Genomic DNA, 41,192 nt, shown 5'->3' with positions numbered 1-41,192 from the left:
TCCGTCCGCACCGTCGGGCCGACCCGATCCATCCGCTGCGCCGGGACCGCCCGAACCGCCGGGGAAGCCCATTCCGTGCCCGGTCTGCGGGCCGGAGGTCGGGATGGATCCGCTGTGCGCGGTGGTCACGGTGTCGATCGTGTAGGCGGCGGTGCCGCCGAGCCCGAACAGCAGCGCCGCGGCCGTCACGACCACCGTCAGCCGGCCGAGCCGGTGCGCGCCCACGACCAGGACCAACGCCGTGACGATCGACCCGATCAGCAGGACCCAGCGCAGCGCCGGGAACCAGTCCGGTGTCCGGTTCAGCAGGAAGAAGTTCCACACGCCGGTCGTGGCGAGCATGATGCCGAGTACGCCGCGCGCCGCGATATGCCCACGGGCACGCCACAATTCGACGACCGACAGACCGACGAGCGCCGCGATGGCCGGGGCCAGGGCGACCGTGTAGTACGGGTGCATCGTGCCCTGCATGAAGCTGAACACCACGCCGGTCACGAGAAGCCAACCGCCCCAGAGGATCAGCGCCGCACGGGTGCGTCCGGTGCGCGGCGTGCGGCGGGTCAGCCACAGGCCCGCGACCAGTCCGATCAGTGCCGCCGGGAACAGCCAGGAGATCTCGGTCCCCATCGAGTCGCCGAACATCCGGGTGATCCCGGTGCCGCCGCCGAAGCCGGTGTTGCCACCGCCACCCGGGCCGCCGCCTCCGCCGTTACCGGATCCGCCGAGGACCCGGCCGAGCCCGTTGTAGCCCAGCGCGAGTTCCAGCAGGCTGTTGTTCGTGGATCCGCCGATATACGGTCGCGACCCGGCCGGCCACAGCTCGACGAGCAGGATGTACCAGCCCGAGGAAACGACCACGGCCACCAGCGCGCCCAGCAGCTTGCCGATCCGCCGCCAGATTCCGATCGGCGCAGCGACCAGGAAGACCAGCGCGAACGCGGGCAGCACCAGGAACGCCTGCATCATCTTGGTGAGGAATCCGAATCCGATCGCCACACCGGCCAGCGCCAGCCAGCGCCCGCTGCCACGCTCGGTCGCGCGCACCGTGCAGTAGGCGGCCGCGACCATCAGGAAGACCAGCAGCGCGTCCGGGTTGTTGAACCGGAACATCAGCGCCGCGACCGGCGTGAGCGCGAGCGCGCCACCCGCCAGCAAACCCGCGGCCGGACCGCTCCAGCGCCGCACCGCGGCATACACCAGGCCGACCGACGCCACTCCCATCAACGCCTGCGGCAGCAGCATCGAGAACGAACTGAAGCCGAACAGGCGCCCCGAGAGCCCCATCACCCACAGCGAGGCGGGTGGCTTGTCCACGGTGATGGCGTTACCCGCGTCCAGCGAACCGAACAGCAGCGCCTTCCAGCTCTGTGTGCCCGCCTGCACCGCGGCCGCGTAATAGTCGTTGGCCCAACCATTTTCGCTCAACGCCCACAGATAGGCGACGGCAGTCGCGAGCAGCAGCGCCCACAGCGCCGGACGGGCCCAGCGCGGCTGGTCGTCCGGCCCGAAGAACAGGTGATGCGCCCGCGAGCGCCGCGACGGCGGACTCGGGGTCTGGGGTGCCTCCCGCCGCGCGGGAGCCTCGATCGTGGTCATGGTGGTCCTCTCGTGTCTCGATCCCATGGTCGAGACCCCACCTGGGTCCGCCGTACAACAACGCTGTGGTGTTGCTGTGAGCCCCCTGCGCACCCCACCCACCACCCGATTCGTCCATCCCCACCCCCATCCGCTATCGTTTTCCCATCGCCGAACGGCGAAACGCGGATGTAGCGCAGCTGGTAGCGCATCACCTTGCCAAGGTGAGGGTCGCGGGTTCGAATCCCGTCATCCGCTCCACGAAATACAGCTCGGCAACGTGCAGCGACCGTTCCGAACGTCCTCTCCGATTCTGAAGCTCCCTCATCTACACAACCCGGCTCCGACTGGTCGAAGACTCGGCAATCCGCTCCATGAAACGAACCGGGCAGAGATTGTGATAGTCCGTTCGCCCGATCGAATCGCTCGAAAACCAAGGCTTGTCGGCGGGCACCGCAATACTGAACGGACCCGAAAGTGCTTGGGGGTGTGGTGAGGACGGACGACGAGCCCGACAACAGCCGGTTCACGCTGGCGTGGGGGGAATCTGTATCGCTCGCGACGATGCAGATCACGATGATGCAGGCCGATCTGGCGGCAACCCGAGACCCTGACAAACTCGCGGCGAAACAGGTGGTGTGTGACCAGGCGGTAGCACAGCTGCGCGCGGAACTTACGGCCTCCGAAAAGCTCACCGCCCAAACACAATTCGTATCGGACCTCGCCACCGCGATCGAGTCGGACAGCACTTCCGCGGTGCAGCTGATCGCCGATCACGGCCGGCAAGCGCCGCACAGAATCGACTCCCGCAGCAGATCCTTGCTGTTGCTGGTCGACCTGGTGCTCTTCGACCCTTGGCCCGCCAAACTCGGATGGAATGCCACGGCTCGCCGGGACACACTTCGGGCATTGGCCGCCGGATTTCCCGCTGCCCGGGAATCGGACCTCGATGCGATGCTCACAGAGCACAGAGTGCTCATCCGCCGACTCCGCCGGAAGAACGTCCGCTGGGGGCGAGTAGCCGTGGCCGGCGCGCTCGGCCTCGGCATCGGAGTGGCGACCGCCGGTTGGGCCGCACCACTGATCGGCACCGCAATCGGCACGGCGGCAGGACTTTCCGGCGCGGCGGCGACGTCGGCGGGACTGGCTACCCTCGGTGGCGGAGCGATCGCGGCGGGCGGATTCGGCGTCGCCGGCGGTACCGCGTTGGTCACCGGTGTCGGTGGCATAGCGGTCGCGGGTGTGGCGGCGACCGGCGCACGCTGGACCCCGTGGACGGCCGGACAGGTTGTAGTCGGGGCGATGCGATTGGATCTGATCAACCGAGTGGTGCTCTCGGAGGACACCGATCGCGACGAACAACGCCGGCGGGTGGTGCTGGCGCTGCATCAACGCCTGGAAACGCTCGTCGCCGACCGCGAGTTGCTGATCGAGCGAATCAGGCGGCTCAGCGCCGACAACAAGCGGCTCACCGCGGAGAACCGCCGACTGCGCGACGAGCTGCGCCGCGAACGCGAGCAGGTCGACATGGCCGAGAGCGCTATCGAAGTCGTCCTCAGTCGCATCCCAGAGTCGGCTGCGAGCTGAGATGGACGACTCCATCGATCGAAATCTCGACACCATCAGTCGGCGGATAGCCGAACTAGAGGCTGCCACGGACTCGGCGCTCACGGACGGCGACGCGTCGAATGTTCGTGGACAACCCGCGCCCGCGTCGTACGCCGAAATGACCGAAATCAACGACCGGGTGCGCGCCGAGTCGGGATGGTGCGGAATAGATTTCGATGCCGCTCTGACGCCCGAGCAACGCGCACAGTTCGAGAAGTGGCGGGCACGCCGGCGCATCGTCTGGGATCGCGACGACCTGCTGGCCGTCGGTGTCACGGGGATCATCGGCGCGCTCGCGGCATGGTTCGATTCGACGCTCGATCGGGCCGCTGCCGAGTCGATGACGCCGATTCGGCGCACCGCCCGAATGCGGGCATGGGAGCGAGCAGGAAAACAGCTCCCGATCGACTACACGGGGCCGGGATTCGGCGGGCGAGCCCATCGAGTGCGCTCTGCCGGGCACGATCTCGGCCGCCCGTTCGAGGCATTGAGGCAGATCCGCACCGGTGAATTCCGTGGAGTGCGCTGGGACCACGGGGAAAAGGAAACGATCCCGATATCGGGTCCGTTCCGCGCGGCCGAATCCACCTCGGAGGCGTTGGTGCTGTGGGTCAAGCACCTCGCCGCCGATCTGGTAACACCGATGAGCTTGCCACTGCCCGGATCGTCGTTGCTGTACGAGCTAGACAATCGAGATCTCCGCACCTTCGCCCACGCGGTCTACCTCGGCCCGTCCGCGGGCAACGGGCTCAATGTGCGATCCGGGATCCTTACACCGTCGCTGAGCGTTCTCGCCACCGAGGCGGTCCTGCGCACTCACATTCACGCGAAGGCATACATCGCCACCGGCAGCGCCGATCTCGACGAACGCCGGCAAGCACTGCGGACCGAACTCCTCCTCGCCGCACACGCACTGTCGGGCGCCGCGGCAGCGGGCAAGACTCTGGCCCGATTCGTCGTACTGGACGACAAGAAACGCTGGACGGCAGTGCGCCACATGAACATTCCCTTGCTCCTGCGGATCGGCTGTCTCGCCGCCGAGAACACACACGCGACCCGAACCCGTCGCCGATCCACCGCCGAACCATGGGATGAGCTGGAGCGAATGCTGACCACCCGACCTTGATCGCCACCAGGCCCAACCGGCAGGTACCAGCGGATATCATGGCAGCGATGTCGACCCCACATGTCGAGCGACCGAATCTCCCCGAGTACATGACTTGGGAGGAGCTCGAGCGCCTACCCGACGAGATCGCCGGTCAGATCGAGTTGTGGGACGGTCGGGTCGTATGGGTCCGGCGCGGTCCCGCCGAGCATCAGGACTGCAGCGTAGAACTCCGAAGCGCACTGCGGCGATGTGCACGTGACCATATGTCCAACCATCCTGAACACTGCTGGCGAGCGACTACCGGGACGAACGTTTTCTTCGGTGCCACAGGAAAATCCGACTTCGTGACTCCGGACTTCCTGGTCTACCACTGTCTGGAGCGGAGGTACCAGGAAATCCGAGCCACAGACGTCTACATCGCCGGTGAAGTGCTGTCCCCGTCGAATACCGAGCGTGACATCGAGGCGAAGAAGACCCGGTACGCAGGCGCTGGCATACCCTGGTACTGGGAAGTTTTACTCGGAACCGAACGGCCGATATCGATCGTCCGCGCGTACGCCCTCGAAACCGGTCACGGCCGCCTCCCGGCCGGAGTCTCACCACTACGCCCGGCGAACTATGTCGTCGCAGGCGAGTGGGCCTCCGCGCAGACCGACGGCATCACCTTCGACTTCCCGTTCCCCATCCGGATCCCGTGGAGCGAACTCGAATTCTGATACCCAGCCGAACTCGCGCCCGGGAATTCAGCTCTGGGACAGTAGGTCTCGGCCTAGGTTGGTGGCGGTTTGCTGGAGGAGGGGGATTATCGCGTCCATGTCGAGGCCGGAGACTCGGGCCTGGGGGCCGGAGATGGAGATGGCGGCTCGGGTGGGGGCGTCGGGGACGGCTACGGCGAAGCAGCGGACGCCTATTTCTTGTTCGCCGTCGTCTACCGCGTAGCCCTGGATGCGGATGCGGTCGATTTCGGTGCGCATGACCTCGGGGTCGGTGATGGTGTGGATGGTGCGGGGGCTCATCGAGAGGCGGGCGAGGATGCGGGCGGTCTCGTCGGGGTGCAGCGTGGCCAGGACGGCCTTGCCGACGGCCGTGCAGTGCAGGTCGACGCGCTGACCGACCTCGGTGAACATGCGCATGGCGTGCGGGGAGGGCACCTGGGCGACGTAGACGACCTGGTCGCCGTCGAGGACGGCCATATTGGAGGTCTCGCCGGTCAGGTCGCGCAGGCGGGTCAGATGCGGGCGGGCCGAGGCGCCGAGGACCCGGCTGGCCGTCTCGCCGAGCCGGATCAGCCTGGGCCCCAGCGAATATCGCCGCGACGGCTGCTGGCGGATGTAGCCGCCGGCGATCAGGGTCCGCAGCAGCCGGTGGATGGTGGGCTGCGGCAGGCCGGACGCCTCGGCCAGATGCGACAGCGTCGCCTCACCGCCCGCGTCGGCCACCAGTTCCAGCAGTTCGAAGGCGCGATCGACGGACTGCACCCCGCCGGTCCGCGGACGTGCTTCGGTCACGGCGATCCTTCCGTCGCGGTGGTCGCACCCACCTCATCATCCGGCTCCGCACGAAAGTTCGTATAGCGGAAACAGAATTCTATGATACGGAAGAATAATCCGGTAGCCGGGGTTCTACGGGTTCACCGCGGCACCCGCGACGCGCGCGCGAAGCCGGAACACCTGATGCAGCACGATCGCCGTCAGGCAGCCCGCGCTGATCCCGGACCCCATAATCGTAGCGAGCGGACCCGGCAGACCTTCGTAGAACGACGGGACCACGGTGGGCGTCATACCGATGAACAGTGACACCCCCACGATCAGCGAGTTGACCGGGTCGGCCAGATCGGCCCTGGCCAGCGTCCGGATGCCGCCCGCGGCGACGGTCCCGAACAGCACCAGCCCGGCCCCGCCGAGCACCGGTTTCGGCACCAGCTCGACCACGCCGCTGGCCACCGGGAACAGTCCGAGCAGCACCAGCAGCGCACCGCTGGCCGCCACGATGTAGCGGCTGTACATGCGGCACAACGCGACCAGCCCGACGTTCTGCGCGAAGGCACTGCACGCGAATCCGCCCATGACCGCACTCACCGCGGTGCCGACCCCGACCGCGCGCAGCCCGTCGGCGATGGTGCGCTCGTCGGCCGGTCGCTCGACGATCTCGCCGAGCGCCATCATCGTCGCGGTGCTCTCGGTCATCACCACCAGCATCACGATGGCCATGGTGACGATCGCGCCGATCTGGAACTGCGGCGCCCCGAAGTGCATCGGCGGCACGAATCCGGCGACCGCCGCGCCCCGCAGCGGCGCGGTGTCCACCAGCCCCAGCGGCCAGGCCGCCAGCGAACCCACCACCAGCCCGATCAGCAGCGACAACTGCTTGGCGAACCCGCGCAGGAACCGGTGACAGGCCAGCACCGACAGCAGCGAGACCCCGGCGATCAGCAGATTGCGCATCGGCACCGGAGCCCCCGCACCCGCACCCTCGCCCCGCACCCAGTTCAGGGTGACCGGCAGCAGCGACAGCCCGATGAGTGTGATCACGGTGCCGCCGACCACGGGCGGGAAGAACCGCCGCAGCCGCGAGAAGTACGGCGCCGCAAGGGTTGCCAGCACACCGGCCACGAGGGTCGCGCCGTAGACGGCGGGCAGCGCCGACCCCGGCGACGACGTCTTCACGATGGCCAGCACCGGCGCGACGGCGGCGAAGGAGGCCCCGTTCATCAGCGGCAGCCGCGACCCGAACCGCCACCAGCCCAGCGACTGCAGCAGTGTGGCCAGCCCGGCGCTGAACAGGCTCGCGGTGATGAGCATCGCCTGATCGGCGTGGTTCAGCCCGACCGCAGCCCCGATGATCAGCGGCGGCGCCACCACGCCGGCGACCATCGCCGCGATGTGCTGTAGTCCGCCGGCGAGCAGCCGCCACGGGGACGGCAGTTCGTCCACCGGATGTCGTACGGGCGCTTCGGATTTCGCGGCAGCCATGGCCGCACCTCCTGTTATCGGCGGGCCGGACGGCCGCGGCGGCTCAGCAAAAGGCGGGAATCCCGTGCCACGCCGCACCCGGGTCGGTGGCGTCGTCGCGCTCGACGGTGGCCTCGATCAAGCCGTACGGCCGGTCCGCGGCGATGAAGACCTCACCGGGATTGTCGACGCCGAAACGTTCGAGGTCGTAGCGGAAGTGGTGCTTGTTCGGCGCCGAGAACCGGATCTCGGCCACCTCGCGATGCTGTTCGAGCACCGCACGGCCCATGCTGTACAGGGTCTGTTGCAGCGCGTAGGAGTGCACGGCGGCGAACTGCCGCAACAGGATCGAGCGGATGGAGTCGAAGGACTTGTCCCAGTTCACATCCTGGGCGCGGTCGTAGCGCCAGCGGGCGACCAGGGAGGTGGCCATGATGCGGTCGCTGGTCTCCTCCAGCGTCGTGTACTTGTCCTTGAAGTAGCCGTGGAATTCCGACCCGGTCGACTTCAGCAGCACCAGATCCTTGATGCCGGAGACCACGTGGGCGCGCCGGTCGGGGCCGACCCCGTCCACGTTGATCACCGTCGTCCGCACCCCGCCGCCGCTGCTCACGAACGAGTGGTCGTGCCCGATGCCGTCGACAGGGATTCTGTCCCAGGCGTATTCGTCGATCTCGACGCGCGCGCCGTCCGCGCCCGGGCAGCGGGCGATGAAGTGGTCGGCGAGGGTGAGGCCGAAGTCCTCGATCGCCTCCACGCCCTTCTCCTTGGCGAAGGCGAACACCGTGTTCTTCTGCGTGTCGGTGGGAAGGATGTCGCGCTGATCGCCGGTGATGTGGGCGTCGGCGAACCGGCCCCGCAGCGCCGAGGAGACGTTGAGATCCCGGATCTGGTGGCGCGCGGTATCGCGAACGATCCGCACGAGCCGGTTCTCGGCCTTGCCGTACTGGTTGGGCCCGAGCTGGATGGCCATGGAAGTTCAGCTCCCTCGGTAGGTGGACATGGCGAACGGGGACAGCAGCAGCGGAACGTGGTGGTGCTGCCGCGGATCGGCGACGGTGAAGGTCACGGTCACCTCGGGAAAGAAGCGGTCTCGATCGCCGAAATAGCCCGCGGCGTCGAAGGTCAGGCGATAGTCGCCGGCCTCGACCCGCTCGGGGCCGATATTCGTGACGCGGCCGTCGTCGTCGGTGCGGGCGACGCCCAGGGACCGCCAGCCGTCGCCGGCGCGGGCCTCCAGGCGGGTCTCGACCCCGCGCGCCGGACGCCCGGCGGCGGTATCGAGCACGTGGGTGGTGATGGCGCTGCGGCTCATGGAATAACCATCCGTTCCAGCCGCTTTCGTGCGATCGCGGCGAGTTCTCTTCGGGTGACCAGGATTTCGGCGGCCGGATCGTTGTCCAGCCGGGCCGTGAGATCGGCGAGCAGCTCGCGGCCGCCGCGGCCGGCGGCGCACACCAGGTAGATGTGGCCGAACCTGTCCTCGTAGGCGCGGTTGCCGATGCGCAGCCGCTCGGTCAGGTCGGCATCGGCGGCGTCGACCCCGGACTGCTCGGCCGCCGCCCGGGAGCCGGGTGCGGTGAGCGCCCCGATGCGGGGATGGTCGGCCAGCGCGCGGCGCACCTGGGCCTCGGTGAGCGCCGAGGCCTCCCGCTCGGCCAGCTCCAGCAGGGCGGCGCGGTCGGGGTACGGCCGAGCCGACTCGATCCTGTCGACCCATTCCGCCACGCCCACAACACTTTTCAGGGCCTCCGCCCAGGCCGCGGCGGGCAGTTCGTTGATTCGGGAGATCGGGAGCGAATCCGTCACCGGTATACCTCCGCCCGGTAGACCGGGATTGGGATAGTTCTACATCGCGGAACTTTAGTTCCGTCTGACCGAATGTAAGACCCGTCGCAGCGGCCTGTCAACGCTCCGGCGGAGGTTGGCCCGAATTTCGTTCGAAGTGTTGACCGCCACACTACGGCAGCGTTACCGTCGTATTACGGAAGTTAGTTTCCACATTATGGAATTCACCCCGCCTTTCGTGACATCGAACGAGAGATCGCATGACTGAACAACCACTCCCCTACGCGGTGAACCTGTCCATCCTGTTCACCGAACTCCCCCTGCTCGATCGCCCGGCCGCGGCAAAGGCGGCCGGGTTCGACGCGGTCGAGTTCTGGTGGCCGTTCGCCACCGCCACCCCCGGCGAGGCCGAGGTGGAGGAGTTCGTCCGGGCGATCGAGCGGGCGGACGTCCGGCTCATCGGCCTCAACCTGTTCGCCGGTGACATGCCCGGCGGCGAGCGCGGGCTGGTCTCCTGGCCGGGCCGCGAGCGGGAATTCGCCGACAGCGTGGCGCTCGCCGTGCGAATCGGCCGGCGGCTGGGCTGCCGGGCATTCAACGCGCTGTACGGCAACCGGATCGACGGCGTCGACCCGGCCGAACAGGACGAGGTGGCGGTGCGCAATCTGGCACTGGCCGCCCGCGCGCTCGGCGAGATCGACGGCACCGTCCTGCTCGAGCCGGTCAGCGGGATCGCGGCCTATCCGCTGAAGTCGGCCGCCGATGTGATCGGTGTGCTCGACCGGGTGCGCGCCGCGCAGGGGGCGGCGAATCTCGGCCTGCTCGCCGACCTCTACCACCTGGCGGTCAACGGCGACGACCTGGACAAGGTCGTCGAACGCTACGGCGACCGGATCGCCCACGTGCAGATCGCCGACGCGCCGGGGAGGCACGAGCCCGGCACCGGCGACCTCGACCTCTTCGGTTACGTCGACAAGATCGGCGCGGCCGGATACCGCGGCTACGTGGCCGCCGAATACGTCCCCTCCGGCGCCAGCGCCGACAGTCTCGCCTGGCTGCCCAGCGCGACACGGAGCAATTGAAGGAGCATCTGAATGAGCAAGATCGGATTCATCGGCCTCGGCATCATGGGTTCGCCGATGGCGGGCCATCTCGTCCGGGCCGGGCACGAGGTCACCGGCTTCACCCTCAACGCCGAGGCGCTGGACAAGCTGGAGGCCGAGGGTGGCCGGCGGGCCGGTGATATCGCGGCGGCGGTCGCGGACGCCGAGATCGTGATCACCATGCTGCCCAACCATCCTCAGGTCGAGGAGGTCGTGCTGGGGGCCGAGGGCGTCTTCGCCCACGCGCCGAAAGGCGCTCTGCTGATCGACTTCTCGACCATCCGGCCGGAGAGTTCCCTCGCCGTCGCCGAGGCGGGCGCACAGGCCGGATTCCGGGTCCTGGACGCGCCGGTGTCCGGCGGGCAGGCGGGCGCCGAACAGGGCGTGCTGTCCATCATGGTCGGCGGTACGGAGAGCGATTTCGCCGCTGCCGCACCGATTTTCGAGGCGGTGGGCAAGACCTGGATCCATGTCGGCGAGCACGGCGCGGGCCAGATCGTCAAGGCCGCCAACCAGCTGGTCGTCGGCGGCACCTATGCCCTGGTGGCCGAGGCGATCCTGCTGATGGAGGCGTTGGGCGTCGATGCGGGGAAGGGCCTCGACGTGCTGGCGGGTGGCCTCGCGGGGAGCCGGATCCTGGAACTCAAGCGCGCCTCGATGGTGGCGCGGGAATTCGCGCCCGGATTCCGGATCGACCTGCACCACAAGGACATGGGGATCGTCGCCGACGCCGCGCGCCAGGCCGATATCGCCCTGCCGACCGGCGCGCTGGTGGGTTCGCTCATCGCGGCCGGGCGCGCGCAGGGGTACGGGTCGCTCGACCATTCGGCGCTGCTGAAGGTCGTCGAGAACCTCAACGGGCGGTAGGACCCATGAGACCACCGCGCATCGTCCTGGCCCCGGACAAGTTCAAGGGGTCGCTGACCGCCGCCGAGGTTGCCGAGGCGCTCGCCGCCGGGATTCGGCGGGTGTGGCCGGATGCCGATATCCGCCGGGTGCCGGTGGCCGATGGCGGCGAGGGGACGGTGGAGGCGGCGGTCTCGGCCGGGTTCGACCGTGTCACAACGAACGTCGGCGGCCCCACGGGCGAGACGGTGCGAGCGGCATTCGCGCACAACGGCACCGTCGCGGTCGTGGAGGCGGCGGCCGCGTGTGGCCTGTCGCGGCTGCCGGGCGGCACGCTCGCACCGCTCACCGCGACGAGCATCGGGGTCGGCGAGCTGGTGCGGGCGGCGCTCGATACCGGCTGCCGCACACTGGTTCTCGGTGTGGGCGGCAGCGCGTGTACGGACGGCGGCGCGGGCCTGCTGGACGGCCTCGGGGCCGTCCTGCTGGACGCGGACGGCCGCCCGGCGGGTCCGGGTGGCGGCGGGCTCACCGATATCGCCTACCTCGACCTGCACCGCCTCGATCCACGCATCCACGAGGTCGAGCTGGTGCTCGCGAGTGACGTCGACAATCCACTCCTCGGAACCGACGGCGCGGCAGCGGTTTTCGGGCCGCAGAAGGGCGCGAGTGGAGGGGAGGTAGCGGCGCTGGAGGCCGGGCTGGCGCACTGGGCGCACCTGGTCGCGCGACGCACCGGATTCGATGCCGCCGACCGGCCCGGCGCAGGTGCGGCGGGCGGCATCGGCTTCGCGGCGATCGCGGTGCTCGGCGCTCGGCGGGCCGGAGGCATCGACATCATGCTCGACCTGGTCGGCTTCGACCGCGTCGCGAAGGGCGCCGACCTGGTGATCACCGGCGAAGGCTCCTTGGATGATCAGACGCTGCACGGCAAGGCCCCAGCCGGTGTCGCCGCCCGGTCCGGGATACCGACGATCGCGATCGCGGGCCGGAATCTCCTCGGCGACCAGCAACTCCGCGCCGCCGGTTTCACCGCCGCCTACGCCCTCACCGACCTCGAACCCGACCTCCGGCGCTGCCAGGACAACGCCGCGGAACTCCTGGCCCACCAAGCCGAACGAATTGCCCACACCCATCTCCCCGCGCCGTAGCCACGCCGGTCCTGCGGAGGCCGGGGACCCATCCGCCGTCAATGGGTCCCCGACTTCCGCTGGATCTGCGGACCGCGGTGCCCCGCACCATCGAGAAGTACAGGAGAAGCCGTGAATGCCAGAGTGTTTCGCGCGCGTCGCGTGATCACGCCCCACGGTGAGGGCGCGGCGTCCGTGGTGGTCCGCGCGGGACGCATCACCGAGATCGTGCCCTTCGACGCGCCGGTGAGCGCGGCCGAGGTCGTCGAGATATCCGACGACGCCGTGCTGCTGCCCGGCCTGGTGGACAGTCATGTGCACGTCAACGAGCCGGGCCGCACGGAATGGGAGGGCTTCGCGTCGGCGACGCGCGCGGCGGCGGCCGGGGGCGTCACCACGCTGATCGATATGCCGCTGAACAGCATTCCCGCCACCATCGATACGGCGGCCCTGCGTGCGAAAACCGAAGCGGCGCAGGGTAAATGCCACATCGATGTGGGGTTCTGGGGCGGCGCGGTCGGCGACAACCTCTCGACCCTCCCCGCGCTGGCCGAGGCGGGCGTCTTCGGATTCAAGGCGTTCCTGCTGCCGTCCGGCGTAGACGAGTTCTGCCACCTCAACCGCGACCAGCTGGAGGCGACGGTGCGCGCGGTGGCCGCGATCGACGGACTGCTCATCGTGCACGCCGAGGACCCGGACGTCATCGACGCGGCCCCGGCCCCACACGGACCGAGCTATGCGGATTTCCTCGCCTCGCGTCCCGCCGAGGCCGAGTACCGCGCCATCGAGACCCTGATCGAGCTGGCCGAGAAGTACAGCGCCCGAGTGCATGTGCTGCACCTGTCGGCCGCGACCGCGCTGCCGCTCCTGGCCGCCGCCCGCGCCCGGGGTGTGCGGATCACCGCCGAGACCTGCCCTCACTACCTGACACTCAGCGCCGAGGAGATCCCGGACGGCGACACCGCGTTCAAATGCTGCCCGCCGATCCGCGACCGCGACAACCAGCGACGACTGTGGAACGGGTTGCGAAACAACACTATCGACGCCGTGGTCAGCGACCACTCGCCCAGTACGGTCGATCTCAAACGCGCGGGCGGCGGCGACTTCGGCACGGCGTGGGGCGGTATCGCGGGCCTGCAGGTCGGGCTGTCCGCGGTATGGACGGCCGCGCCCGACTGGGTCGCCCTCACCGACATCGTGCGGTGGACGGCCACCGGCCCCGCCGATCTGGTCGGCCTGAATCACAAGGGGCGCATAGCGATCGGCGCGGACGCCGACTTCTGCGTCTTCGCCCCGCACGAGACCTTCGTCGTCGACGCGGCCGCATTGCGCCAACGCAATCCGATCTCCGCCTACGACGGCCGCGAGCTGCGCGGCGTGGTGCGATCCACCTGGCTGCGCGGCGAGCGGATCACCGGCGACCAACCCCGTGGCCGCCTGCTGCAGAAAGGGATGTAGATGAGTGACTGGTCCCAGCTGCCCGACCTGGCGGCCCGCCAGGTGGGCGGCAGTGTGGTCGCCGCGAACGACGAATTCTTCGCCGAGCGCGAGAATCTCGTGAAGGACGAGGCGCCGGCCTACCGGCCGCACACCTTCACCAACAAGGGTCAGGAGTACGACGGCTGGGAGACCCGGCGCCGTCGCGACGGCAGCGCCGGACCCGACTGGGCGCTGCTGCGCCTCGGCATCGCGGGCGTTCCGGCCGCGATCGTCGTGGACACCGCGTACTTCGTCGGCAACTATCCCCCGCACGTCTCCGTCGAGGGCGCCTGCGTCACCGGGCAGCCCGGCGTCGAGGAACTGCTCGCCGCCGACTGGCACACGGTGGTTCCCCGGTCCCCCGTGGCGGGCGACACGCGCACCGTCTTCGAGGTGTCCGGCGACCGGCGGCTCACCCACGTGCGCCTCAATATGCATCCCGACGGCGGTATCGCGCGGCTGCGGGTGCACGGCACGGCGGTTCCCGATCCGCAGTGGCTCGACGCTGTGCCGTTCGATCTGGCGGCGCTGCACAACGGCGGCCGGGTCGTCGGATGCAGCGACGGATTCTTCTCCCCGCCGAACAATATGCTGCAACCGGGCATCTCGCGCTTCATGGCCGACGGCTGGGAGACCCGGCGGCGGCGCGACGACGGAAACGACTGGGCCACCGTCGCATTGGCGGCCGAGGCGGTGCCGACCGTACTCGAACTCGATACCACCCACTACAAGGGCAATGCGCCCAGCCGTCTCTCACTCGACGGCTACACCGACTCCGGCGAGGTGGTGCCGCTCCTGCCGCCCGTCACCCCGCAGCCGGACGCGCCGCATCGCTTCCGCCTCACCGGTGAGCAGCCGGTGAACCAGGTGCGGCTCAACGTCTTTCCCGACGGCGGCATCGCCCGCCTGCGCCTGTACGGACCGCTTACCCCGGCCGGCCGGCAGGCGCTGCACGACCACTTCATCGCCACCACCACCGGCAACTGACCGAACGGAGATCCCGATGGTCCTGATGTTCCTCAACGGGGACGGCATGCGCGGCGGCCGCCTGCACGACCAGATCGCGGGCGCGCCCCTGCTGCGCACCGCCCGCAGCGCGCCGAAGTACCGCTACTACTCCGTCGCCGACCGCTTTCCGGCCATGATCGCCACCGACGCCGAGGGCCGCGCGGTCGCCGGCGAGGTGTACGACGTGCCGATGGAAGTCCTGCGCGACAACCTGATTCCGGCCGAGCCGCCGGAACTCGAACTGGGCCTCATCGAACTCGACGACGGCACCGCCTGCCTGGCGACCGTCCTGCGCCGCACGGAACTCGGCTCCGCGCAGCTGATCGATATCTCCGATATCGGCGACTGGCGCGCCTACCGCGGGACCGCGGGCTGACATACCCACTCACACCGGATAATTGGAGTACCACCACATGACACGGATGCGGGCCGTCGATGCGGCCGTGAAGATCCTGGAGCTGGAGGGCGCCACCCAGGCCTTCGGCCTGCCCGGCGCCGCGATCAATCCCTTCTACTCGGCGCTGCGCGCGCACGGCGGGATCGCGCACGTGCTGGCCCGCCACGTCGAGGGCGCCGCGCATATGGCCGAGGGATACACCCGGGCCGCGCACGGCAATATCGGCGTGTGCGTCGGGACCTCCGGGCCCGCCGGCACCGATATGATCACCGGCCTGTATTCGGCCATCGCCGATTCGATTCCGATCCTGTGCGTCACCGGGCAGGCGCCGACCGCCCGGCTGCACAAGGAGGACTTCCAGGCCGTCGACATCGCGTCCATCGCGGCGCCGGTGACCAAGATGGCGGTGACCGTGCTGGAACCGGCGCAGGTCCCCGGGGCCTTCCAGCAGGCGTTCCACCTGATGCGCTCGGGACGTCCGGGTCCGGTCCTGATCGATCTGCCGATAGACGTGCAGCTCGCCGAGATCGAATTCGATCCCGACACCTATCAGCCGCTGCCGGTGTACAAACCGGCCGCGACCCGCGCGCAGGCCGCCAAGGCGCTGGACATGCTGACCGCGTCGCAGCGGCCCCTGATCGTCGCCGGTGGCGGCATCATCAACGCCGGCGCGGAGGACCTGCTGGTCGAATTCGCCGAACTGCTGCGCGTGCCGGTGGTGCCGACGCTGATGGGCTGGGGCATCGTGCCCGACGATCACGAATTGCAGGCCGGGATGGCCGGTTTGCAGACCGCCACCCGTTACGGCAACGCCACCCTGCTGGCGTCGGATTTCGTCCTCGGCATCGGGAACCGGTGGGCCAACCGCCACACCGGCGGGCTCGAAACCTACCGCAAGGGACGCACTTTCGTGCACGTGGACATCGAGCCGACGCAGATCGGCCGGGTGTTCCCGCCCGACTACGGCATCGCCTCCGACGCCGAGGCGGCGCTGGAGCAGCTGATCGCGGTGGCGCGGGAACGCCGGGCGGCCGGGACGCTGCCCGACTATTCGGCATGGGTGGACGAATGCACCCTGCGTAAGCGGACACTGCACCGCAAGACGCATTTCGACAACGTCCCGGTGAAACCGCAGCGGGTGTACGAGGAGATGAACCGCGCGTTCGGTCGCGACACCCGGTACGTGTCGACGATCGGGCTCTCGCAGATCGCGGGCGCCCAGATCCTGCACGTCTACAAGGCGCGCAACTGGATCAACTGCGGCCAGGCGGGGCCGCTCGGCTGGACCGTGCCCGCGGCGCTCGGCGTGGTCGCGGCCGACCCGGAGGCGAATGTCGTTGCGCTGTCAGGTGATTACGACTTCCAGTTCATGATCGAGGAACTCGCCGTCGGCGCCCAGTTCCACCTGCCGTACGTGCACGTACTGGTGAACAACTCCTATCTGGGCCTGATCCGCCAGGCGCAGCGGGCCTTCGACATGGACTACTACGTCCAGCTCGGCTTCGACAACATCAATGCCGACGATTCGATCGGCCAGGCCAAGGGCTACGGCGTCGACCACGTCCGCGTCGCGGAAGGCTTGGGCTGCAAGGCGATCCGTGTCGAGCACCCCGACGACATCGCCCCCGCCCTCACCCGCGCCCGCCACCTGGCCGACGAGTTCCGCGTCCCCGTGGTCGTGGAGATCATTCTGGAGAAGATCACCAACATCTCCATGGGCGCCACCGATATCGACAAGATCACCGAATTCGAGGACCTCGCCGAATCGCCCGCCGACGCCCCCACCGCCCTCCTCCCCTTGGCCTGACCAGGCGACTTCCCGTCCATTGCGCGCGTGGATTCCGGCCAAAAGCGTGCCGGAAACAAGGAAGGGTGCGTGTCCGACGCGAAGAGGTGGGCCGCGAGAAGCGGGGGCATTACACCGCCTCGGCCGGGACATACGCTGCGCGGGTGCGAAAGATCGGCAAACGGGTACGGGTGGCAGGAATGGCCGCGGCCGTCGCCGGGGCGGTGTTGACGGCTGTGCCGGGGCAGGCGGCGGCGGCCGAGTGTGGCGGGTGGCAGGTCGACACCGTGGCCCGCGGGCTCGAGCAGGTGGAGAATCTCGAGCCCGACGGGGAGGGCGGGTTCTACCTGGCCGGGGATACGAAGGTCTACCGGATGGGTGCGGCCGGGGAGGTGCGCACCGTGCTCGATCACCTGGCGGCCCCCGGCGGGTTGCAGCGGGACGGGAACGATCTGTACTTCCTGACCCGCCAGGACGGCAAGCTCCAACGGCTGGACATCACCTCCGGGCGCCTGGACCAGCCGATCGATTTCGCGGGCAACGGGTTGCTGCGTCTGCCGGGCGGCGACTTCCTGACCACCTGGGTCGGCACGGAAGGTGGGCCGCCAAGGGGCCTGACCCGGTATTGGCACGACACGGGTGCGGTGCAACCGAATTGGTCACCGGTGCCGCACGGCGAAGGGCTGGCGCTGTCCCCCGACCACCGCACCGTCTACACCGACGACCTGTTCACGGGGCAGATCTATCGCGTCCCGCTGGACGACCCGGGCAGCTGGAGCATCGTCACGACCCTGCCCGGATTCTTCCCCAGCCCCGACGATCTGACCATGTCGCGGGCGGGCGATCTCTACGTCGCCGCGCACTTCACGGGAACGATCTACCGCGTCGACCCGGAGTCCGGAGCGAGTTGTCCCGTCGCCACGGGCCTGTCGGGCGGCTGGACGGGCCCGAGTTCGGTCCGCATCGGCCCGGACGGCGACGGCTGGGCGCTCTACGCCACGCTCTTCGACGGCACGGTCCGGCGGATCAGGCCACCGGCCGGTGCCGACCTCGCTCCCGCCTGAACTCCGTCCGCGCCCGCCCCGCAGGTCCGCCGTCGCGAAAGATCCCGGGCAACTATGTTCGGAGGTAACCAGGAGCCGACCAACCAGGAAGCGGGTGCGATGCACTGGGACCAGATGACCGCCACATCCGATGATCTGCGCAAACGCGCGACACGGCTGCGCCGCGGGGTCGGGCAGCTGGGCATGATCGAGGCGATCCTCGACGCGGCGAGCGGTCCCTGGCTGGGCGCCATGGACGCCGACGGGCGCGGCACCGCGGAGCTGCGGATGCACCTGGCCGGGCGTTATCGCCTCACGGCCGTCGTCACCAGCGCGGGAAAACTCACCATCGTCCAGATGCAGACCCCGGGCCCGGAGCCCGAGCGGGTGCTGTCCTCGAAGCCCGGACTCCGGCGAGGCTGGGAGTCGGCCGAGGAGGAGATGCCCAAACAGCCCGACTGGCTGGACTACGTGGTCGACTGGGTCGCGAACGCCAGCGCCGACGTGGACCGGCGCGCGGTCATCGAATGGCATCTCGAGGGCCACGACCGCCAGCTCGCGGCCATGAACGACACCATCGACAGCCTCCGGCTCAGCCTCCGCGAACGCGAAGAACTCCGCGACGAACTCGCCGCGGAGATCACGAACCTGAGAACCGAACTCGACGCGCTGAACGGCACGCCCGCGGATCAGTAGGCGATGAACAGGATCTCGTCGCGCGAGTAGTCGTGCCCGGGATGGTTCTCGGCCAGGTGCCGCTGTGTCTTCTCCACGAGATCGTCCTCGTCGGTGCCCACGATGGCTTCTCCACAGGGGCAGTTCAGATTTCGCTTCATCGGCGGTCCTTCCTCTCGTCGATTCCGAGTCTAGGTGCCGGTGGACTCGGCGGCATACCGGTCGGCCAGTTTCGCGTAGTCGTCGAGGATGCGCAGCGATTCCGATTCCGGCACGGTCGGCAACGACAGCGTCACGCGCCGCACCCCGGCCTCGGCGTACGCGTCGAGAATCGCCGGATCGGGCGCGACGGGAGTGACGGCGACCGGCACATCGTGCCCGGCGACCAGGGCGAGCTGCGCCCGGACGGCGTCCGGATCGGGCGCGCCGTTGGGCACCCAGCCGACGCCGTGGCGGATCGCGCGCTTGGCCGCGGCCTCGGCGCCGCCGATGAAGATCGGGGGATGCGGCCGCTGCACCGGCTTCGGCCACGCGAACATCGGATCGAAATCCACGAAGCGCCCGTGATATTCGGCGAGGTCCTGGGTCCAGATCCGGACCAGCGCCTCGAGCTGCTCGTCCAGTAGCGCGCCGCGGGTCTTCGGATCGGTGCCGTGGTCGGCCATCTCCTCGCGATTCCAGCCGACGCCGACGCCGAAGACGAACCGGCCGCCGGACAGCAGGTCGAGGGAGGCGACCTCCTTCGCGGTGTGGATGAGATCGCGCTGGATGAGCAGGGTGACGCCGGTGCCGAGAATCAGCGTCTCGGTCGCCTGCGCCACGGCCGCGAGCGCGACGAACGGGTCGAGGGTGCGGTAGTAGACCCGGGGCAGTTCGCCGCCGCCGGGATACGCGGATTCGCGGCTGGCGGGGATGTGGGAATGCTCGGCGAGGAACAGGGATTCGAACCCGCGTTCCTCCAGCGCCACGCCCAGTTTCGGCCCGCTGATTCCTTCGTCGGTGAGGAAGGTGTTGACTCCGATCTTCATACCGGGGCGAACCACCCGGCCGTGGCAATTTATTTCACCATCAGCAAACCGGCCGGTAACGTTCGTCGCCGCTGCCGCGACGTCCTCGATGACACATGCCCGTCGGGGGGCTTTGTCCATTCACTTGTCGGATCATCTGGAATGGAATCAGGACATGGCTCTTCGCGAGTTCCTTGCGCGCCACCGCATCGCCACGGCGGCGGCCGCACCGGCGGTGCTGGGCGTGGCGGCGATCGTCGCCGCGTCGTTCGCACTGACGTCGTCCCCGCAGACCCGGGACACCCAGCTCACCTCGTCGGTCACCGAATGCCACGACATGGTGACCATCTCGGTCGCGGGCCGCAACGACACCCCCGTCGAGGGCACCACGAAAATGCTGGTCGACGCGAACGGCAACGAACTACCCGCCGCACTGTCGGGCGACCACAGCAGCGAATGGGTCGATCCGGTGGTCAACGCCCCGGCCGGCGCCGTCGACCCGGGCTCCTACGCCGCGGTCTACATCGCCTATCCGGCGAATATGAACACCTACGAGGACGCCGTGAACACCGGCGTGGCGAACACTCAGAAGGTGATGCGGGAGATCGCGCAGGCGTGCCCCGACACCAAGTTCTCGATCGTCGGCTACAGCGAGGGCGCCGACGTCGTCCGCCGCGTCGCCACCGGGATCGGGCACGAGGCGCCCGGTAAGGACGGCGCCTACAGCGTCGTGAACCCGGACAACGTCGTCGGCGTCGTCATCCTCGCCGACGCGGGCCGCTCCGCCGGAGAGGGACCGTTCCCGGGCGCGAAGGATCCGAACCACCCCGACGGCTTCGACCAGGGCTACGGCGGGAAGCCGGTCGCCGGGCAGGGCGCGCTGCCGGGCACCAGCGGTGACTTCGGCTCGCTGAACGGCAAGGTCGCCTCGTTCTGCTCCGACGGCGATCTCACGTGCTCCGCGCCGCAGAACATCTCGCTGCTGCAACTGGCGGTGAACGTCGGTCGGCAGCTGAATGTCGACGCACTGCAGAAGGACGGGCTCACACCCGCCACGGGGCAGGATGTCGCCGTGGTCCTCGGCCGCATCGCGATGGCCGCCTTCGCCGACATCCAGTCGCAGCCGAACTGGATGGCGAGCGACGAGACGTTCCTCCAGGTCCTGCTGCGGGTGTCGGACCCGGCCTACAAGCCGGGCCAGGCGCCGAAGACGCCTGCCAAGGCGGATTCGATCTCGACCGGCGAGATGTCGCCGCTGGCCTACCTGCCGCAGAAGGTCCTCAACGAGATCGTCGGCCTCATCGTGACCAACCAGAACACGATTCCCGTGGTGCTGAGCGATCCCTACCAGCAGACCTTCGGGCCGGACCACACCGGTCACCACTTCGACTACTGGAAGGACGCCGACCCGGCCAACGGCAAGCCGATGACCTCGTCCGAGTACGCGGCCGCCTGGCTCACCCACCTCGCGCAGCAGGCGCAGGCGGGTAAGCAGGTCGACCCGGCGTCCAAGCCGGAGGAGGCCGATCTGGCCGCGGCGTACAAGGCTGCGACCACGTCGAACGCTCCGACCAGTACGCCGACCACGGCTCCGGCCACCACGACGCCGAAGTCCGGGACCACCACTCCCGCACCGACGTCCATTACGCCGAACACCACCACACCTCCGGCGACCACATCCACCGAGAGCCAGACGACAACCACCACGGCACCAACGACAACCACCACCCCGCCCACGACCACGACGACGACCACGACGACCGCCCCGGCGACCACGACGTCGAAGTAGTCCGAACAGCCGGAAGGCCGAGTGCCGCACGGGCACTCGGCCTTTTCCGTTCCCAGGTCAGCCGAACGTTCCGGCCACGTAGGAACCACCCTGCTGACGCAGGATCACGCCGAGCCGGTTGGCGGCGTTGATCTGCGCGACCAGGGAGACCAGGGCCGCGACCTGCTCGTCGTCGTAGTGCTTGCGCACCTCGGCCCAGGTGTCGTCGGAGACGCCGGGCTGGGCGTCGGAGATCCGGGTGCCCTCCTCGCCGAGGGCCAGCGCGGCCCGCTCGGCATCGGTGAACACGGTCGATTCCCGCCAGGCGGCGACCAGGTTGACGCGCACCGCGCTCTCTCCCGCGTGGGCGAGGTCCTTGCTGTGCGCGTCGGTGCAGTAGCCGCAGCCGTTGATCTGGCTGACGCGCAGCATCACCAGATCCTGGGTGACCTTCGGCAGCGACGATTGCATGATCGCCAGGCTGGCATTGCCGAACCGCTTGGCGAACTTGGCGCCGATCTCCGTGCCGGCCAGGTCCATACGGGATGTCATGATGTCGTCCTCACTCGTCGTCTTGCGTCGAACGAACACAAGATGCCGGTCGCCGGTCGGTCGTGACGGCTCGTCTCTGTGACATAGACCACCGGCCCCGGGTGTCACAGAACGGCCGAATCGAGCGTCTCGTGCCCGTACCGATATCCCATGAAGGAGAGCCACCGATGAGCGAGCGCCCGGACTCCGCGACCGAGACCTTCGTCGCCCACCGCAACCTGCTCTTCACCGTCGCCTACGAGATGCTCGGTTCGGCCGCCGACGCGGAGGACGTGCTGCAGGAGACCTGGATGAAGTGGGTGGGCGTCGACCTCGACACGGTCGTGGACCGCCGGGCCTACCTGGTCCGGATCACCACCCGCCAGTCGCTCACCCGGTTGCGCAGCCTCGGCCGCCGCCGCGAGTCCTATGTGGGACCCTGGCTGCCCGAACCGCTGCTGACCGCGCCCGACGTGGCCGAGGACGTCGAGCTGGCGGACAGCGTTTCGATGGCGATGCTGCTGGTGCTCGAGACGCTGACGCCGACCGAGCGCGCGGTGTTCGTGCTGCGGGACGTCTTCGATCTGGACTACAACGAGATCGCCGCGGCCGTGGGCAAGACCTCGGCCGCGGTCCGCCAGATCGCCCACCGCGCCCGGTCGCACGTCGCCGCGCGCCGCCCCCGCGGACCCGTCTCGCCGACGGAATCCCGGGCGGCGCTGGAGGCGTTCCAGCGCGCCATCGAAACCGGCGACCTCCAGGGCCTGCTCGACCGCCTGGCGCCCGATGTCGTATTCCTGGGCGACGGCGGCGGCATCAAGCAGGCCGCGCTGCACCCCGTCGTGGGCGCGCGCCCGGTGGCGAACCTGCTGTCCCTCGGCCTGCCCCGGATCAAGCGGCTGATGTCGGTCGAGCAGGCGCAGATCAACGGCTACCCGGCGCTGATCCTGCGGGTCGACGGGGAGGTCGACACCGTGATGACGCTGCGCGTCGAGGAGGGCCTCATCACCGGCCTCTACTCCGTGCGCAATCCCGAGAAGCTGTCGCGCCTCGAGCACGAGACCGCCGTCAGCCGCTGATCAGCCGTGCCCGTCCCGGCCCGGCGCGGCGGCTTCGGTGGCAGTGATGGTGCGGCGCAGCAGATCTCGCGCGGCATCGAGTTCGGTTGCGCGACGGTCCAATTCGTCCAGGCGCTCCCGGAGGGCGGGGAGGACACCGCGACGCTCCTCCGAGGTGCGCGGCCTCGTCCTCGGCGGGACGGCGCACCGGCTGCTGAGTGACGCACCCGTAATCACGCAAGGGCCGTAAACACCACGGGCACGCCCCGAATCGGGCACCGTGGACACATGGATGTGTTGCGTGACTTTGCGATGCTGGCTCTGCGAATCGATCGGCTCGTGACCGAACATCCCGTGGGGAGTTGGATTCTCGACTACCGGGGGCCCGAGGACTTGCGAGTCCGCGTCGCGAACGAGCCGGCGGCCGAGCCCGCCGCGCTCGTCCAGGACGCCGAGGATCTGTGCGCGGCCGTTCGCGACGAGGATCCCGCGCTGGCCGAGCAGGTCGAGGCGCTGCGGACCATCGCCCGGCGGCTGAACGGCGAGCGGCTGTCGCTGCGCGAGCAGGTGCGCGGCATGCTCGGCCTCGAGGCCGAATGGATCGGCGACGATGTACTCGGCGAGGCGCACCGGTTGCTGGACGAGGGGCTGCCCCGGTCCGGAGGCACGCTCGCCGACCGGATGCACGCCTGGCGGGCCGCGCACAGCCTGCCGCCCGGGCATACCGAACGGCTGGCCGAGCTGATCCGCGCCGCGCTGGCCGAGACCCGGTTGCGCACCGAGGCCCTGCTCCCCCTGCCCGGACATATCGACGTGACGGTCGAATTCACGCCCGGCCCGTTTCGCGGACTCCATCTCGGCGGCGCCAGCGGCATCGTCTTCGTGGACGGCGACCTGCCGTTCAATCTCGCCGATCTGCTCCAGGTCGTCGCGCACGAATCCATCCCGGGCCATATCTGCGAGTACATGCTGAAGGAGATGGACCAGGGGCACCGGCCGGATACCCAGGTGCGTTTCATGCCCTCGCCGGCCTCCGTGGTGTCGGAGGGCATCGGCCTGCACGCCCCGCAGGAGGTGTTCCCGGACGATTCGGCCCAGCGCTGGCTGCTCGACAATGTCGAAGAGCTACACCCGGATTCGAGCGATTTCGCGAAGATCCACCGTGCCCGCACCCTCCTGTGGGGCGCGTACTGCAATGCCGCGCTGCTGGTGGCCGACGGCAAGTCGTGGGCGGAGGTCCGCGCCTATCTGGCCGATACCGCCCTGGCCTCCGACGACGAACTGGCCTTCATGGTGAACTTCCTGGGCACGCCGTTCACGGAGCCCTACATCTTCAGCTACTACCACGGCTGGCGGCTGCTGGAGCCGCATCTGTCCGATCCCGGATTCCTGGAAAAGGTTCTCACCGAACAGCTTCCGGTCTCGTCGCTGCTCACCTGACGGGTTCACACCGTGGCCAGCACATCGCCGAACGCCGCCTCGGCCGCCCCGAGAAGTTTGAGATCCGCTCCCAGGGCGGACTTCTCGATCCGCACACCGCCGAGCGCGCGGCTGACCATACTGCGCTCGTGCACCTCGCGCCGGGCCCGCCGCACCACCGCGTCCGGCAGCGCCGTGAACAGATCCCCGAGCACCACCAGCTCCGGGCCGAAGACGTTGACGACATTGACCAGGCCGAGCACCAGCCAGTCGACGTAGTCCCCGAGCCGGGCCACCGGATCGGAATCCCGCCGCAGCTCACGCAGTTCCGCGACGATCGCCCCGCGCGGGGCGTCGTCCACCAGGCCCAGCGCCCGCCGCAGCGCGGCCTCCCCGACCTCCGTCTCCCAGCAGCCCACATTGCCGCAGTGACACCGGCGGCCGCCCGGATGCACCGTCATATGGCCGATCTCGCCGAGATACCCGGCCGAGCCGCGCAGCAGCGCGCCCTGGGCGATGATGCCCCCGCCGACGCCGACATCCGCGGAGACGAACACCGCGTCGGACGCGCCGCGGCCCGCGCCGCGCACGAATTCCGCCAGCGCGCCGAGTTCCGCGTCGTTGCCGACCGCGACCGGCACACCCAGCGCGGTGCCCATGCGCTGCCCGAGCGGCACGTCCAGCCAGGCGAGATTCGCCGCACCGTGCACCATGCCGTCGGACCGGCGCACGATGCCCGGCACCGACACCCCCGCGGCGACCGGGCGCAGGCCCAGGTCCTGCGCCAGGAATGCCGCCGACTCCGCGACGTGGCACACCACCTCCTCCGGCTCGCGCCGCCGCCCGCGCAGGTTCCAGCTGTTGCGCCCGAGGATCTGGCCGCCGAGCCCGACCAGCGCGATCGCGGCGTGCTCGACCTGGACATCGACGGCCAGCACCACGACCGCCTGCGGCTGCGGCAGCACCAGCAGCGACGGCCGGCCGGCGCCCTGCGCGAGCCGCGGCACCTTCTCCTCGACCACGCCGTCGCCGGCCAGCCCGTCCACCAGCATCTTGATGGTGGACCGGTTCAATCCCAGCTCGGCGGCCAGCGCGGCGCGCGTCGCCGGGCCGCCGGTATGCAGCAGCCGCAGCAGCGAGGCCCGGTTGTAGCGCCGCACCTCGTCCGGCCGGGCGACGGTCATCGGCCGGTGGCGGCCGCCCGGCGGCGGGAGACGGCGTCGACGGTGGCGGCGAGCAGCAGGACGAGTCCGGTCACGATGGAGACCACCGCGGCGGGCTGCCGGAGCAGACCCAGCCCGTTGGAGACCACCGCCAGCACCGCGCCGCCGATCACGGCGTCCGCGACCCGCCCCCGGCCGCCGAACAGCGAGGTCCCGCCGATCACCGCCGCGCCGACCGCGAACAGCAGCGTATTCAGCCCGCCCGCTTGCGGATCCACCGAACCCACCTTCGAGGAGTAGATGATCGCGCCCACCGCCGCGCACGCCGAGCAGATCACGAAAACACTGGCACGCAACCGCACCACGTCGATCCCGGCGCGGCGGGCGGCCTCCCGGTTACCGCCGGTCGCGTACAGGTGCCGCCCGTAGGTGGTGCGGTTGAGCACGAACGTGCCGATCACCAGCAGCACCAGCACGATCGGCACCACATAGGGCACGCCCGAGATCTCGATCAGCGCACTCGGCGAGCGGTTCACCGTCAGCAACGCCGTCGCCACCGCGGCCAGGACGGCGAGCACCGCCACCTTCGCCACCACCAGCGGCGTCGGACGCGTCACCAAACCCTGTGCGCGCCTGCGGAAGTGGCCGCCGAGAGTCACCGCGGCGTACCCGCCCGCGGCCACCACGAACAGCACCCAGCTACCCACCACCGACAGATTTCCGTTCGCCACCTGGTCCAGCACGTGCGACGAGCTTATCCCCAGCACCCCGCCCTCGCCGATCAGTTGCAGGATCGCGCCCTGCCACGCCAGGAACAGCGCCAGCGTCACCACGAACGACGGCATCCCGATCCGGGCGATGAGGAAGCCGGTGATACAGCCGATGGCGGCGCCCACGCACACCGCCAGCAGCATCTCGATCCACGGGTTCGCGGGGAAGCCCACCAGCGTGATCGCGACGCCGAGCAGCGACAGCGCCACGCCGGGCCACACCCGCAGCAGCCCGGCGAGCACGGCGGCCAGCACCAGCAATCCGTTGAAGACGACGAAGACCGTACTTCCCATGCCCGACAACAGATTCCCGTTCTCGACGTAGTGCATGGCCAGCACCGCCCCCGCCACGCCGGACGCGGTGCCCGCCGACAGGTCGATCTCGCCGAGCAGCAGCACGTAGACGATGCCCATCGCGATGACGGTCTGTCCCGCCCCCTGCGCGAGCAGGTTGGCGATGTTGTTGAGCGACAGGAAGACGTCCGACATCGCCGTGAACAGCACGACCAGCACCACCAGGCCCAACAGCGCGGGCAGCGAACCTATCTCGCCGCCCCTCACACGGGCGAGATAGGCACGCACGGCCTCCGCCGTGGACACGGCGGTGGTGTCGATGCCGAAGTCGGAGACCTCGGCCGTCGAAACTCGAGTCATCACATCGGCTTCCTGCTACAGCACCGCGGATTCCGGCCGGGCCAAGCCCAATTCGCCGGACCGCCCCGCGGTGATCAATTCCACGACCTGACTCTGGGTGACCTCCGCCGCCCGCACCTGCGCCGCCATCCGGCCCAGGTACAGCACGGCGATCCGGTCGGCGACCTCGAACACGTCGGCGAGGTTGTGGCTGATCAGCACCACCGCCAGGCCCTGTTCGGCGAGGCGGCGCACCAGATCCAGCACCTGCCGGGTCTGCGCCACCCCGAGCGCGGCGGTCGGCTCGTCGAGCAGCACCAGCGTGCTGTTCCACAGCACCGCCTTCGCGATGGCGACGGTCTGGCGCTGCCCGCCGGACAGCGCCGACACCGGCGTGCGCACGGAGGTCACCGTGCGCACCGACAGCGAGGCGAGGGTGCGCCGCGCGGCCTCCTCCATACTCGCCTCGTCCAGCAGCCACGGCCGCCCGCGTTCCCGGCCGAGGAACATGTTCTGCACGATGTCGAGATTGTCGGCCAGCGCCAGATCCTGGTACACGACCTCGATCCCGAGCGCCGCCGCATCCTTCGGCCCGCGCAGATGCACCGACTCCCCCCGGAACCGCACGGTCCCCGAATCGGCCCCGTGAATGCCCGCGATGCACTTCACCAGCGTCGACTTCCCCGCCCCGTTGTCCCCGACCAAGGCAGTGACCTCACCGGCGGGAGCGGTGAACTCGACATCGTGCAATACGTGCACGGGGCCGAAACTCTTGTTGAGTTCGGTGATCTGGAGCAGCGGCTCACTCATGCCGACCACCCGCCTCCATGCCCACCACCCATTTTTCCGGCATGCTTTTGGCCGGAATCTCTGTACACCTGTGGATCCCGGCCAAAAGCGTGCCGGGAAACGGGGGCGCTGGGGTGCCGGTCACGCGATCCCCTGCTGAACGCACAGCGGGCCCACGTCGCCCGAGCACAGCTCGCTCGCCTTGACGTAGCCCAGGTCGACGACCTGCTTGACCTCGGTGCGGGTGATCGAATGCGGGTCCAGCAGCACCGATTTCACCTCGCGCTTGCCCTTCGGGTCCTGGCTGGCCGCGGTGGCCAGGGAATCCGCGGTGGCCGTATCCTTCTTCGCCAGCGCCGCCGCCAGTTTCGCGGCCGCGTCGGCCTCGTCCTGGATGGGCTTGAACACCGTCATGTACTGATCGCCGCGCAGCACCGCCTTCAGGCCCTCGGCCGTGGCGTCCTGGCCGGTGACGGGGACCTTGCCGGCGAGCCCGTTCTTCTTCAGCACGGTGATGATCGCGCCGGCCAGGCCGTCGTTCGCCGCCACGACGCCGTCGACCTTGCCGCCGTTGCCGGTCAGCAACTGCTCGAAGGTCTGGCCGCCCTTCTGGTTGTCCCAGCCGTCGATGGGCTGGCTGTGCACCAGTTTCAGCGCGCCCGCGTCGTAGAGCGGTTGCAGGACCCTGCGCTGCCCCTGGGCGAACAGCGTGGCGTTGTTGTCGGTGGGCGCGCCCTCGATCTCGATGACCTGCGCGCCCTGCCGGTCCTTCAGCGCGTCGGCCAGGCCCTGACCCTGTAGCTGACCGACCCGGACATTGTCGAAAGACACGTAGTAGTCGGAGGATCCGCCGAGATTGAGCCGGTCGTAGTCGATGGTCGGGATACCGGCCTTCTTCGCCTTGCTCGCCACCACGGAGCCGACCTCGCTGTTGATGGAGGCGATGAGCAGCACCTTGACGCCCTTGGCGATCATGCCGTCGGCGAGGCTGGAGAACTTCTGCACATCGCCCTGGGCGTTCTGGATATCGGCGTCGAATCCCTGGGCGCTCAGCGCCTTCTGCAACATTGGCCGGTCGAAACCCTCCCAGCGGGCGGAGGTCGCGGTCTCCGGCAGGATCACGCCGACGGTCCCGTTGGCGCCTCCCCCCGACCCGCCCCCGGTGGCGCCGTCGTCGCGCGTGGTGTTGGAACCGCACGCGCTGAGCGTGAGCAGGCCGGCGAGCGCAACCGCCACCGCCCCAATCGTTTTCGTCCTCATCAGGTGAACCTCTCGAGCAGGCGGCCGCCCGCTCGACCCGGGCTCGGGGTGGGTCCGGACGACGGCGGCCATATGTTGTAGGCAACAACATATGACAGGAATTATGCGACGCAAGTCACAATCACACAACAGCGGACATGACCGCCTCCGCGGCACGGCGCAGCAACCTCCCGGTATCGCTTTCGGAACACGGCCGGTTCCCCGATCCTGTTGTGAACGAGACCCGATCGCCGTAGCGTTAATTGGTTGTGCGCACTGATCCAGGTGTCTATGTGCGGCTGGCGCAGGCAGGATTCCGCAGGCAGTGGCACTACCGGCTGGCAATGTTCGCGGGCATGTTCACCAATGTGGTGTTCGGGCTGGTGCGAGCCTCGGTGATGCTCGCCGCCGTGCGGGCCACCTCCGAATTCGGGGGCTACACACCGGATTCGATCGGCGCGTACGTGTGGCTGTCCCAAGGATTGCTGGGCGCGCTGGGTGTGATGGGGCCGCCGCTGGATATCGTCGAGCGAATCAAGAACGGCGACGTCGCGATCGACTTCCTGAGGCCGGTCGACATCCAGTTCTCCTATCTGGCCGGAGATCTCGGCCGGGCCGGGTGCACACTGCTGCTGCGGGGGTTACCGAGCGTCATCGCGGGCATGCTCACCTTCGAACTCGGGCTACCGGACACCGGGGCCCCCTACCTGCTGGGCACGCTGAGTGTCCTACTGGCGGTGACGATGTCGTTCCTGCTGCTGTTCGCCGTGAGCCTCGTCGGCTTCTGGCTGGTGGAGACGCGGGGCATCCGGCTGCTCTATCAGATCGTCGCGACCTTCCTGGCCGGGTTGTTCGTCCCGGTCCACCTGTTCCCGGGCTGGCTGTACACCATCGCCGTCCTCACCCCGTTCCCCTCGCTGCTACAGGGGCCGATCGACGTCCTGTCCGGCCGGGCGACGGGGATGGCCGCGGTCCAGATCCTCTCGGTGCAGGTGCTCTGGGTGATCGCCGGCGTGGCGCTGGGACGCCTGCTGCTGCGCGCGGGCCGCCACAAACTGGAGGTGCAGGGTGGCTGAGGCGCAGGGCAATTGCTTCACGCCGTACGTCGCGGTGCTGCGGTCGCGGATGCGCTCGCAGCGGGCCTATCCGCTGTCGTTCGCCGCGGACCTGCTGTCGTCGCTGCTGATCGGGCTGGTGGAATTCGCCGAGGTGTGGGTGATCTACCACAACGTCCGGGTACTCGGCGGGCTGGACCTGCACGCGATGCTGCTGCTGTTCGGACTGTCCAACCTGACCTTCGCCATCGCCCAGATCGCGGTGGGGCACACCGACACCCTGCCCACCTACATCCGGATGGGCACCCTCGACGCCTTCCACCTGCGCCCGCAACCGCTGCTGCTGCAACTGATCACCAGCGACGTCTCGCTGCGCCGGATCGCCCGCGCGGGCGTGGCCGGGACGGTACTGGGGGTCGGCCTCGTCGTCAACGACATCGCCTGGACCACACGATCTTTCGCCCTGCTGCTGCTGGCGCTGGTGACCGGGGTCGCGATCTTCACGGGCATGTTCGTCTGCGCGGCCGGGCTGCAGTTCTTCCTCATCGACGGCGCGGAGCTGACCAACAGCTTCACCTACGGCGGCTCCTTCGCGTCACAGCAACCGGCGTCGGTGTTCGCCGGCCCGCTGACGCTGGTGTTCGGATTCGCGGTACCGGTGGCCTTCGTCGCCTATCTGCCCACGATCGCGCTGCTCGGCCTGCCCGGTCCGGCGTGGCTGCCCGCGACACTGGCGTGGGCGACTCCTGTCGCGGCACTGTGGGTTTGGGTTCTCGCACTGACGTGCTGGCAGCTCGGTGTACGGCACTACCAGGGAGGTGGTGGATGAACGCGATCGAGATCACGAATCTGACCCGGCAGTTCGTGCTGCGGCGCAAGGAGGAGGGCCGGCGGCGCCGCCGACGCGAGGTGATCACCGCGGTCGACCGCATGAGCTTCACCGTCGAGACCGGTTCCGCCGTCGGATATATCGGCGCCAACGGGGCGGGCAAATCCACCACCATCAAGATGCTCACCGGCATCCTGGTGCCGACCTCCGGCACCGTACGCACCTGCGGGCTCGAACCCGTGCGCCAGCGCCGGGAACTGGCCGGGCGGATCGGGGTGGTGTTCGGGCAGCGCTCGCAGCTGTGGTGGGATCTGCCGCTGCGCGAATCGTTCACGATCCTGGCCGCCATCCACCGCCTCGATCCCGACGCCGCCCGCAAGCGCCGCCACGAACTGGTCGAACAGCTGGAGATGGCGGAGACCCTCGACATCCCGGTGCGGCAGCTGTCGCTCGGGCAGCGCATGCGCGCGGAAATCGCTGCGGCCCTGCTGCATTCGCCGGAACTGCTCATCCTCGACGAGCCGACCATCGGCCTGGACGTGCTGGCCAAGCAGCGGCTGCGCGACTTCCTGTCCTACGAGCGGATCCAGCGCGGCACCACACTGCTGCTGACCACCCACGACATGGGCGATATCGAGCGGCTGTGCGAACGGGTGCTGGTGGTCGACCACGGCCGCCTCGCCTACGACGGCTCGCTGACCGGGCTGGCGGCGACGGTGGGGGTGCGGCGGGTGCTCGTGGTCGACCTCGCCGCACCCACCACCGACCTGACCGGCCTGCCGGGCGCCCAGCTGATCTCGAGCGAGGGCGGGGGCATCCGGCAGCGCCTGGCCTTCGATACCGAGACCACCACGGCCGCACAGCTTCTCACCGACGTCTCGGCCCGCGCCGAGGTCCGCGACCTCGCCATCGAGGAGCCCGGCATCGAGGATGTGGTGCGCCGTATCTACGAAGCGGACCCCGGCGCGTTGGGATCCTGGCCGAGGTCGGGTTCCCGGGGCTCCGGTCCCTGATCACCGGGAGTCCCTTGGTCCCCCGTGTTTCCCTGTTCCCCCGCGCTTCCTTGTTCTCCCGCGCTTCCTTGCACCCCCGCACTTCCCTGTTCCCCCGCATCGCGGGGGCCCATGTCCAGGCGGAAGGGTGGGTATTCGTCGCGCATCAGCGTGGCGTAGGCGTACACCCGTAGCATCCAGCGGTTCACGCCCATGACGAAGGCGAACAGGCCGCCCGGATAGCGGCCGGTGAACAGCAGCCCGACGAGGGCGATCAGGAGCAGGATCGTCAGCAGGGACCCGAAGTAGACCCCGCCGCCCATGCCGTCGTCGTCGCTGTCGCCCCACGATTGCCAGGTGCCGGTGAACGCCCAGATCACCAGATAATGGGGAATTGCCAACAGCCACCACTTGATCAACACCAGACCCCGGCTCAGGCGCTCGGGGTAATCCACCTCGAGATCGGCGGGATAGTTCTCGTCGGACCGCAGACTGAACGGTGGGTAACGATCGGTACCCAGTGCCGAGAGGGCATAGAACTCCACGCGCCAGGACCACCGCATGACGCCGACGTTGAAATCGAAAAGCCCGCGGGGATAGCGACCGGTGAACAGAATGGCGAAGAAGGCGATCACCGTGACGACGGCATACGCGATGTGTAAGAAGAACAGCACGATGTAATGCGGAATGGCCAGAATCCATTTGACTATCCACTGCCACCGCGAGAGTCCGGGATCGAGGTCACCGCGCACGCGAACCGGGTACGCGGGTGCTGTCGAATTCATGATCACGCTCCTTCCGGGCGTCCGGCTCTGCCCTGAGCCGGTTGTGCCGTCAATTGTTTCGCATCGGACGGGAAATCCACGGGACTTTCCGTACTGGATGTGTCATCTACGGGCTGACGCGGCGTGTCGACGCCCGGGTGTCGCACTCGCGCCATTGCGTTGCGGAACCGGTCGGCGTGTGCCACGTTGCTTGTGATTCTCCGCGGCGCGCAACGGGGAGTCGGTGTCGAGCGGAAAGCGAGGAGTGCTGGTGCGATTCCGCCGATCCCGGAAGTTGCCGCCGGGTAACAACAAACTCACACCGGCGGGCCGCCTGTTCCGGCCGCGGACCATTCGCGGTCAGTTGACCCGGGTGCTCGTGGTGTCCGTCGTGCTGTCGCTGGTGCTGCTCGGGGTGATCGTCGCCCGCGAGGTCCGGTCGTACCGCGATACCGACGCCACCGTGCGCGCGGTCTCGCTGGCGTTGACGGTGCAGGACCTCGCGCACGAACTGCAGCGGGAACGCGGCCTGACCAACGGCCTGCTCGGTGGCGACGCGACGCTGCGGCGCACGGTCGACGACCAGCGGACGGCGACCGATCAGGCCCGCTTGGCGCTCGGGGCGGCGCTGACCGCCGAGGCGCCGGGCGCGGGCCGGGTGCGCACCGCGCTGGAGCGCCTCGACGCGCTCGCCGACACCCGTACCGGGGCCGATGCCCGCCGCGTCGGCCGCGACGCGGCCTTCCAGTTCTATACCGCCGCGATCGGCGCCCTCGACCAAGCGCGTCCCGGCATCGACCACGCCCGCGACGAGCAGGTGTGGCGCGGGCTGCAATCCCTCTACGCGCTCGGCGACGTCAAGGAGTTCACGGCGCAGGAACGCGGATTCCTCAACGGCGTCTTCACCGCGGGCGGCTTCGGGCCCGGAGAATACGTGCGCTACCTCGGAATTCGCGCGGCCCAGCAGGCGGCGGTGACCGCCTTCCAGCAGGGCGCGGACGCGACGCAGCAGGCCGCGCTGGACCGCGTGCTCCGCTCCGAGCCCGCCCTGCGCGCCTCCGACTCGGCGGCCGTGGCGCTCGCCGCCGACCGCGGTCCGCTCGAGCGGCCGGTCGCCGCCGCGGACTGGTGGACGAATACGACCGCGGTCATCGATGCGGAGCGGGCCGAGCAGCGCACGATCGGCCGCGGGATCGAGGCGCGGGCCGATCAGCTGCGCGCCGAGGCCGCGATCACCCTCGGCGTCTACACCGGCGCCGCCGTGCTGGCCCTGCTCGCGCTGGTGGTGCTGGTCGTCGCCAGCGCCCGGGCGATCGTGCGGCCGCTGGCCGCCCTGGCCGCCGACGCCGACGACGTCGCCTCCCGGCGGCTGCCCGAACTGGTCGACGCCTGGCACGCGACCAGCGACGCCGAACCCGAACCGCCACGCCCCGTCCGCACGCCCCGCAGCGCCAGTACCGAGATCGTCTCGGTCGCCGAGGCCTTCGACCGGGTGCAGGCGACGGCGTACGAACTCGCCTCGGAACAGGCGCTGCTGCGGCGCAATACGACCGAGTCGCTGGCGAATCTGGGGCGGCGCAACCAGAATCTCGTGCGCCGGCAGCTCGGGCTGATCAGCGAGTTCGAGCGCGAGGAGCTCGATCCCAAGACGCTGGCCAATATGTTCGAACTCGATCACCTGGCGACCCGCATGCGCCGCAATGCCGAGAGCCTGCTGGTGCTGGTGGGCGAGGCCAGCCCGCGCCGGTGGGCGGAGCCGATCCCGCTGACCGACGTCATCCGCGCCGCGCTGTCGGAGGTCGACGACTACCGGCGGGTGACCCTGCGCCGCGTCGACGACGTCCCGATCGCCGGCGCCGTCGTCAGCGAATTGGCGCACATGCTGGCCGAATTGATCGAGAACGGCCTGGCCTTCTCGCCACCGGATCTCGAGGTCGAGATCTACGGCCGCCACCTGGGCCATCAGTACCTGCTGGCGGTCGTGGACCACGGCGTCGGAATGACCGCCGACCAGCTGGCCGACGCCAATGCCCGGCTGCGCGGCGAGGCCGAATTCCTGGTCGCGCCGACCCGGTTCCTCGGCCACTACGTCGTCGGCCGCCTGGCCCGGCGGCTCGATATCGAGGTGGAGCTCACGGTATCGCCGGTCAGCGGCGTGGTCGCGCGGCTGCTCCTGCCGTCCGCCCTGCTCTCCGATCCGATCGTCGCCCGTCCGGAGGTGAAACACGAAGTGCCGCAACCGCTCCCGGAACCACGCGAGTCCGGCGAACTCCCGGCCGTGCTCCCGGCCCCGGACCGGACCGGATCGCTCCCCGTCGCGGACCGGATCTCACCGAACGGTCGTCCCGCACCCCGCCGCCCCCGGCCACCGGGCCGCCACAGCCTCACCCCGTCCGAGGACGCGCCGCACGCCACCCCCCACCCCGACCCGTTCCCGACGCTCCCACCCGGCCCCATGAAGGACTCCCTGTACGCCGCCCAGCGCCACCGCCTCACCCCTCGGGATCCGGCCAACAGCACGCCGGATCAGAGAGGTGCTGCGCCGGATCAGAGAGGTGCTGCGCGGGATCAGGAAGGTGCTGCGCCGGATCAGGGAGGTGTCGTTCCGGATCAGAGAGCTGGCACGCAGGATCAGAGAGGTGGCACGCCGGATCAGAGGGGTGTAGCGGATCGGCGAGGCGGCACGCCGGATCAGCTGGCCGGATCGCATCCGAACAACGGCTCGCCCGATCGGAGGAATCCCGTCGCTAATCCGAGGAACAGCGGTCCGGGGCCGAGCGACGGCGCGCAGGGGCCGGGTCCCGCGTCCGACCCGGGTGCGGAGGCCGTAGCGCGAACTCAACGCACGCGAAACGGCCTCGTCAAGCGCGCCAGAAAGACTCGCGACGCCGGGGGACGCCCGGCCGCGACCGCCCGGCATCCGGAGGCGCCCGCCGCCGACCGCTCCCCCGACCAGGTCCGCAGCATGCTCGCGGGCTTCCGCGCCGGTCATCAGCGCGGCGAGTCGGATGAGCCGCAACGGATCCCGGTACCCACCACACAGGAGGAACCCAGGTGACCACCCACCTGCCCGACACCGGCCCGCACACCTTCAACTGGCTGCTCACCGACTTCGTCCGCAGCACCGACGGGGTGCGCGACGCCGTCGCGGTGTCCTCCGACGGCCTGCTGATGGCAATGTCGGAGGGCCTGGACCGCACCGACGGCGACCGGCTGGCCGCCATGGTGTCCGGGCTGGTCAGCCTCTCCCGCAGCGCCTCGCGCAGTTACGATTTCGACGGCCTGAAGCTGATCATGATCGAGATGCGGCGCGGATTCCTGCTGGTGTCGGCCGTCGCCGACGGCAGCTGCATCGGCGTCATCGCCGGCAGCGACGCCGATGTGGGCCTGGTCGGCTATCAGATGGCAGTCCTGGCCGACCGGGCCGGCGCCCTGCTCACCCCGGCGCTGATCACGGAACTGAGAGAATCGCTGCGCAGATGACCGAGCCGCATCGGCTTCCGGACCATCGGATGATCGCCTTGAACCGTCCCGCACAGTGGTCGGAACCTGCTGCCGCGCAGCCACTTCCGGCCGCGGACGGCGATGCCGACGAGCCGGTGGTGCGACCGTTTCTGATGACCGGCGGCCGCACCCTGCCGCTGATCGACGGCCTGCGGATCGAGACCCTGGTCCACGCCACGCCCGCCGCGCTGTCCGCACCGCTGCGGTTCGAACAGCAGACCGTGGTGCGGCTGTGCCAGCGGCCCCACTCCGTCGCCGAAATCGCTGCCGCACTTCGGGTTCCGATCGGCGTGGCCCGCGTCGTGGTCAGCGATCTGGTCACCGCCGGGCACGCCTCGGTGCATACGGCCGACGAATTGTCCATCGCCGCCATCGAGAGGATCAGGGATCTTGTTCGGGCACTCTGACACCGGAACCACCGCACCGGAACCATCGCCCTCCTCGGTGAAGATCGTGGTGAGCGGCGGATTCGGCGTCGGCAAAACCACATTCATCGGCGCCATCTCCGAGATCGAGCCGCTGTCCACCGAGGCGGCGATGACCGAGGTCTCGGTGGGCATCGACGATCCGGGCATCCGCGCCGAGAAGACCACCACCACCGTGGCAATGGACTTCGGCCGCATCACCCTCGACCGCACGCTGGTGCTGTACCTGTTCGGCACACCCGGCCAGCAGCGTTTCGAATTCCTCTGGGACGACCTCCTGGACGGCGCGCTGGGCGGGGTGATCCTGGTCGACACCGCCCGCATCGAGGACTGCTATCCGGTCCTGGACTATTTCGAGCAGCGCGACACCGCGTTCGTGGTCGCGGTCAACCGTTTCGACGACGGCCCGCGTTTCGACCTGGACGAGGTCCGCGAGGCCCTCGACATCGACGAGACGATCCATCTGGTCGAATGCGACGCCCGCAACCGCGACTCGGTCAAACAGGTCCTCGTCGAGCTATTGGAGCAGGTCCTACTGCACCGCCTGACACATCCTGTCGCGAGTTGACCCCGCTCCGCGGGGTCATCCCGGCGTGCTTTTGGCCGGGATCTCGCGAGATTCCGGCCAAAAGCACGCCGGAAAAATGATGTACGACGACCGAAGATCGGTGCACGACGGCCGAAGATCGGTGCACGACGACCGACGATCGGTGCACGACGACCGAAGGTCGGTGTACGTCGGCCGAAGGTCGGTGTACAGGCGGCCGACGATCGGTGTACGTCGGCCGAAGGTCGGTGCACAGGCGGCCGACGATCGGCGTACGGACATAGCCCTGCCCCGGCGCTCCAGCGCCGGGGCAGGGCTGTCGAAGTCTGGGGAGGCTCAGCCGCCGAAGGACCCCGTGAACAGGGTGTTCAGGATGCCGTGGAGCGCGGCGCCCCCGGTGTTGAGCAGACCGCCGAGGGCGGCGCTACCGGTGTCGATGATGACCGGGATCATGGTCGAACCTCTCTGTCGGGAACAAGGTGTTTCCGGCCGGCCGTCCTGTTGGACTGCCGACCGACACCCACATTCGCGATCCGCCCTTAAAGTTCACTGGTTCGTAGCTGAGACGTCACTGAGAGCGCTTGTGTGATGGATCATGCTAACGACAAGGGTTGACAGAACGATCCCGGCGGATTTCCCCCGGTCATCGCGATATAGTGACCTACCTGCGCAGATTCACCCGGGAACGCCGCCGTGCGACGAGTACAGGCTCACCCCGCCCTGGTCGTCGAGAAACGCGTTCACGAGCATCGTGCGAGCGGCCAGCAACTCTTCGCTCTCCGGCGCGGCGGTGGTGATGGAGATCTGCGGGATCGCCGCCCAGTTGACCACGTAGCGCTCCGGCGGCCCCGCCGTGCCGGACACGTGCGCCAGCCGGAATACGGAGACGGTGCGGCGCTCCATGAGATCGCGCACCACCTCGGCGATTCGCTCGGGGTCTTCCAGCGCGAACAGGAAGCCGAAGGTCAGCTCCGGGGAGGACACATAGGCGGACACGAATTACCAGGCTATCGGACGGAACGCCGGATGCGCCGCCGGGATTGCTCCCGTGTCGCCACCTCCGGGGGATACCCTCGGCGACAGCAGGTTTCGGGTTCGGACCGTACGGGTATCTGTAAAATCTACCGTTTCGGAAGATCACCGATCTTCGCGATCATGTGACCCCGTTGTAATGGTGTATAACGATTGCCCGCAGCTTCGCCGTTTCGGGCGTCATTCTGTTGCGCCCGTTCTTCGGACGCGCTTTCCTGAATAGGTCCCGCCTTTCCCGGACAGTCTTCTCTCGCATCGTCGCGGATTTCCCGGTTTCTTCACCGTGAGCGTTTGTGGTGGGCTGCCATGTCCGGGTCGCGGGACTGCGCCGGAGCCGAGGGGAGCCCCTCCCCGATACCCCCTCGGTCCTGGCGCATCCAGTCGGGCTAGTGCGAGGGTGAGGGACCATGTCGACCGAATACGCCCCTGGCCGTATCGGATTCGGCGAACTGCCGTCCGCGGTGGAACTGTTGCGGGCCTTCCGCGCCGATCCCGCCGGTCGCGGCCATCCCGTCCTCGATGCGGCCCGCGAGCTGATGCGCTGCCACGAACGCCGCTGGAACGCACACCAGGCCGCCCGCGCGCCCGACGCCCCCAGCAGCAAGGTGGCGGCCTGCAGCCAGGTCGTCGACGATGTCGACGTCACCCGCATGCGGCTGGTGGACCGCATCGACACCTGGGTCGCCGACAACATCCCGCATCGGGACGGGGCCACGCTGCACACCGAGACGCTGGGCGCGGTCATCGACCGGATGGCGGCGAAGTGGGTCGCCGCCCAGCACGCCCTCGGCCTGGCGGATTCCGGCGGCCCGGTCCCGATCGCCCAGCGCGGCCTCGGCGGCGAGGCCCACCTCCAATGGGTCCGCCTCGCCGAACTGGCCGACGGCTACAAAGACCTGATCACCGACGTGACAGAACACCGGCGACGGTTGCCGGTGTTCTGAGCGTCAGTGCCGATCCTCCGGATCCACAATCTCCACGTCGGCGTCGATGTACGGCTGTTCGGTGGACACGTGTGGCGCCTGCCGGGGCTCGTCGATCAGCACGTCGGGCTCCTCGCGCCCGGCGTTCACGCCCTCGGCCGCGGAGCGGTCGCGCTCGGCCGCCGCGGCCGCCTCCCGCATCTCGATGGCGTCGGTGACCCACTCGCCGATCTCGCGGGTCACCTCGGCGACGGTGCCGGTAATGATCGTTGCGATATTGCCGACATGCCGTGCCCCCGACGATGTCAGTTCCTGGATCAGATCCTTGTTGCTTTCGAATTTCCCGATCATTCACACGCCCGCTTCGCTCGGATGCCGCTCTCGCATCACGATAACACCTGGCTGCGGGGCATTCCCGGAGAGCGCGGGCGGCAGGGCGAGGCGGAACAGCTTCATCCACACCTCGCCGACCTGCTTGCTCAGCGGACCGGTGTTGTAGGGCAGGCCGTACTTCTCGCACAGCGCGCGGACCTCCGGCGCGATCTCCGGGTACCGGTTCGCGGGCAGGTCCGGGAACAGGTGGTGCTCGATCTGGTGCGACAGGTTCCCCGACATGATGTGGAACAGCTTGCTGCCGGTGATGTTCGCCGAACCGAGCATCTGCCGCACGTACCACTCGCCGCGGCTCTCGTCGGCGGTCTCCTCTTCGGTGAACGTCTGTACGCCGGCCGGGAAGTGGCCGCAGAAGATGATCGAGTAGGCCCAGACGTTGCGGACGATATTGGCGGTGGCGTTGCCGGCCAGCGTGGACAGGAACAGCGGACCGCTCAGCAGCGGGAAGACCACGTAGTCCTTGAGCACCTGCCGGCCGGCCTTGCGCAACTGCCCCTTGGCCAGCTTCTTGATGTCCGACCACTTGCGCTTGCCCTTGACGATGTTGTCGGCCTCGAGGTCGTGCAACATCACGCCCCACTCGAAGAACATCATCAGCAGGAAGGCGTACAGCGGATTGCCCAGGTAGTAGGGATTCCACCGCTGGCCTTCGTCGATGCGCAGCACGCCGTACCCGATATCGCGGTCGCGGCCGTGGATATTGGTGTAGGTGTGGTGCATGTAGTTGTGCGAATGCTTCCACTGGTCGGCCGGGCAGACCGTATCCCATTCGAAGACACGGGAATTCAGCCCCGGCTCACGCATCCAGTCCCACTGGCCGTGCATGACGTTGTGGCCGATCTCCATGTTGTCCAGGATCTTCGACACGCTCAGCGCGGCGACCCCGGCCAGCCAGAACGGCGGCAGGAAGCCCAGATACATCAGGCCGCGGCCGGCGACCTCGAATCCACGCTGCGCCTTGATGATCGAGTAGATGTACTCGCGGTCGCGCTCGCCCAGATCCGCGGTGATCCGCTCGCGCAGCTCGTCGAGCTGCCGGCCGATCTCCTCGACCTGCTCGGGCGTGAGGACCAGCGGGCCGTCCTTGGTTTCGGTGAGGATGGTCATCTCTGTACTCCCCTTTCAGATTTCGATGTCGGTGTCGCCGACCGCCGCGCTGATGCAGAGCTGGATCGGCTGATCGGGATCGCTGTCCAGCTCTCCGGTGCGCAGGTCGCGGGTGCAGCCGGAGCGCCGGACCGCGGTGCAGGAGAAGCAGATCCCCATGCGGCAGCCGTATTCCGGTGTGAGCCCGGCGGATTCGGCCTGTTCGAGCAGGCTGGCACCGGCGTTGGCAGCGCTGACACCGCTGGCGCTGAAGATCGTGGTGCCCGTGACGTCCGAGGGGTCGACGGGCGTGGTCGACAGCGTGAACTCCTCGCTGTGCACCCGGTCGCCGAGGCCCTCGGCCTCGTAGATCCGCCGCACCGATTCCATCAGTGACGGCGGGCCGCAGACGAAGGTCTCCCCGGCGGCGAACCAGGGCGCGACCCGCTCGAGCGTGTCGTAGTCGAAGCGGCCCACCGGAATCGCCGGGGCCGCGCACGACCAGGGCGCACCCGGTTCCGGGCCGGTGCCCGCCGGTGCGACGGCCGGGACCGGCGCCGCGATCCGCTCCCCCACGCCACGGCTGGGATACCGCAGTTCGATGTGGAAGTTGCGGTGCCGCTGGGCGATCGCCTCCAGTTCCTCCCGGTGCGGCACGGCCTCCGGCATGGTCGCGTAGTGCAGGAAGGCCACCGTGCCCGCGAAGTTCTCCTCGGCGAGGGTGCGCAGCATCGACAGCACCGGCGTGATGCCACTACCCCCACTGAT

42 protein-coding genes and 1 tRNA gene are annotated in these 41,192 nt (G+C 69.0%); 24 read left to right on the top strand and 19 right to left on the bottom strand.

Translation table 11 applies throughout. From position 1 onward, the window contains the following. Window positions 1–1,596: glycosyltransferase family 39 protein (locus ON41_RS31425; RefSeq protein WP_040751763.1), on the bottom strand; the 1,596-nt coding region annotated here is incomplete at its 3' end. 164 nt (window positions 1,597–1,760) lie between these two features. Here ON41_RS31425 and ON41_RS31420 point away from each other — a divergent pair. The 4 genes from ON41_RS31420 (at window position 1,761) to ON41_RS31405 (ending at window position 5,007) form a co-directional block, all read left to right on the top strand. After that, a tRNA-Gly gene (locus ON41_RS31420) sits at window positions 1,761–1,836 on the top strand. Between the two features lie 228 nt (window positions 1,837–2,064). Continuing rightward, complete coding sequence (locus ON41_RS31415) at window positions 2,065–3,162, top strand: hypothetical protein (RefSeq protein WP_040751762.1); 1,098 nt, start codon at window positions 2,065–2,067, stop codon at window positions 3,160–3,162. A 139-nt stretch (window positions 3,163–3,301) separates the two neighbouring features. Next, entirely contained in the window at window positions 3,302–4,309 is a 1,008-nt protein-coding gene (locus ON41_RS42545; protein WP_174411379.1) for a hypothetical protein, read from the top strand. A gap of 47 nt (window positions 4,310–4,356) precedes the next feature. Further along, window positions 4,357–5,007 (top strand): Uma2 family endonuclease, encoded by a 651-nt coding sequence (locus tag ON41_RS31405; RefSeq protein WP_040751760.1) that lies wholly within the window; start codon window positions 4,357–4,359, stop codon window positions 5,005–5,007. A 27-nt stretch (window positions 5,008–5,034) separates the two neighbouring features. Here ON41_RS31405 and ON41_RS31400 read toward each other — a convergent pair whose 3' ends face one another. The 5 genes from ON41_RS31400 to uraD all read right to left on the bottom strand — a co-directional run bounded on the left by ON41_RS31400 (window position 5,035) and on the right by uraD (window position 9,051). Further along, complete coding sequence (locus ON41_RS31400) at window positions 5,035–5,799, bottom strand: IclR family transcriptional regulator (protein WP_276325763.1); 765 nt, start codon at window positions 5,797–5,799, stop codon at window positions 5,035–5,037. Between the two features lie 114 nt (window positions 5,800–5,913). Further along, entirely contained in the window at window positions 5,914–7,263 is a 1,350-nt protein-coding gene (locus tag ON41_RS31395) for a nucleobase:cation symporter-2 family protein (RefSeq protein ID WP_040751757.1), read from the bottom strand. 43 nt (window positions 7,264–7,306) lie between these two features. Next, window positions 7,307–8,215 carry a factor-independent urate hydroxylase gene (gene pucL / locus ON41_RS31390; RefSeq protein ID WP_040751755.1) on the bottom strand — a complete coding sequence of 303 codons (909 nt, stop codon included), beginning with the start codon at window positions 8,213–8,215 and terminating at the stop codon, window positions 7,307–7,309. 6 nt (window positions 8,216–8,221) lie between these two features. Then, entirely contained in the window at window positions 8,222–8,557 is a 336-nt protein-coding gene (uraH, locus tag ON41_RS31385) for a hydroxyisourate hydrolase (protein ID WP_040751754.1), read from the bottom strand. Continuing rightward, window positions 8,554–9,051, bottom strand: a complete 498-nt coding sequence (gene uraD / locus ON41_RS31380) for a 2-oxo-4-hydroxy-4-carboxy-5-ureidoimidazoline decarboxylase (protein WP_157185680.1) — start codon at window positions 9,049–9,051, stop codon at window positions 8,554–8,556. Before uraD ends, uraH begins: the two co-directional genes overlap by 4 nt. 239 nt (window positions 9,052–9,290) lie before the next feature. Between uraD and ON41_RS31375 the strand changes: the two genes are divergently transcribed. From ON41_RS31375 to ON41_RS31335, 9 genes are all read left to right on the top strand, one after another. Next, window positions 9,291–10,112: a hydroxypyruvate isomerase family protein gene (locus ON41_RS31375; RefSeq protein WP_040751751.1), complete on the top strand. Its 822-nt coding sequence runs from the start codon at window positions 9,291–9,293 to the stop codon at window positions 10,110–10,112. A gap of 12 nt (window positions 10,113–10,124) precedes the next feature. Further along, a complete protein-coding gene (locus ON41_RS31370; RefSeq protein WP_040751749.1) occupies window positions 10,125–11,000 on the top strand; it encodes a 2-hydroxy-3-oxopropionate reductase in 876 nt (291 codons plus the stop codon). A gap of 5 nt (window positions 11,001–11,005) precedes the next feature. Beyond that, a complete protein-coding gene (locus ON41_RS31365) occupies window positions 11,006–12,130 on the top strand; it encodes a glycerate kinase (RefSeq protein ID WP_040751748.1) in 1,125 nt (374 codons plus the stop codon). A gap of 111 nt (window positions 12,131–12,241) precedes the next feature. Then, window positions 12,242–13,567 (top strand): allantoinase AllB, encoded by a 1,326-nt coding sequence (gene allB / locus ON41_RS31360; RefSeq protein WP_040751747.1) that lies wholly within the window; start codon window positions 12,242–12,244, stop codon window positions 13,565–13,567. After that, on the top strand, window positions 13,568–14,575 hold the full coding sequence (gene alc / locus ON41_RS31355) for an allantoicase (RefSeq protein WP_051162891.1): 1,008 nt from the start codon (window positions 13,568–13,570) through the stop codon (window positions 14,573–14,575). Between the two features lie 16 nt (window positions 14,576–14,591). Beyond that, complete coding sequence (locus tag ON41_RS31350) at window positions 14,592–14,972, top strand: allophanate hydrolase-related protein (RefSeq protein WP_040751746.1); 381 nt, start codon at window positions 14,592–14,594, stop codon at window positions 14,970–14,972. A 37-nt stretch (window positions 14,973–15,009) separates the two neighbouring features. After that, window positions 15,010–16,800, top strand: a complete 1,791-nt coding sequence (gene gcl / locus ON41_RS31345) for a glyoxylate carboligase (protein WP_040751745.1) — start codon at window positions 15,010–15,012, stop codon at window positions 16,798–16,800. Between the two features lie 143 nt (window positions 16,801–16,943). After that, the gene (locus tag ON41_RS31340) at window positions 16,944–17,843 is read left to right on the top strand and encodes an SMP-30/gluconolactonase/LRE family protein (RefSeq protein ID WP_246829638.1); all 900 of its coding nucleotides are present in this window, start codon (window positions 16,944–16,946) and stop codon (window positions 17,841–17,843) included. 114 nt (window positions 17,844–17,957) lie between these two features. Further along, window positions 17,958–18,518 (top strand): hypothetical protein, encoded by a 561-nt coding sequence (locus ON41_RS31335; RefSeq protein ID WP_157185679.1) that lies wholly within the window; start codon window positions 17,958–17,960, stop codon window positions 18,516–18,518. On the opposite strand, the gene ON41_RS39815 is transcribed toward ON41_RS31335, so the two are convergent. Both ON41_RS39815 and ON41_RS31330 read right to left on the bottom strand, forming a co-directional pair. Further along, window positions 18,512–18,658 carry a hypothetical protein gene (locus ON41_RS39815; protein WP_063709981.1) on the bottom strand — a complete coding sequence of 49 codons (147 nt, stop codon included), beginning with the start codon at window positions 18,656–18,658 and terminating at the stop codon, window positions 18,512–18,514. The two genes, ON41_RS31335 and ON41_RS39815, sit on opposite strands and share 7 nt — an antisense overlap. Before the next feature lie 30 nt (window positions 18,659–18,688). Then, a complete protein-coding gene (locus ON41_RS31330) occupies window positions 18,689–19,525 on the bottom strand; it encodes an LLM class F420-dependent oxidoreductase (protein ID WP_040751743.1) in 837 nt (278 codons plus the stop codon). Window positions 19,526–19,679: 154 nt separating this feature from the next. Between ON41_RS31330 and ON41_RS31325 the strand changes: the two genes are divergently transcribed. After that, entirely contained in the window at window positions 19,680–21,293 is a 1,614-nt protein-coding gene (locus tag ON41_RS31325) for a cutinase family protein (RefSeq protein WP_040751775.1), read from the top strand. A 57-nt stretch (window positions 21,294–21,350) separates the two neighbouring features. On the opposite strand, the gene ON41_RS31320 is transcribed toward ON41_RS31325, so the two are convergent. Further along, a complete protein-coding gene (locus ON41_RS31320; protein ID WP_040751774.1) occupies window positions 21,351–21,824 on the bottom strand; it encodes a carboxymuconolactone decarboxylase family protein in 474 nt (157 codons plus the stop codon). A 167-nt stretch (window positions 21,825–21,991) separates the two neighbouring features. Here ON41_RS31320 and ON41_RS31315 point away from each other — a divergent pair, with 167 nt between their 5' ends. Continuing rightward, window positions 21,992–22,882, top strand: coding sequence for an RNA polymerase sigma-70 factor (locus ON41_RS31315; RefSeq protein ID WP_051162887.1), 891 nt, complete (start codon window positions 21,992–21,994; stop codon window positions 22,880–22,882). Here ON41_RS31315 and ON41_RS41940 read toward each other — a convergent pair whose 3' ends face one another. Continuing rightward, window positions 22,883–23,098: a hypothetical protein gene (locus tag ON41_RS41940; protein ID WP_157185678.1), complete on the bottom strand. Its 216-nt coding sequence runs from the start codon at window positions 23,096–23,098 to the stop codon at window positions 22,883–22,885. A gap of 51 nt (window positions 23,099–23,149) precedes the next feature. Between ON41_RS41940 and ON41_RS31310 the strand changes: the two genes are divergently transcribed. After that, a complete protein-coding gene (locus ON41_RS31310; protein WP_051162885.1) occupies window positions 23,150–24,301 on the top strand; it encodes a hypothetical protein in 1,152 nt (383 codons plus the stop codon). Window positions 24,302–24,306: 5 nt separating this feature from the next. Here ON41_RS31310 and ON41_RS31305 read toward each other — a convergent pair whose 3' ends face one another. From ON41_RS31305 to ON41_RS31290, 4 genes are all read right to left on the bottom strand, one after another. Next, a complete protein-coding gene (locus tag ON41_RS31305; RefSeq protein WP_040751742.1) occupies window positions 24,307–25,464 on the bottom strand; it encodes an ROK family transcriptional regulator in 1,158 nt (385 codons plus the stop codon). Beyond that, window positions 25,461–26,867 carry a sugar ABC transporter permease gene (locus ON41_RS31300; RefSeq protein WP_040751741.1) on the bottom strand — a complete coding sequence of 469 codons (1,407 nt, stop codon included), beginning with the start codon at window positions 26,865–26,867 and terminating at the stop codon, window positions 25,461–25,463. Before ON41_RS31300 ends, ON41_RS31305 begins: the two co-directional genes overlap by 4 nt. Window positions 26,868–26,882: 15 nt before the next feature. Then, window positions 26,883–27,656 carry an ATP-binding cassette domain-containing protein gene (locus tag ON41_RS31295; protein ID WP_040751771.1) on the bottom strand — a complete coding sequence of 258 codons (774 nt, stop codon included), beginning with the start codon at window positions 27,654–27,656 and terminating at the stop codon, window positions 26,883–26,885. A gap of 120 nt (window positions 27,657–27,776) precedes the next feature. After that, on the bottom strand, window positions 27,777–28,895 hold the full coding sequence (locus ON41_RS31290) for a sugar ABC transporter substrate-binding protein (protein ID WP_040751740.1): 1,119 nt from the start codon (window positions 28,893–28,895) through the stop codon (window positions 27,777–27,779). 248 nt (window positions 28,896–29,143) lie between these two features. On the opposite strand from ON41_RS31290, the gene ON41_RS31285 reads away from it, so the two are divergent. Genes ON41_RS31285 through ON41_RS31275 form a run of 3 tightly spaced genes read left to right on the top strand, consistent with a single transcriptional unit; the run spans window position 29,144 to window position 31,771 of the window. After that, window positions 29,144–29,950 (top strand): ABC transporter permease, encoded by an 807-nt coding sequence (locus tag ON41_RS31285; protein ID WP_040751739.1) that lies wholly within the window; start codon window positions 29,144–29,146, stop codon window positions 29,948–29,950. Next, on the top strand, window positions 29,943–30,758 hold the full coding sequence (locus tag ON41_RS31280) for an ABC transporter permease (RefSeq protein ID WP_040751737.1): 816 nt from the start codon (window positions 29,943–29,945) through the stop codon (window positions 30,756–30,758). The genes ON41_RS31285 and ON41_RS31280 overlap by 8 nt, the downstream gene beginning before the upstream one ends. Continuing rightward, window positions 30,755–31,771, top strand: coding sequence for an ABC transporter ATP-binding protein (locus tag ON41_RS31275; RefSeq protein ID WP_051162884.1), 1,017 nt, complete (start codon window positions 30,755–30,757; stop codon window positions 31,769–31,771). Before ON41_RS31280 ends, ON41_RS31275 begins: the two co-directional genes overlap by 4 nt. Here the strand turns inward: ON41_RS31275 and ON41_RS31270 are convergent. Beyond that, window positions 31,705–32,535, bottom strand: a complete 831-nt coding sequence (locus ON41_RS31270; RefSeq protein ID WP_083905763.1) for a DUF4389 domain-containing protein — start codon at window positions 32,533–32,535, stop codon at window positions 31,705–31,707. The two genes, ON41_RS31275 and ON41_RS31270, sit on opposite strands and share 67 nt — an antisense overlap. Before the next feature lie 250 nt (window positions 32,536–32,785). On the opposite strand from ON41_RS31270, the gene ON41_RS31265 reads away from it, so the two are divergent. The 4 genes from ON41_RS31265 to ON41_RS31250 are packed head-to-tail and all read left to right on the top strand — an operon-like array spanning window position 32,786 to window position 37,011. Next, window positions 32,786–35,572 (top strand): sensor histidine kinase, encoded by a 2,787-nt coding sequence (locus tag ON41_RS31265; protein ID WP_246829637.1) that lies wholly within the window; start codon window positions 32,786–32,788, stop codon window positions 35,570–35,572. Beyond that, window positions 35,569–35,997 carry a roadblock/LC7 domain-containing protein gene (locus tag ON41_RS31260; RefSeq protein ID WP_051162880.1) on the top strand — a complete coding sequence of 143 codons (429 nt, stop codon included), beginning with the start codon at window positions 35,569–35,571 and terminating at the stop codon, window positions 35,995–35,997. Before ON41_RS31265 ends, ON41_RS31260 begins: the two co-directional genes overlap by 4 nt. Continuing rightward, the gene (locus ON41_RS31255; protein ID WP_040751736.1) at window positions 35,994–36,425 is read left to right on the top strand and encodes a DUF742 domain-containing protein; all 432 of its coding nucleotides are present in this window, start codon (window positions 35,994–35,996) and stop codon (window positions 36,423–36,425) included. The genes ON41_RS31260 and ON41_RS31255 overlap by 4 nt, the downstream gene beginning before the upstream one ends. Then, window positions 36,406–37,011: a GTP-binding protein gene (locus ON41_RS31250; protein WP_218003583.1), complete on the top strand. Its 606-nt coding sequence runs from the start codon at window positions 36,406–36,408 to the stop codon at window positions 37,009–37,011. Before ON41_RS31255 ends, ON41_RS31250 begins: the two co-directional genes overlap by 20 nt. Before the next feature lie 654 nt (window positions 37,012–37,665). Here the strand turns inward: ON41_RS31250 and ON41_RS31245 are convergent. After that, a complete protein-coding gene (locus ON41_RS31245; RefSeq protein ID WP_040751732.1) occupies window positions 37,666–37,986 on the bottom strand; it encodes a hypothetical protein in 321 nt (106 codons plus the stop codon). A 443-nt stretch (window positions 37,987–38,429) separates the two neighbouring features. Between ON41_RS31245 and ON41_RS31240 the strand changes: the two genes are divergently transcribed. Beyond that, on the top strand, window positions 38,430–38,966 hold the full coding sequence (locus tag ON41_RS31240; protein WP_040751731.1) for a DUF4254 domain-containing protein: 537 nt from the start codon (window positions 38,430–38,432) through the stop codon (window positions 38,964–38,966). A 3-nt stretch (window positions 38,967–38,969) separates the two neighbouring features. Here the strand turns inward: ON41_RS31240 and ON41_RS31235 are convergent, their stop codons facing one another. From ON41_RS31235 to ON41_RS40735, 3 genes are all read right to left on the bottom strand, one after another. Then, a complete protein-coding gene (locus ON41_RS31235) occupies window positions 38,970–39,296 on the bottom strand; it encodes a hypothetical protein (RefSeq protein ID WP_040751730.1) in 327 nt (108 codons plus the stop codon). Further along, window positions 39,297–40,445 carry a fatty acid desaturase family protein gene (locus ON41_RS31230; RefSeq protein ID WP_040751728.1) on the bottom strand — a complete coding sequence of 383 codons (1,149 nt, stop codon included), beginning with the start codon at window positions 40,443–40,445 and terminating at the stop codon, window positions 39,297–39,299. Between the two features lie 15 nt (window positions 40,446–40,460). Further along, the coding region (locus ON41_RS40735; protein ID WP_040751764.1) for a flavin reductase family protein at window positions 40,461–41,192 on the bottom strand (732 nt) is incomplete at its 5' end.

This window comes from Nocardia transvalensis NBRC 15921 (assembly GCF_000308875.1).
In the GTDB taxonomy this organism is placed as follows: Bacteria; Actinomycetota; Actinomycetes; order Mycobacteriales; family Mycobacteriaceae; genus Nocardia; species Nocardia transvalensis.
This window is presented reverse-complemented; position numbering and strand designations above follow the sequence as displayed.

What these genes read in the sequence shown, in the direction of transcription:
- ON41_RS42545 (WP_174411379.1), top strand. Translation starts at nt 3,302, where the DNA reads ATGACCGAAATCAACGACCGGGTGCGCGCCGAGTCGGGATGGTGCGGA.
- ON41_RS31405 (WP_040751760.1), top strand. Translation starts at nt 4,357, where the DNA reads ATGTCGACCCCACATGTCGAGCGACCGAATCTCCCCGAGTACATGACT.
- ON41_RS31395 (WP_040751757.1), bottom strand. Translation starts at nt 7,263, where the DNA reads ATGGCTGCCGCGAAATCCGAAGCGCCCGTACGACATCCGGTGGACGAA.
- pucL (WP_040751755.1), bottom strand. Translation starts at nt 8,215, where the DNA reads ATGGCCATCCAGCTCGGGCCCAACCAGTACGGCAAGGCCGAGAACCGG.
- uraH (WP_040751754.1), bottom strand. Translation starts at nt 8,557, where the DNA reads ATGAGCCGCAGCGCCATCACCACCCACGTGCTCGATACCGCCGCCGGG.
- ON41_RS31375 (WP_040751751.1), top strand. Translation starts at nt 9,291, where the DNA reads ATGACTGAACAACCACTCCCCTACGCGGTGAACCTGTCCATCCTGTTC.
- ON41_RS31370 (WP_040751749.1), top strand. Translation starts at nt 10,125, where the DNA reads ATGAGCAAGATCGGATTCATCGGCCTCGGCATCATGGGTTCGCCGATG.
- ON41_RS31365 (WP_040751748.1), top strand. Translation starts at nt 11,006, where the DNA reads ATGAGACCACCGCGCATCGTCCTGGCCCCGGACAAGTTCAAGGGGTCG.
- alc (WP_051162891.1), top strand. Translation starts at nt 13,568, where the DNA reads ATGAGTGACTGGTCCCAGCTGCCCGACCTGGCGGCCCGCCAGGTGGGC.
- ON41_RS31350 (WP_040751746.1), top strand. Translation starts at nt 14,592, where the DNA reads ATGGTCCTGATGTTCCTCAACGGGGACGGCATGCGCGGCGGCCGCCTG.
- gcl (WP_040751745.1), top strand. Translation starts at nt 15,010, where the DNA reads ATGACACGGATGCGGGCCGTCGATGCGGCCGTGAAGATCCTGGAGCTG.
- ON41_RS31335 (WP_157185679.1), top strand. Translation starts at nt 17,958, where the DNA reads ATGACCGCCACATCCGATGATCTGCGCAAACGCGCGACACGGCTGCGC.
- ON41_RS39815 (WP_063709981.1), bottom strand. Translation starts at nt 18,658, where the DNA reads ATGAAGCGAAATCTGAACTGCCCCTGTGGAGAAGCCATCGTGGGCACC.
- ON41_RS31330 (WP_040751743.1), bottom strand. Translation starts at nt 19,525, where the DNA reads ATGAAGATCGGAGTCAACACCTTCCTCACCGACGAAGGAATCAGCGGG.
- ON41_RS31325 (WP_040751775.1), top strand. Translation starts at nt 19,680, where the DNA reads ATGGCTCTTCGCGAGTTCCTTGCGCGCCACCGCATCGCCACGGCGGCG.
- ON41_RS31320 (WP_040751774.1), bottom strand. Translation starts at nt 21,824, where the DNA reads ATGACATCCCGTATGGACCTGGCCGGCACGGAGATCGGCGCCAAGTTC.
- ON41_RS31315 (WP_051162887.1), top strand. Translation starts at nt 21,992, where the DNA reads ATGAGCGAGCGCCCGGACTCCGCGACCGAGACCTTCGTCGCCCACCGC.
- ON41_RS31310 (WP_051162885.1), top strand. Translation starts at nt 23,150, where the DNA reads ATGGATGTGTTGCGTGACTTTGCGATGCTGGCTCTGCGAATCGATCGG.
- ON41_RS31305 (WP_040751742.1), bottom strand. Translation starts at nt 25,464, where the DNA reads ATGACCGTCGCCCGGCCGGACGAGGTGCGGCGCTACAACCGGGCCTCG.
- ON41_RS31300 (WP_040751741.1), bottom strand. Translation starts at nt 26,867, where the DNA reads ATGACTCGAGTTTCGACGGCCGAGGTCTCCGACTTCGGCATCGACACC.
- ON41_RS31295 (WP_040751771.1), bottom strand. Translation starts at nt 27,656, where the DNA reads ATGAGTGAGCCGCTGCTCCAGATCACCGAACTCAACAAGAGTTTCGGC.
- ON41_RS31290 (WP_040751740.1), bottom strand. Translation starts at nt 28,895, where the DNA reads ATGAGGACGAAAACGATTGGGGCGGTGGCGGTTGCGCTCGCCGGCCTG.
- ON41_RS31275 (WP_051162884.1), top strand. Translation starts at nt 30,755, where the DNA reads ATGAACGCGATCGAGATCACGAATCTGACCCGGCAGTTCGTGCTGCGG.
- ON41_RS31270 (WP_083905763.1), bottom strand. Translation starts at nt 32,535, where the DNA reads ATGAATTCGACAGCACCCGCGTACCCGGTTCGCGTGCGCGGTGACCTC.
- ON41_RS31255 (WP_040751736.1), top strand. Translation starts at nt 35,994, where the DNA reads ATGACCGAGCCGCATCGGCTTCCGGACCATCGGATGATCGCCTTGAAC.
- ON41_RS31240 (WP_040751731.1), top strand. Translation starts at nt 38,430, where the DNA reads ATGTCGACCGAATACGCCCCTGGCCGTATCGGATTCGGCGAACTGCCG.
- ON41_RS31235 (WP_040751730.1), bottom strand. Translation starts at nt 39,296, where the DNA reads ATGATCGGGAAATTCGAAAGCAACAAGGATCTGATCCAGGAACTGACA.
- ON41_RS31230 (WP_040751728.1), bottom strand. Translation starts at nt 40,445, where the DNA reads ATGACCATCCTCACCGAAACCAAGGACGGCCCGCTGGTCCTCACGCCC.